Consider the following 57,671-nt stretch of genomic DNA (forward strand, 5'->3'; position numbering starts at 1 on the left):
AGATATTCAGGTGCCTATATCGGCGGTGTCTACCTCTTCCCATTCCGAACAGAGCAGTCAAGCCCGCCAGAGCCGATGGTACTGCCGTAAAAGGTGGGAGAGTAGGTCGGTGCCGGTTTTTATACAGAGCCCCTGCAGTATAACTGCAGGGGCTTTTTTCGTTCCTTTATAATAAGATTTTTACAAGTTAATCCGGTAAAATAGCGGTATCTTGCGGTAATGTATCCCCTTTATATGAAGTTTCAGGATAGTTATGAGTAAGAGATTTGCAACGGTTTTAATTATTGTTTTATTAATAATAGCGGGGCTGGTAGCCTATCGCTTGATGGTGAATAGAGAGAAGGCTGCTGAAAATGTGGCGGGACAGCAGCGAGCGGAATCAAAAGTATATGCTATAGTCGTTTCGGGAAAGCCTTTTTCCGATTTTTTATCACTCTCTGGTTCCATAGAACCTAATGAAGTTATTAATTTACGTTCGGAAATTTCAGGAATTGTGGAAGAGTTAAATTTTTCTGAAGGAGGGAATGTGTCTAATGGACAGATGCTGATTAAGATAAATGATGCAGAATTGAAAGCACAGTTGGCACAAGCTAAAACAAGGAATAGTTTGGCAGCGGAGAATGAACGGAGAGCGAAGCTCCTTCTACAAAAAGAAGCCATCAGCCAAGAAGAATATGATATTGCCAGTGCTGATTATAGGACTGCCGAAGCGCAAATACAGCTTATAGAAGCACAGTTAATCAAAACGGCTATTCGTGCTCCCTTTTCAGGAACAATAGGTCTTCGAAATATTTCTAAGGGGAGCTATATTACACCTACTACTGATATTGCACAACTTGTTGACGTCAGTAAAGTGAAATTGGAGTTTTCGATTCCCGAGCGCTATGCGACCAAAGTAAAAATCGGTTCCTCGGTTCGATTTACCGTGCAGGGTACGAGCGAAGAATATAATGCAAGGATATATGCTGTAGAACCTCTGGTAGAAACAGCAACAAGAACTTTACGCCTTAGAGCATTGGCTGATAATAGAGATAGTCGGCTTATTCCAGGTACATTTGCTAATGTTATTTTTCCACTGGAGACGGTAGAAAATGGCTTGTTGGTGCCAGCAGAAGCGTTAATCCCTATTCAGAACGGAAAAAAAATCTTTATAAAAAAAGACGGTTTAGCAAAGGAGATTTTGGTAGAAACCGGTGCGCGTACTGATGCTGATGTGTTGATTGTGAAAGGTATAAATGAAGGGGATACGGTGTTGACTTCAGGGGTGATGTCATTGCGAGATGGCAACCCTGTAGATGTAACGTTGCGTTAAAGAAGGATTGTAATGAGTTTATCTACATTAAGTATTAAGCGTCCAGTTCTCGCTATTGTTATGAATTTGCTGTTAATCCTTTTTGGGATTATTGGATATACTTTTTTGGGCGTCCGGGAGTATCCCTCCATTGATCCTGCTCAAATTTCTGTGCGAACAAATTATGCTGGGGCAAATGCGGATATTATAGAGTCTCAAATTACAGAGCCACTGGAAAAATCTATTAATTCAATTGATGGTATCCGTAACATTTCATCATCCAGTAGTCAAGGAGCTAGTAATATCACTATCGAATTCAATCTGGATAAGGATTTGGAAGCAGCGGCAAACGACGTACGTGATAAAGTATCGCAAGCCATGCGAAGTTTGCCACAAGATATTGACGCTCCTCCTGTGGTTTCAAAAGCAGATGCGGACTCGGAACCGATTATCACGATGACAGTTCAAAGTACGACAAGAAATGTGTTGGAATTGTCAGACTTTGCAGATAATGTGATCGCACAGCGACTACAAACTATACCGGGTGTGAGTTCGGTACGTATTTGGGGACAACGTAAATACGCGATGCGATTATGGATAGACCCGGTACGTTTGGCATCCTACGGGTTAACGGTGCTTGATGTTCGGACAGCTTTAAATAACCAAAATGTGGAGTTACCGTCAGGTGTATTGACCGGTACAAATACGGAACTAGCGGTCAAGACATTAGGGAATTTAGCCACTGAGGAGGAGTTTAATAACATTATTATTCGAGCAGCGGAAAATCGGGTCGTGCGGATGGCTGATGTAGGAAATGCAGCATTGGAGGCTGAAAATTTTGAAACCAAAATGTCCGATTCGGGATATCCCATGGTTGCCTTAGCGATCATTCCCCAGCCAGGAACAAATTATATCGAGATTGCTGAACAGTTTTACGAAGAGTATGATAAGCTCGAAGAAGATTTACCTCCGGGCTTCGAATTGAATATTGCGATGGATAATACCCAGTTTGTCCGAAAATCAGTTTTCGAAGTAGTCGAGACTTTAATTATTGCGATTATACTGGTCGTATTGATTATCTATGTTTTCTTCCGAGATTGGTCAATAGCTTTCCGTCCATTGATCGATATTCCAGTTTCTTTAATCGCAACTTTCTTTATCATGTACCTTTGTGGTTTTTCTATCAATGTACTGACCTTGCTAGCGATTGTATTGGCTACCGGATTAGTGGTGGATGATGGTATCGTTGTGACAGAAAATATATTTAAGAAGGTAGAAGAAGGTATGTCACCGATCGAAGCTGCTATAAAGGGCTCCAATGAAATCTTCTTTGCTGTCATTTCTATTTCCATTACATTAGCCGCAGTATTTTTACCGGTTATCTTTCTCGAGGGATTTGTAGGCCGCTTGTTTAGAGAATTTGGAGTCGTTATTGGCGCTGCTGTTTTAATTTCGGCTTTTGTGTCCTTATCATTGACCCCTATGCTTAACGCCTACTTAATGAAAGGTGGAGAACAACGTAAATCAAAGTTCTACGACAAAACAGAGCGTTATTTTTTGATCATGAACAAGGAGTATGAACATTCCTTGAAAGGATTCTTAAAGATGAAATGGTTGAGTTTTGTCGTTATTGCTGGATGTTTTGGCCTGATTTATTTCTTTTATTCCGTACTGCCAAAAGAAACAGCTCCATATGATGATAGAAGTTATATTAGATTAAGCGCGACGGCACCCGAAGGAGTATCTTATGATTATATGGATCGTTTTATGACGGAGCTTACTACGCTCATAAATGATTCTATTCCGGAAAAAAAAGTAAGTCTCGTCGTTACCTCTCCGGGGTTTGGTACCGCGTCGGCTAACAGTGGTTTTGTCAGACTAGGATTGGTGCAACCGGAGGAGCGTACACGGACGCAACAGGAGATTGCGGCAGACCTTTCTCGAATGACCCGATCATATTCGGAAGCAAGAGTCTCCGTATCCCAAGAACCCACTATATCCGTTAATAGGCGTGGTGGATTGCCGATTCAATATATTATTCAAGCACCGAACTTCGAAAAATTAGAAGAGAAGATTCCAGAATTCATGGAAGAATTGTCGAGAGATAGGACATTCTCTGTGGTGGATGTTAACTTGAAGTTTAATAAGCCGGAAGTGTATGTAACTATCGACCGTGATCGAGCCCAATCGATGGGTGTTTCCGTATTGGACGTAGCCCAAACGCTACAGATGTCTTTGTCTGGACAACGTTTCGGGTATTTTATGATGAATGGGAAGCAATATCAAGTGATGGGGCAGTTTGATAGAAAGGATAGGGCAACTCCGATGGATCTGGCTGCTGTCTATGTGAAAAATAGTGATGGTCTCCTTGTTCAATTGGATAATATTGTGGAAATAGAAGAGCGAAGTAGTCCACCTCAGTTGTATCACAATAACCGATATATGTCGGCTACTGTATCGGCTGGTTTGGCTCCGGGATATAGTATGGGAGATGGTATCGCTGCTATGGACGACATTAAGGAACGTGTATTGGATGCTACTTTTACAACCGATTTAGGGGGAGAAGCTCGAGATTTTGTTGAAAGTAGTTCGAACACGATGTTCGCCTTTGGATTAGCCGTCTTGCTTATCTTCCTTATCCTTGCAGCCCAGTTTGAAAGTTTTATAGATCCGATTATAATCTTATTAACAGTGCCGATGGCTGTTGGTGGTGCCTTATTTTCATTATGGTTATTTGGACAAAGTTGGAATATTTTTAGTCAGATCGGAACGATTATGTTAATTGGTTTGGTGACAAAAAATGGTATATTGATTGTGGAATTTGCTAACCAGCTGCGCGATCAAGGCTACGAAAAATATCAAGCTGTAGTCAAGGCCTCGGAAGCACGTTTACGCCCTATACTGATGACATCGCTAGCGATTGCGTTGGGTGCTCTGCCTATTGCGCTTTCGCTTGGCGCGGCCTCTACTAGCCGTATAGGCATGGGAGTGGTGATTGTTGGAGGAACGATGTTTTCGTTGATTTTAACCCTATATGTTATTCCTGCTTTTTATTTAATGATGTCGAGGTCTAGAAAAAAACGACCAGAGTTTGATAATATCGAAGAATAGGCTTATGAAGAAAATATTGATTTTGCTGTATGTAAGCATGGGTATCTTCACCATGGCAGTTGGACAAGAATTGTTGAGTGTTCGGCATGCGGTAGAAATTGCATTGGAAAACAATTATGATATACGATTATCTCAAAATGAGTTGCTCGCAGCGAAAGAAAATAAAACCTATGGCAATGCAGGAATGCTTCCTAATGCAACAGCAGACCTTACGCAGAATAACAGTATACAAAATGCGACCCAACTTCAGAATAGCGGCGTTGAACGTTCGTTGAATAATGCCCGAAATAATAACCTAACCTATGGCGTAAATATTGGATGGACGATTTTTGATGGTTTTGGAATGTTTGCCCGCTATGAAAAGTTGCAGGAATTAGAAAAACAAGGCGATCTGCAATTGAAAAGAACTATTCTTGCTACTGTCGGGGATGTTATTACGGTGTATTATACCATCGTGGAACAACAAAATCTGTTGTCGGCATTAGATTCTAGTATTCTTATTTCTAAAGAGCGACTTCGTACAGCGGAAAATAGGTTTTCTATTGGTAAAGCGGCGAAATTGGAAGTGCTGAACGTGCAGGTTAATTTAAACGAGGATATTTCGGCGCGACTTCGACAAGTAGAAACGGTGAAGAATTTAAAGACGATGTTGAATGGTATTCTGGCTAGAGACTTGGATGTGGACTTTATCATCGATACGAATGTGGGTATCGATGAGAGTTTGATATATGGTGATTTACTGGAAAGAGCGGATCAGTTTAATCCCGATTTACAGATTATTATCCTAAATAAAAAACTAGCAGAATTGGATTTGAAGGATATCAAATCCGCACGTTATCCGATAGTGCGTTTAAATGGTGGATATAATTTCTCGCGAACGGAATCCAGCTTAGGGTTCGTTGCACAATCCAATGCTAGAGGATTAACATACGGCCTCACGGCTTCTGTCAATATCTTCGACGGCTTAAACCAACGTCGTAACGAACGTATTGCGAAAATTCAGATCGATAATGCTGCGTTACAAATTGAACAACAACGATTAGCTGTGCAAACCGGTTTGAAAACGGCTTATGAAACTTACTTGACGAATATAGAGCTGGTTAAGCTGGAGGAGAAGAATGAAGATATTGCACGTCAAAATCTTGATATTACACTGGCAAAATATACCATTGGTTCCATTAGTGCCGTAGAATTCAGGGATGCTCAAGAAAATTTTATCAATGCGATTTCCCGATTTAATGCCGCCCAGCTGCAAGCTAAACTATCCGAAATACAGCTAAAAGAACTCGTTGGACAGATTGACTTTTAAATTATACAAAAGAGCGAATTATACACAGATAAAAATTGAGCAAACGTTTGCTTTGCGTTTTTACTTTTTTTTAGATGGGAATACTATTATACTTGTGTTATAAAAGGTATGACAAACCCTTTTTTGATAACCATTTGTTTACTGTCTCACAATATTAAAGGTTATGCGTAATAGACTGTTAGTTTGTTTTAAATAGGTGATTTTAGAGGGGACGCGATTGTTGTCCCCTTTAATGTAAAAACGAAATTTATTACTGCGTGGTCTCGCAGCAGTGATCGTTTGTGATATCTATCTTAAGATACCCATTCTATTATTGGGCATCTTTTATTTTTAAGCTGATTATCTGTATATTAGGCCTATGTTTTCAAGATTCATTTTATTAGCCGTTCTTATATGTATGATGGCCTGTCAGTCGGAAACTAAAACAGGACATAACGAGACGGTAGAAGATTCCGTAGCACTGTGTCATATGGGAGCCATTCCATCGCGTTTTGTACAAAAAACAGATTCTTTTTCGTATGCACCGGGACAAGATGATATGCGAATGGTACGGATTGAGGGTGGTACATTTCAGATGGGATCGTCTAATTTTGATGATGCGCAGCCGATACATGAAGTGAAAGTTTCTTCTTTTTATATGGACGAACATGAAGTTACTAACGCACAATTTAAAACTTTTGTAGAGGCGACGGGATATGTAACCGTAGCTGAACAACCGTTGGATCCAAAAGAATTCCCAGGGGTGGATCCTGCTATGCTTGTTCCTGGATCGGCTGTTTTCGCTGCACCCAAGGAAGTACAGGGATTAAATAATTATATGCAATGGTGGCAGTATATTCCTGGAGCAAATTGGAGACACCCGGACGGGCCAAATAGTTCTATAGCGGATAAGGGAAGCCATCCGGTTACGCAATTGGCTTATCAAGATGCTGAAGCTTATGCCAAATGGGTCGGCAAACGTCTTCCTACGGAAGCAGAATGGGAGTACGCAGCTAAAGCCGGAAAACATCAAGATGAAACGTATTATTGGGGAAGTGAAAAAAAGGAAGATGGAAAATGGTTAGCCAATATATATCAAGGGGACTTTCCTACGCGTAATACGAAAGAAGACGGTTTTGAAACAACGGCTCCGGTAAAATCTTTTCCGCCAAATGCGTATGGTCTATACGATATGGAAGGTAACGTTTGGGAATGGTGTGCTGATTTTTATCGACCAGATTATTATGCAAATAGCCCAAAAGCAAACCCGAAGGGACCGACAGACTCTTATGATCCACAAGAACCGGGTTTAGTGAAACGCGTACAACGAGGGGGCTCATTTTTATGTAATGATCAATATTGTGAACGTTATAAGGCAGGTAGTCGCGGAAAAGGCGAAATAAACAGTCCGACAAATAATGTCGGTTTCCGTTGTGTGAAAGATATATAAAAAATAAACCCGTCTTTAAGACGGGTTTATTTTTTATTGCGCATTCAAGAACATTGACTTTTTATTGTATAGTTCCCTAAAATAAGGATCTTGCAAATCTTTAATAAAACGGATAGCCTCTCCTGTAGATTTCATTTCAGGCCCTAGCTGCTTATCAACTTCTGGGAATTTACTGAATGAGAACACAGGCTCTTTAATGGCAAACCCTTTCAATTTGCGTTCGATTTGAAAGTCTTTCAATTTATTAACGCCTAACATAACCTTGGTGGCGATGTTGATATAAGGTACATCATAAGCTTTTGCGATAAAAGGAACCGTACGAGATGCGCGTGGATTGGCTTCAATAACATATACATCTTCACCTTTCACTGCAAACTGAATATTTAGCAAACCTCGTACCTTTAATGCTTTCGCTAAACGAATAGAGTATTCTTCCATTTTCTGTTGCACATTTTCGGAAAGGCTAAATGGCGGAAGTACAGCAGAAGAGTCTCCTGAGTGAATACCAGCTGGTTCGATGTGTTCCATCATACCAATAATGTGAACGTCTTCACCATCACAGATAGAGTCCGACTCTGCCTCTTCGGCACGGTCGAGGAAATGGTCGATTAAGATTTGATTCCCAGGTAGGTTTTTTAATAGATTAACTACCGCTTTTTCCAAATCCTCATCATTGATGACGATGCTCATTCCTTGTCCGCCCAAAACATAAGAAGGACGTACCAATACGGGGTATCCAACCTCGTTAGCCACCTTTAGGGCTTCTTCAGCAGACGTAGCAACTCCATATTTAGGATAAGGAATGTTTAATTCTTTCAAAAGGTCTGAGAAACGGCCGCGATCTTCTGCCAAGTCCATGTCGTCAAAGGATGTGCCGATAATTTTCACGCCGAGTTCCTGTAAGCGCTCCGCCATTTTTAATGCCGTTTGTCCACCTAATTGTACAATGACACCTTCTGGTTTTTCCAATTCAATAATTTCACGCACATGTTCCCAGAATACCGGTTCGAAATATAGTTTATCCGCCATGTTAAAGTCTGTAGACACCGTTTCCGGGTTACAGTTTACCATGATAGATTCATAACCCGCCTCTTTAGCCGCAATTAGTCCGTGAACACAAGAATAGTCGAATTCGATTCCCTGGCCGATACGGTTTGGGCCAGACCCTAATACGATGATTTTCTTTTTGTCGGAGACTATAGACTCATTTTCGTCCTCGAAAGTAGAATAATAATAAGGTGTGTGTGCTGGGAATTCTGCCGCACAAGTATCTACCATTTTGTAAACACGGTTAATGCCTAACTCTTTTCGGCGTGCATACACGTCATCTTCACTTACGTTACCCAGCAACCAAGAGATTTGCAGGTCAGAATAACCTTTCTGTTTTAATGTAAGAAAGAAATCTCGTGGGATATTATTCAACTGATATCTACGTAATTCTGTTTCCAGTTGTACCAATTCTTGAATCTGTACTAAAAACCATTTATCGATACGCGTTACTTTACGAATGGATTCTAAAGGCACCCCAAGCTCGAAGGCATCTTTGATATGGAATACACGGTCAGCGCTTGGATGTTCTAGACTATCCATGATTTCTTCCAAATTGCGCAATTGACGCCCGTCAGCTCCCAATCCGCCACGGTTTGTTTCCAGGGATTGACATGCTTTTTGTAAAGCCTCTATAAAGGTGCGGCCAATTGCCATAACCTCACCTACAGCTTTCATTTGTAAACCTAACTCTTTATTGGCGCCTTTAAATTTGTCAAAATTAAAGCGTGGAATCTTAACGATAACATAGTCTAATGTAGGTTCAAAGTAAGCAGATGTTGTTTTCGTAATTTGATTCTGAAGTTCATCCAAATTATATCCGATAGCAAGCTTGGCTGCAATTTTTGCGATAGGATAACCAGTCGCTTTTGACGCTAATGCCGAAGATCGTGATACACGGGGGTTAATTTCGATCGCAATAATGTCTTCATTTTCAGGGTTTACAGAAAACTGGACGTTACATCCGCCCGCAAAGGTACCGATAGAACGCATCATGCGGATGGCATGATTACGCATATCTTGGTAACATTTGTCGCTCAACGTCATACCAGGAGCCACTGTAATAGAGTCGCCGGTGTGGATACCCATTGGGTCAAAGTTTTCAATGGTACAAATAATGATAACATTGTCGTTACTATCACGTAATAACTCTAGCTCAAATTCTTTCCATCCTAATACAGCCTGTTCTACTAATACTTCGTGCGTAGGAGAAGCATGCAAACCTCTGTTTAGCGCAGCATCAAATTCTTCTTTTCTGTGAACAAATCCACCTCCTGTACCCGCTAATGTATAAGATGGACGGATAACCAGTGGATAACCTATTTCCTGTGCAGCTTCTTTACCTTCCAAGAAAGAGTTGGCAATTTTAGACTTTGCAACGCCTACACCGATATCCACCATCAATTGACGAAACTCCTCGCGATTTTCCGTTTTTTCAATAGCAGCTACGTCAACTCCGATGACTTTCACGTTGTACTTTTCCCATAGACCAATATTGGAGGCTTCTATACAAAGGTTTAAAGCTGTTTGTCCACCCATGGTAGGAAGTACAGCATCAATTTTTTGTTCTTGAAGAATCTTTTCGATGCTCTCACAAGTAAGTGGTAACAAGTAAACATGATCTGCAATAACCTTGTCAGTCATGATTGTTGCAGGATTAGAATTGATAATGGACACTTCGATGCCCTCTTCCTTTAAAGAAAGAGCAGCTTGTGATCCAGAATAATCAAATTCACAGGCTTGACCGATAACGATAGGACCTGAACCAATAATTAAAACGGAGTTGATGGAGGTGTTTCTAGGCATTATTTCTCTTGTTCAAAAAATTAATTATCAATTTGTTGTGTAGACAAAAGCAACGAAAATGCCTTTTAGAGGAGAGTATTCCGACTGCTTTGTCGGAGTGCAAAGTTACATTTTTTTTGATAAAAATATGTTTTTTTTAAAACTAATGTTTTTCTTTTGATACATTATGAATATGGAGTGACCCTATTTTAAAATACCGGTTTACCAGTATTTTTTTCGACGCTGTAGTTTTCTAGCTTTGTTTTATCCATTAATAACGATAGATCTTTATTGAAAGATATTAATGGAACAGTTTTTGATATTGGCAGTCAATAAAAAGAATTAGTATTTAATAAATTAAAAAAGATTATGAGGAAAATTACGTTAGCTTTTGTTGCAGTATTATTTGCTGCTGGTGCTTTTGCGCAAGATTACAAAAATTCAATCGGTATCCGTTTTGGTAGTGGAGATTATGATTTGGTTTCTGCGGCTTTCAAAACGTTCTTAAATAACGGACCTGGTGCTCTGGAATTTGACTTAGGATTTAGAACCGATAAAAGTGGAGATCGCTATTTTGGTAACCAGTTGAAATGGACGAATGTATCCTTATCAGGAGCTTATCAACACCATTTCCCGATTCCGAATGTGGAAGGATTTAAGTGGTTTGTAGGCGGTGGTGCTGTTTTGTCTAATACCTTTGTTAGCGGTGATTATGATATTGACGGAGGTTTTAATGCAGGTATTTTCCCTACGGGCGGTGTAGATTATAAATTGAAAAATGCGCCATTTGCTTTTTCGGCGGATGTTCGCCCTACTTTTCATATCGTAAATGGTTATGATTATTATAGTGGGTTCTATTTCAACGGAGGTTTAACGGCTCGTTATACATTCTAAGAAAAGATAACAATATTAATAGCTCAGGAAAAGAGATCCTTCATGGATCTCTTTTTTTATATTTACGATGCCTTTATATTCAAAATGGGATAACCCTGACAATCCACCTACCTCTTTTTTAGGAGAATAATGTGTAACTTTGTGACATGATTGAACTACCTGTAATTTCAGCGGCTGAAACACAACGTAAGCCAGATTGGTTGCGTGTGAAGTTACCTGTGGGTAAAGAATACCGTCATGTACGAAGCCTTGTGGATGAACACAAATTACACACCATATGTGAAAGTGGAAATTGTCCGAATATGGGGGAATGTTGGGGTGCAGGTACAGCTACCTTTATGATATTGGGTAACATTTGTACGCGTTCTTGTTCGTTTTGTGCGGTGGCAACAGGTCGTCCTTTGGCTGTAGATATGGACGAACCGAATCGTGTGGCAACGTCAGTAAAGCTGATGCAGGTAAAACATTGTGTGATTACATCGGTGGATCGTGACGATTTAAAGGACGGAGGCTCTACGATATGGGCAGAAACGGTTAATGCCATTCGCCGGGAAAGTCCTGAAACGACTTTAGAGACGTTGATTCCTGATTTTAAGGGACAGTGGGATAATCTGGATCGCGTGTTAGCAGTGCGTCCGGAGGTTGTTTCGCATAACTTGGAAACAGTAAGAAGATTAACACGTGAAGTACGTATCCAAGCAAAATATGATCGTTCGTTGGAATGCCTACGTCGTATATCCGAAGCAGGTTTACGGACGAAATCCGGTATTATGCTTGGTTTTGGAGAGACAGAGGAAGATGTTATCGAAGCGATGCAAGATTTATACAACGTAGGGGTGCATATTCTCACGGTGGGTCAATATCTGCAACCGACAAAAGCCCATCACCCTGTAGTGGAATGGATTACACCTGCTCAATTTGAAAAATATAAACAGATCGGTTTAGATATGGGTTTCAAATATGTTGAGTCGGGACCTTTGGTGCGTTCTTCCTATCACGCTGAAAAACATTTATTTGATATGCAGTAACTGTATAGTAATCATTGACGTAAAAAGACAGTTTCTCCTGCAATTACAGTGCGTAACGTTTTGATATCACGTAACTGATTATCGGGAGCTGTCATGATGTCCTCGTCCAATATAACGAAATCGGCATCTTTTCCACGTTCAATGCTACCGCGTTTCTTTTCTTGAAAGCAGGAGAAAGCTGCCCATATGGTCATCCCCCGCAACGCTTGTTCTCTTGTTATGGCGTTTTCAATTTGAAAGCCGCCAACTGGAAATCCATTTTTATCGACACGGGCTACAGCGGCATGAAAACCATATAGCGGATTGAAATGCTCCACAGGAAAATCACTTCCCAAAGCCAGTTTTCCGTACTGATCCAACAATGTATTATAAGCATAAGCACCTTTTATCCTGTCCGTGCCCAAACGGCTTTCAGCCCAATACATGTCGGAAGTTGCATGAGTAGGTTGGACTGAAGGAATAATATGAAATTGGGCAAATTTTGAGAAATCATCAGGAGATACTACCTGTGCATGCTCGATTCGCCATCTTTTCTTTTCGCCGTTTTTTAAATATTTACCATAGGTATCTAATATTAGTCTGTTTGCAGAGTCTCCGATAGCATGTGTGCTGATCTGGAAAGGTGTTCTGGCGATTCTTCTGATCATATCATCCAGTTCTTTTGGACTCTGCAAAAGAAATCCTTGTGAAAGGGAATCGTCGCTATAAGGTTTAAGTAGGCAGGCCCCACGGGAACCCAATGCGCCATCAGCCATTAGCTTCACAGAACGAATAGTTAAACGTTCGGACTCATAGATCCCTTCCCGAATATACCGCTCAATATCGCGAGCATTTCCGCCAATCATCGCATAGTTTCTTATTTTTAAGGAGTCCTGCTGATAAAATTTCTTAAGGTGTTCCAATTCTTCCAAAGAAAGCCCTGCTTCCACGATAGACGTTAGTCCAACAGAAAACAAGGAATCTTGTGCTTTACGTAGTCCCCATAATAAATGGTGTTCCTCTAGTACTGGAATATGACGGGACACTAATTCCATAGCGTTGTCTATTAATATGCCCGTCAAGTTACCCACGCTGTCGACAGCCATTAGGCCTCCCGGTACGGGGCGGGTGGTATCTAATTGTGCTAGATGCAATGCTTGACTGTTTACTAGCGCTGTATGATAATCGACGCGTGAAAGGAAAACCGGTGTTTCGGGGAAATATTTGTCTAGACTGTCTTTCGTTGGGAAACTTTTTTCTTCCCATAAATTCTGATCCCATCCACTTCCGATAATCCAGCGTTTATCTGGATTTTCTTGTTGATAAGTGACGAGTTTAGAGATGATTTCATCATAGGACTTTGTACCGCTAAGATTAACCTGTCCCAACATATCTGCCAACATTAAAAAGTGGGCGTGGGCATCATAAAAGCCAGGATAGATAGTTTTTCCACCGGCGTCGATAACTTCTTTTGCTACGTATTTTCCCCGGATTTCTGCCGAAGTACCTATATCCACAAATATTCCCCCTTTTATTGCAAATGCTTCTTTTTGAGAAAATACAGAATCTACCGTGTATACTTTTGCGTTATACACGATAAGATCGACCTCTTTATTTGTTGTACAGCGAACCATAAGAAACGATAAAGAAAGCAATAAGATGGCGTAAAACAGCTTCATGGGACAACTTGTGGTTTTATAATATATGTTGCAAAAGAAAAAAGCTCTCCAATAGAACACAGGAGAGCCTTTTTTATTCAAAAATCAAAATGTGATGATTAGCAGTACTCGTCGAAAGCAGCTATAAGATTATCTGCAATCATCTGTGCAGGTCGTCCTTCTATCATATGTCTTTCGATCATGTGTACCAATGTACCATCTTTGAACAAGGCCATCGCTGGTGAAGAAGGCGGATATGGAAGCATATATTCTCGAGCTTTGTCCACGGCATCCTTTTCCATACCAGCAAAAACAGTTACCAATTTGCTCGGTTTCTTTCCATTTTCTACTGCATAACGTGCGGCAGGACGCGCATTTGCTGCAGCACATCCACAAACAGAGTTAACCACCACAAATACAGTTCCTTCGGAAGGAATTGCTGTATCTACTTCTTCTACTGTTTTTAATTCCTCAAATCCCGCGTCTACCAACTCTTGGCGCATAGGAGCTACTAAATATTCCGGATACATCTTTCTTTCTCTTTATAAATAAAAGTTAAAATACAGGCAGGAGATTAACATGCATACATCTCGTTGCCGTTTAACAAAGATAACGGATTATCCGTCGCCAATCAAGAGATTATCCTCAAGATAATGTCAGATTTAAGGGAATATTAGGACTATCTTTTTGATTTGAGTTGGGTATCAGCTATTTTTGTATTTCTTTAAAAAAATTAGAATAATATGTCAACAGTTGAAACAACGTATGTTCCTTACAAAGTAAAAGACATTTCTTTAGCGGAGTGGGGAAGAAAAGAAATAGAATTGGCGGAAGCCGAAATGCCCGGCTTGATGAGCCTGCGCCAAGAATACGGATCTTCTAAGCCATTAAAAGGTGCTCGGATTGCGGGTTGTTTACACATGACGATACAAACAGCTGTATTGATAGAGACTTTGGTGGAATTGGGGGCCGAGGTGAGTTGGTCGTCGTGTAATATCTTTTCGACGCAGGATCATGCTGCAGCTGCTATTGCCGCAGCTGGCATCCCGGTTTATGCCTGGAAAGGATTAACGGAAGAAGAGTTTAATTGGTGTATCGAGCAAACGTTATTTTTCGGAGAAGAACGTAAACCATTGAACATGATTTTAGACGATGGTGGAGATTTAACAAATATGGTGTTTGATAAATTTCCCGAGTTAATTGACGAAATTAAAGGATTATCGGAAGAGACAACTACCGGTGTTCACCGTCTTTATGAGCGATATAAAAAAGGTACGTTACATTTGCCGGCAATTAATGTAAACGACTCTGTGACAAAATCGAAATTTGATAATAAATATGGGTGTCGTGAATCGTTAGTAGATGCTATTCGTCGTGCGACCGATCTGATGTTAGCCGGAAAAATCGCAGTCGTAGCGGGGTATGGTGACGTGGGGAAAGGATCAGCCGAATCATTGCGTTCGGCAGGTGTGCGTGTTATCGTCACGGAAATTGATCCAATCTGCGCATTGCAAGCTGCAATGGAAGGCTTTGAAGTGAAGAAAATGGCAGATGCAGTAAAAGAAGCCAATATCGTTGTTACCACGACCGGTAATAAAGATATTATTCGTGCGGATCATTTTAAAGCAATGAAAGATAAAACGGTAGTGTGTAATATCGGACACTTTGATAACGAAATTGATGTTGCTTGGTTAAATAATAATTATGGCGATACAAAAGTGGAGATAAAACCGCAAGTGGATAAGTATACGGTAGATGGGAAAGATATTATCTTATTGGCAGAAGGTCGTTTGGTGAATTTGGGCTGTGCAACTGGCCACCCGTCTTTTGTGATGTCAAATTCATTTACCAACCAAACATTAGCACAGATTGAGTTGTGGACGAACAACGGTCAATATGAGAAAAAAGTGTATACGCTCCCTAAGCATTTAGATGAAAAAGTGGCACGTTTGCACTTAGCACATATCGGTGTAGAACTGGATACCCTAACGGAAGACCAAGCTGCTTATATTGGAGTAACTGTGGAAGGGCCATATAAACCCGAAGCGTATCGTTATTAAGAAAGGTAACGAAATAAAAAATCCTGTCGGATATCCGACAGGATTTTTTTATCTTTAGTGTATGAGAATATGGAAAATGACGCTTCCTATAATGCTGATGCTGTGCTTAGCGTCTTGTTCTTTTTTGTATCCGATAATACTTGTAAACCAAATGGATAAGGATCTCGTATTTGAAGCTACGTTCAAGAATATAGCCGATACTTCTCAATTGCATTTGACATATGTAGCCACGGCTGATTTAGATGATGAATACAAATATGCCGAACGTCATAGCAGAGACCAAAAGTTGCCTTACCAATTACTAGAGCATGATAAGATTCAGTTCATTATTCCTGCGGACTATACTGTACGCATTATTTCCAGAAGAAATGGAAGGCCTGATTACTTTAAAGAATGTAAAATTACAGTTGATGAGAAGCAGCTGGTGTTAGATGGTGAGGCGTTACAGGGTATGCTGAAACGCAGGCGAAGTTTTGACATTATAGGGATGAAGAAGTATCTTAAAATAAATCGTGCCCTATTTCGCTAGCGATATAAAATCTACAGCATTTATACCATTTTTTAACCGTTCATCACCTATTCCCGAAATAATTTTATATGAAGCGTGCAACGCTTCCAATTCTTGTTTCCAAATACGTATGAAATGTTCTCGTTGCTGGGGAAAATCCCGTAACGGGTCATCTTCCCATGGCAGATCAATGTCCATAAGTAAATAAAAATCGTATTTTCTAGTTTTGATTTCGTTCGTCACTTCTTTGGGAGTGTCGCCAAAAAGATGGTCGCACCAAATTTTTACAGTTAGCATCGTGGTATCACAAACCAGTACATTGTTTTTTGCTAAAGGAATCAACGCCTCTTCTAGTGCGATCTGCCCGTAAAACATATTCACTTCATCTTGTAACGTATATTTTCTGTTGAGATTTCTGCAATAATAGCGGGCATATTCCGGTACACATATTGTGCCGAGTATCTGTGCGAGATGCTGTGCCATTGTTGATTTTCCGGTGGATTCGGGACCGACAACAGCAATTTTCTTCATATCAATCAAAGTATAATCGTTTTTACAATTATACTAAAACCTGCCGAAAGAATCTAATCGACTATTGTACCATTTTATTGGCACAATTTGTACTGGCGAATGACTCTGGCTTAGCACGGAATTGAAATCCCATGCCCATAATATATCCCATCGCTTCTTTTAGTGCGATATTAGATTCGAAATTGGGATTAGTGTTAATATCTGCGTGCACTTCAAGGTCGATATGGTATTGGTCAAGAAGTGGACATAATTGGTAAGCGACATCGATAGACTTTTGGACTTCGGTAAGCATACGTTCTTTAATACGTAGCCGACGGGTGATTTTGTCGCGGTTGATGAACATGAAACCACCTTTATATTCACGCAGGAAGACAATGACGGTGGCAAATTCAACTATTCCTCGCTTTACTTGCGAATCTGTACCTATGTACACCTTTAGTTTATTGCCAAGGTGGGTTTCCCGTTGGATAATGTCTTCAACAGCATCGTTGATGGACGTGCGGATCTTTTCGCCATTGTATTTTTGCCAAACCATAGTTGATGATATTTTTGAATAAAAATAATGTTATGTTGTTCATTTTGTGTTAATTGCGTTTTATGTTTTTGTTATAATATTAAACTATTCTTTATTCCCATAGGCTAAATCACCTGCGTCGCCTAGTCCTGGAACAATATAGGACTTGGATGTCATTTCATTGTCTACATCGCCTACCCAAAGGTGGGCTTCGGGGAGAAACGCACGTACATGCTGGAGTCCCTCTTCCGAGGCAATGGCAACTGCTATATGAAGCTCCTTGATGTTGTATTCGGCGAGTAAATCTTTACAGCAAAGCACCAAACTTCGTCCCGTTGCGAGCATGGGATCTGCCATAATGAGGATCCGCTCATCAAGATTAGGTGTGTTGACGTATTTTTTGTGTACTTCCATTTCCCCGCTTTTTTTGGTATGTCTGTACGCGGCAAAAAAAGCACTATCGGCGTGATCAAACACATTTAACATACCTTGATGGAAAGGTAAACCTGCCCGCATGATAGTTGCTAAAATGGGCTGCTCTTGCAAAATTTGGTGAGATGCAATTCCTAATGGTGTTTGGACGGTTACAGGTTCGTAATCCAGTGTTTTACTTATCTCATAGGCAATAATTTCTCCCAGACGTTCTAAATTCCGTCTAAAGCGCATCCGGTCTTGTTGAATGTTAATATCTCGCAATTCCACTAAATAGTGGTTGGCAATGCTATTTTCTTTGGTCAGAATTGTCACCATAGCTGTATATTTGATAGCAGCAATTTAGTAAATTAAGTGCCTTTTTCCTAACTTTATATTTCCATAAACGGAAGATTCTTTCATGAAATTCAAATTGACATCAGAATACAGACCTACGGGAGACCAGCCACAAGCTATCAAGGAATTAGTATTAGGGATAGCACAGCAGGATCAATATCAGACTTTACTAGGTGTGACGGGTTCGGGAAAAACATTTACGATTGCTAATGTTATACAGGAGACGCAGCGTCCGACACTTATTTTAAGTCATAATAAAACCTTGGCTGCGCAGCTTTACGGAGAATTTAAGCAGTTTTTTCCTGAAAATTCAGTCAACTATTTTGTGTCTTATTATGATTACTATCAACCAGAAGCTTTTATAGCTTCTTCGAATACGTATATCGAGAAAGATTTGGCCATAAACGAAGAGATTGAAAAACTACGTTTGGCAACGACTTCTGCGTTAATGTCGGGACGCCGAGACGTCATTGTCGTGTCTTCCGTATCTTGTATATATGGTATGGGGAATCCGGATGATTTTTCACGTTCCATTTTTCGTTTTTCGGTAGGGATAACTATCAGTAGAAATGCATTTCTGCATCGATTGGTGGAAATACTCTATGCGCGGACAACGAGTGATTTTAAACGTGGAACCTTTCGGGTGAAAGGGGATGTTGTGGACGTGTTTCCGGCTTATTTGGACCATGCTTTTCGGATTTCTTTTTTTGGAGACGAAATTGACGAGCTAAGCGAAATTGATCCTGTTTCGGGACAAACAATTTCCAAAATGGAAGACGTCGCCTTGTTTCCTGCAAATTTGTTTGTAACTCCCAAGGAGAAATTTACCCAATCTATTTGGGCTATACAAGAGGAACTCGAACAGCGTAAGGCACAGTTGGAAGGAGACGGGAAATTGTTGGAAGCTAAACGCCTGGAAGAGCGTGTGAATTACGATTTAGAGATGATGCGGGAACTGGGTTACTGTTCCGGTATTGAGAATTATTCTCGTTTTTTTGATGGACGCCAAGCAGGTATGCGACCATTCTGTCTATTAGATTATTTTCCAGAGGACTATCTTTTAGTGATAGATGAAAGTCATGTTACCTTGCCTCAACTGCGGGCTATGTATGGTGGTGACCGTTCGCGAAAAATTTCGTTAGTTGAGCACGGATTTCGATTACCTGCAGCATTAGATAATCGGCCCCTTAACTTTCCGGAATTTGAATCGTTAACAAACCAAACGATTTATGTTTCGGCAACGCCGGGCGATTATGAATTGCAACAAACCGAGGGTGTGGTGGTAGAGCAGGTTATTCGTCCTACTGGTTTGTTGGATCCCATTATTGAAGTACACCCCGCCATTAATCAGGTGGATGATTTTCTGGAAGAAGTAGATAAGACAATCAAAGAGGGCGGACGTGTGTTGGCAACTACATTGACCAAGCGCATGGCGGAAGAATTGACCAAATATATGAGCCGATTGCATATTAAGGTACGTTATATCCACTCCGAAATAAAGACATTAGAACGCGTAGAAATCTTGCGCGGGCTGCGATTGGGCGAATTTGATGTATTAGTAGGTGTGAACCTTCTGCGTGAAGGACTGGATCTGCCAGAGGTAACCTTAGTGGCTATTTTAGATGCGGATAAAGAAGGATTTCTACGATCCGAGCGGTCATTGATCCAGACTATCGGTCGGGCGGCTCGTAACGATAAGGGGCGCGTTATTATGTATGCCGATCAAATGACGGAGAGTATGCGGGTGACGATTGAGGAGACCAACCGACGACGAGAAAAACAAATTGCTTATAACGAGGAGCATGGAATCGTGCCACGAACAGTAGGCAAAACGCGGGATGAGATTTTAGAACAGACTTCGGTGGCTGATTTTAAACCGGGTGAGGCTAAAGCTTATGTAGAACCTGATTCGGCAGCACTTCTAGCGGCTGACCCCGTAATGGAATATTTAGGTCATAAAGAGATGAAAAAGGCAATCGATAACGTCCGAAAAAAAATGGAAAGAGCGGCGAAAGATTTGGATTTTCTGGAAGCCGCAAAGCTGCGTGACGAAATGTTCGCTATGGAGAAACTATATAAGGAACGATTTGGAGAAGAAATAATGTAACGATTTTACGTTATTTCTTCTCTTCATAAAGTACTTCCTCTTGATGAATCAATGACCAACAGTGGTTTTCTTCTATCAACTTATAATTATTATTAGCGTATAAATGAGGAGCGACGCTGTCCAATAATATACTCTCCTCTTCTTCATTTATGAATAGCTCTGCCTTTTGCTTCAAGGAATCCATTAAAACGAAAGCTGCAGTTTCAAAATTGGTCGACGTGTCTGTGACGTTCATAGTGATGGTGCCTTCCCACGGACGGATACATTCTTCTTTAATTTTCGACCAGGTATAGCCCGCGGAAACGAGGCAACCGTGTTTGTCTTTAACCCCACCAATCGGAGGGAGTGAGGACGAACTATCATTTGATGTATCTTTCTGAACAGAACCTTGACAAGAGAAAAGTACAACTGAAATCAATAGGAATGTGATATGCTTCATGATGGTGTCTTTTTACGAATAGATGTTCATAAACCATACCAAAGTCTGATTTAAATAATGGATAATTTGCTACATTTACATTTCTTTAAACAAATTATTTTGTTTTTCAAATTGCTAAATAAATGAAGAAGCCTGTACTGGTTATAAAATTTGGTTCCGCTGCAATTACAACCAAAGAGGGAGATGTAGACGAACGCATTGTGTTGGAAATTGCTCGGCAGACAGCGCAACTGCAGTCGAAATATAATATCGTTCTGGTATCGTCAGGTGCGGTTGCAGCTGGAAAAAAATATTTAAAGAATTATGATGGTAGTTTGTCGGCGCGAAAGGCCGCTGCGGCTATCGGAAATCCGCTACTTGTTCGTACCTATAGTACGTATTTTAAACCTTTTAATATTGCGTTAGCGCAAAGTCTGTGTGAAAGACAACATTTTGCGAATAGAGCACAGTTTCTTCAACTCAAGGATACATATCAGGAACTTTGGAAGAATAATATCATTCCTATTGCCAACGAAAACGATGTGGTGAGTAATAAAGAACTCAAATTTTCCGACAATGATGAACTGGCAACCTTAATAGCGGTCGGATTTGGTGCGGAACAATTGCTGTTTAGTACGTCGGTTCCGGGGGTATTGGATGCGAAAGGAAAGGTTATTGCACAAATATCCTCTGTTGATAAAGACATATTCTCCGTCGTGAAAAAAGAAAAATCGGCTGTTGGTTTAGGAGGAATGACATCCAAGCTTAATTTCGCACGACTGGCAAATCAAATGGGCATACAAACCGTTATCTTCAGTATGCAAACGGAAGATGGAATCTTAAAAGCCGTAAAGGGCGAGACCGGTACGGTTTGTTTACCCCAGAAAAAAAAGGTATCTTCGAGGAACAAGTGGCTTGCAACGGGTAGTCTTATCAAAGCATTGGTGCATGTGGATGAAGGGGCAGCGACTGCCATTCAAAATCGTAAAAGCCTATTGGCTGTAGGGGTATTAACTATCAATCAAGCCTTGGAAACAGGAGAGGTTTTTCAGATAGCTAACGAAAATGGAGAGGTGTTTGCCGTGGCAAAATCAAAAATTGATGTCTTAGATGTGGAATCAATTCGCAAGAAAAAGAATGTAGCAATAGCACATGCCGATGATATTGTGCTGTTGTGATTTGTACTTAGTTTGTAATATATAAAATAAAAAGGAAAGGGATTTTTTAGATGATGAAGGAAAGTATACAAGAAGAATTAAAGGCAGCTCATGAAGCTACTATAGCCGTTAAGCGTTTGACTGATAATGCAAAGCAACAGTTGTTGCAAGATATAGCTGGTTCCTTGGAGCAGCGGGTAGAAGACATTATCCGGGAGAATAAGAAAGACTTGGAGCGTATGGATAAGGAAGATCCGCGATACGATCGATTATTGTTGGATAGCCATCGGATTTTGGCATTATCAGCTAGCCTGATCGATGTTGCAAATCTACCTGATCCGACAGGATTATTGATTTCCCGAAAAGAACTCGAGAACGGATTGTTAGTAGAGAAGAAAACCGTTCCTCTAGGTGTGGTTGGTGTTATTTATGAATCTAGACCAAACGTCACAGTAGATGTGGCCGCATTATGTATACGATCGGGAAATGTGTGTGTATTACGTGGAGGGTCAGATGCTTGGTATACAAACAGTGTGTTGGTAGAGATTATACAAGAGGAGCTACGTCGACATCAATTAAACATACATATTGTACAATTATTGCCGACGGACAGAGCATTTGTAAGTGAGTTGCTTTCTGCTACGCAATATGTGGATATCATTATCCCTCGAGGGTCGCAAGCGCTTATAGATTTGGTCCGTGAACAAGCCAAAGTACCCGTTATTGAAACGGGAGCGGGCGTATGTCATACCTATGTGGAACGTTCGGGTGATCTGGAAAAGGCAGCAAAAATTATTGCGAATGCCAAAATACAGCGACCATCGGTATGTAATGCGTTGGATACGGTTTTGGTCGATCGCGAAGTAGCGAACGACCTTCTTGGTAGGGTTGTTCCCTATTTTAAAGATAGTAGCGTGAAAATTTATGCAGATAAAACGGCGTATTCCATTTTACAAGAACTCGGTTATCCGCTGTTGGAATTAGCTAAAGAAGAAGATTTTGGACGAGAGTTCCTATCGCTGCAATGTTCTGTCAAGGTGGTAGAAGATTTCGATGAGGCCTTAGCACATATAGCAGAGCATTCCTCTAAACATTCGGAATGTATTGTCTCAACAGATACAGAACGCATCAATACCTATATGGATACGGTGGATGCAGCTGCGGTTTATACGAATGCATCTACACGATTCACAGACGGTGGTGCTTTTGGACTTGGAGCTGAAATAGGTATCTCTACACAAAAGCTCCACGCTAGAGGGCCGTTCGCTTTAGAGAAATTGGTAACAGAGAAGTGGTATATTACCGGTGACGGACAGACGAGATAATGGGTATTCGATATGAGAAAGATACGATCCTGAACTGGATTAATGAGATGGGCAAATTTTTGCGCTTGCTCGTTGATAAATATGAGGCTTTTGATGAACCGGTGGAACCCACTATCATAGAGGAAGGCTATCATCATTTTTTTGGAAAGGAGCGGAGTTGGATGTTGGGACTCTCTCAAGACGAACTTTTGACTTATGTAGAGCAGGAGTTGGAGACAGAACAGATTCGTCCATTAGCTTTACTTTTCTTGCAAGATGCATTACAGAGTCCTGTGGATGATACACAACAGCAGCTCCTACGTTATTCAAAGTTTCTCTTGGAACATGTGTCACAGAAATTGGGTAGCTTTTCCTTTGAAGATTACGGGAATCTGACACTTATACACAAAAGATTACAGAAATGAGCGGTCGTTTCATTTTGAAAAACAAAATAATCCACTAAATTTGTAGATATTGTAGTTGTTTATTTAAAAACCTTTAAAAAGAGTAAGATATGAGTTTACGATTAGGTGATGTTGCTCCGAACTTCCAAGCGGAAACATCCATAGGAAAAATTGACTTTTACGAGTACATTGATGGGGGTTGGGCAGTTTTGTATTCACACCCCTCAGATTACACGCCTGTATGTACAACAGAACTTGGACGTACTGCGCAGCTGAAATCAGAGTTTGAAAAAAGAAATACCAAGGTTTTAGCATTAAGTGTGGATTCTGTTGAGGATCATTTAGGATGGATTAAAGACATCAACGAGACGCAAAACACAAACGTGGATTTTCCGATTATTGCGGATAAAGATCGTAAGGTGTCGGAGTTATATGATATGATTCACCCTAATGCTTCTGCTACGGCTACCGTGCGCTCCGTATTTGTTATCGGTCCAGATAAGAAAGTTAAGCTAACGCTAACTTATCCAGCTTCTACAGGTCGAAATTTCTTTGAGATTTTACGGGTGATTGACTCACTTCAATTGACAGATGAGTATTCTGTTGCAACACCTGCCGACTGGAAAGACGGCGAAGATGTTATCGTGGTTCCTGCGATAAAGACAGAAGACATTCCAGCTAAATTTCCAAAAGGTTACACGGAAATAAAGCCATACTTGCGTGTAACGCCGCAACCGAATAAGTAAAAAAGAAACGGGCAAATATAACTTTGCCCGTTTCTTTTTTTAATAAACTTTCACGATATAAATGTAATCCTGTAATTTTTTAATCTGGTCAGTCCGTGATAGATTATGCAATAAATTTTTATTGTTCAGTACGACATTTTTTCCATTAAGTGAGTCCGCCGGGATACTATTCAGTGTTTCCATTAAAGCTTTCGTTTTGATTGCAAATGCTGCACCATCTATCCCTTTTTGTTTTCCACTGATAATCCCAATAACATTCCCTTCCTTATCCAATAACGGTCCCCCACTATTACCGGGGTTTACCGGAATTGATATTTGATAGGCGAGTGTGTCGCCGGCATAACCGGTAGATGAGCTCAGATAACCTTGTCCATATACGGCTTCATCTCTGGGAAAACCAATTGTATAAACATCTTCTCCCATATCAGAATCTTGTCTTTTAAAGGTATATGGGATACTCCTTATCGATTTAAAGGTGGAATCATTGATATGTAGGATGGCCAAATCTTTCTCGGGATTTGTAAAAATAATCTCTGCTTTGAAAGATTCGCCTTTGTGATTTTGTAAATGTACCGAATCGGCGCCGGTGATAACATGATAGTTCGTGACGACATATCCATTTTTCGTAATCATGAATCCCGTTGCACCGTAATGCATTGTTTCCTTTACATTGTCTTTGGTGTTATGAATGTTTTGAATAGCTGCGTTCTGTGCGTTTACATTACGTTTTACGGTATTCATATCCCGGCGTAATGCACTATAGTCGGACGTGGTTTTTTTAAGATTTTTATAATATCCTGTTAGCCATAGCGTCGAGAACACGGATACAATAGCAATAGCAGCGGCCACCGCAGCATTGAGTTTTAATCTATCCCACAAACTGATAACTTTAGTCGCTGGTTTTGGGCTGTGAGCCTCATGGTAGTCTTGCGCAACGTGTTGTAAATTTCGCTTGAAATTTGACCGCGCCTCAGCTTTTACCATAGTCGTTAAAAAAGCTTTATGTTGTGCAAAAATTTCTGCATGAACAGGGTTTTCTGTACAATATGTTTCAAACCTCGATCTATCTTCTTGGGAAAGTTCTTCCCGAAGATACGCATCTGCCCACGCTATAAACGCCTGTTGATTTAAGCTTTTCATGCCCATTTAATTGTAACTTACTTTTTGAAAAATATCTTTTTTAAACGCTGAAGACACTTGTATTTTTGCGTCTTCGCATTATCAGCGTTTGTGTAACCAAACTTTTCACAAATTGCTGCCATCGATTGCCCTTGTATATAAAAATCATACAAGATCGTTTTACAAGGTTCTCCTAATTCGTTTAATGCATCTTCCATCTGGACGAGATTAGTTTCCTTAAGCTCATGATCTTCGATCACTTCTTCAGCAGCTAACGACTCTCCGTAATCGTCTATTGAATCCTTACGATATTTCGCTTCGCCACGAGTAAGGTGTTTAAGCCATAGCCGCTTGGAAATCGCATATAAAAATGTTTGTAATCTGCTGCTCAACATAAAATCACCATCACTGATTTTATTATACAGCACCATCACGGTTTCTTGGAAAATATCCTGTGCTTCCTCTCTGCTACCACGATTGTTGATGATCATCTGGGCAATAGGCGGGAAATGTATTTGATATAATTGCTGGATAGCAAGGTTGTCTCCCTCCCTGATGCCGTCAATGATTTTGCAATCAATCTGTATATCGCTTTTTTCCTTACTCACTTATTAATACCTTTTTAGTCAAATAGTAACCTATTTACGCCGCATTAATTTTTATTTTTTTCATCCGGTCGATGAGAAATCAAAAGTAGCAAATAAATTTTTGTATGTTCGCGTTGTTATGAAGATAAAAGTAGGTTTTGGTTTTGATGTCCATCAAATGAAAGAAGGACACCCATTTGTCGTAGGGGGGGTACAATTAGAACACTATGCAGGGGCGTTCGGACATTCGGATGCCGACGTCTTAGTACATGCGATTTGCGATGCTATTTTAGGAGCAGCAAACTTAGAAGATATCGGATTTCATTTTCCGAATACTGATCCTAAATGGAAAGGAATTAGCAGTCTCGTTTTGCTGGAAGAATGTGTAAAGCTCTTAAAAGAAAAGGGGTTTAGGTTGGGTAACATTGATGGTATGCTATGTTTGGAAGCCCCGAAGATTAAACCCTATATCCCGGCCATGAAAGAGAATATTGCGAAAGCTGCTGGGATTGATATAGAGGACATATCCATCAAGGCTACCACAAATGAAACGATGGGCTTTATAGGTCGTCAAGAAGGTGTTGTGGCGTACGCCGTGTGTCTTATTGAGAAATCTTAGATTGGACGTTCTAAACTTTTTTAAAACTTATTAAGGTGAGAATGTTAACTTTGCACTAAAATCGTATCATAGATGCTATGAAGAGAGAATCAAAGCAGAAGTTGACAGAAGTAGATATCAAGCGATATACCCGGAATTTTTGGATGATATTGTGTAGTATTGTTATTCTTGGTGCACTTTTCCTTGTGAGTGTACGTTTAGGCGTATTTGGCAAATTGCCATCTTTTGAAGAATTGGAGAACCCAAAGAGTAATTTAGCTTCAGAAATATTGACCGATGACCTTCAGGTATTGGGTAGATATTACAAACATAACCGCTCTAATGTAAAATACAGTGAGCTATCTCCTTACTTGGTGCATGCCCTAGTGTCAACAGAAGATAAGCGTTTTTATGATCATGCCGGTATTGATTATTCCCGAACGATAACTTCTGCGATATACACTACGTTGTTGAATAGAAAACAAGGTGGAAGTACGATTACGCAGCAATTGGCCTTAAATCTCTTCTCCGAAAGGAGGGAACGCAATACGTTTAAGCGTATGATGCAAAAATTCCAAGAATGGATTACGGCTGTTCGCTTGGAGAGAAGTTATACCAAAGAAGAGATCATCACGATGTATTTCAATACGGTCGATTTTGGGGCCTACAATACTTTTGGTATAAAGTCAGCAGCCCGAACGTATTTTGATACTACTCCTGATAAATTGACGCCAGAACAAGCTGCTATGCTTGTGGGCATGTTGAAAGGGACATATATTTATTCGCCCGTCAGATTTCCAGAGAATTCGATGAAGCGCCGGAACACTGTTTTGAATAACATGATCGACCAGAATTTTCTGACAAAGGAAGATGGACAAAAAGCGAAAGAGCAGGAACTGGGTTTAAAGCTCCGAATAGCGAATTACGGAGAAGGTATGGCACCGTATTTTCGCGCGGTATTGAAAGAAGAATTAAAAAAAGAATTCAAACGTCTATCCATCACGAAAGCCGATGGTACACCTTATGACTTGGACCGTGATGGATTGAAGGTGTATACACCGATCAACTATGTTATGCAGCAATATGCGGAAGAGGCTCAACGAGAATGGATGGAAAAGCTACAGCGGGATTTTGATCGTCAGTATCGGAACACCGATCCATTTAAGGGAGAAAATGCAAAATTATTGGTTTCTGGCATGCGCCGCTCCGACCGTTATCGCATATTAAAAGAAGCGGGTATGTCAGAAGAGGAGATCAAACAGGAATTTAATAAGAAAGCGCCGATGACCTTGTTTACCTATAAGGGGAATGTCGACACCGTCATGACGCCAATGGATTCTATTCGTTACAATAAGCTTTTTCTCCAAAATGCGGTGATGTCTATGGAACCTAAAACAGGTTATATTAAGGCGTGGGTTGGAGGTATCAGTTTTGAACATTTTAAATTCGATCATGTAAAGCTGGCGCAAAGACAGGTGGGGTCCACAGCGAAACCATTCACCTATGCTGCCGCAATAGATAACGGATATTCACCTTGTTTTCCGGTGCCCAATCATTCTCGGACCTATGGTAATTGGACACCTCGTGGAACAGTGCAAGGAGGCGATCCTATTACATTGAAAAATGCGTTAAAATATTCACAGAACTTCGCTTCTGCTTATGTCATAAACGAAGTAACCGCTACAACAGTTGCTTCTCTGACTAAACGCATGGGCATTACGTCCAACGTGCCGAATTATCCGTCTATTGCGTTGGGCGCCTATGAGGCTTCTGTGTTTGATATGGTCGGTGCTTATGCCGCATTTGTTAATCACGGTACGTGGATTGAACCCACTATGATTTTACGTGTCGAAGACAAAAATGGTACAACTATTTATGAGAAAACACCAACGGTGGTTAAGGCTTTAAACAGCGAATCGGCTTATATTATGGTCGATATGTTGAAAGGTGTCGTGGATGGCGGTACAGGTTCTCGTTTGCGGTGGTCGGCGGAATTTGGTGGGTTTAAAAATCCAATGGGTGGAAAAACAGGTACTACAAATGATAATTCTGACGCCTGGTTTATCGGTGTTACGCCAGATTTAGTAACCGGTGTATGGACGGGGGCGGAAGACCGTGGTATTCGTTTCCATAGCATGGCGTCAGGCCAGGGCGCACAAGCTGCACTTCCTATATTTGGTTTCTATATGAAGAAGGTCTATGCCGATAAAAACCTGCATTATACACAGGAGGATTTCCCACTTCCACCGGGTGGTTTGACACGCGAAATAGATTGTAGTCAATATAAGGAGTTTTATGGAACACCCTCTAATGAGGAAGTTTTGGACGACGATCGATTGGGATTCTAGTAATTTTACGTAATTTAGATAGAATTTATAAATGCCGAGCAGCAGATTTTGACGAAATTTGTTGTTCGGCGTTTTTATGACATGAGTGCATTTGATTACAGAGAAGAATTAAAGAAAATTCCCCATAAACCGGGTGTTTATCAATATTTTGATAAAAATAATGAACTCATTTATGTGGGAAAGGCTAAAGATTTGCGTAATCGGGTAGGCTCGTATTTCGTAAACGAGCATCAACTCAATAGTAAAACGCGTGTACTTGTGCGAAAAATAAACCGTATTGCGTTTACTATCGTCGATACGGAAATTGATGCGTGGCTTTTGGAGAATAACCTGATCAAGAAACATAAGCCTCGTTATAATGTCATGTTGAAAGATGACAAAACCTACCCTTGGATTGTCATCAAAAACGAACATTTTCCGCGTGTTTTCTGGACACGAAAATACATTAGGGATGGATCCCGCTATTATGGGCCTTATGCTTCTGTGGGTATGATGCACATTATCTTGGATATGATCCGGGAACTTTTTCCTTTACGCACCTGCAATCTGAATCTCTCTCCCGAAAATATAGCCAAAGGCAAATATAGGATTTGTCTGGAATATCAGATTGGCAATTGTAAAGGTCCGTGTGAAGGATTTCAATCTGAAGAAGATTATAACCAAAACCTCGCGGATATAAAAGATATATTGAATGGCAAGATTGCAGTAGTTACCAACCGTCTGAAAAATCAAATGAACGATGCGGTGGCCGCATTAGATTTTGAAGCTGCACACAAAGTAAAAGCTAAGTTGGAAAAACTTGCTAATTATCAAAGTAAATCTACTGTTGTTAGCTCGTCGATTACAAATGTGGATGTATTTAACATTGCTTCGGAAGATAATTATGCTTTTGTAAACTACCTGAAAGTCGCGCATGGCGTTGTTATCCAGACCCAGACGTTGGAAATGAAGAAACGTTTAGATGAATCCGAAGAGGAGTTACTGGCATTAGCGATTCCCGAGTTTAGAGAACGTTTCAAAAGTACGTCTAAAGAAATTATTGTTCCTTTTGACATTCATATCGAAGAAAATACAACCATAAAGTTTACCGTGCCCAAAGTAGGGGAGAAGAAAAATTTATTGGAATTATCTCGTAAAAATGTGGCTTATTTTAAGAAAGAGCGTATGCTGCAGTACGAGAAGTTGAATCCTGAAGTGAAAACAGAACGCATCCTAAAGCAGATGCAAAAGGATCTACGTTTGAATGTGCTTCCGCGGCATATCGAATGTTTTGATAACTCCAATATTCAAGGTAACTATCCCGTATCAGCTATAGTGGTTTTCAAAGACGCGAAACCTTCTAAAAAAGATTATAGACATTTTAACGTAAAGACTGTCGTCGGGCCAAATGATTTTGCCACGATGGAAGAAGCCGTTTTTCGACGTTATAGAAGAATATTAGACGAAGACCAGCCACTCCCCCAATTAATTGTGATTGACGGTGGGAAAGGACAGCTAGGAGCGGCGATGAAAAGTTTAAAGCTATTAGGGATAGAAAAAAAAGTGACGGTTATCGGTATCGCCAAGCGTTTGGAAGAATTATATTATCCTGGAGATCAATATCCGTTATATCTAGATAAGAAATCCGAGACCTTAAAAATTATCCAACATCTGCGCGACGAGGCACATCGTTTTGGAATTACATTTCACCGTAATCAGCGCAGTAGGAAAACATTTGTCTCTGAATTGGAAAATATTCCGGGGATAGGAAAAACCTCTGTAGAAAATCTATTGAAAATCTTCAAATCAGTCAAGAAAGTAAAAGAGGCGTCCGATGAGGAATTGAGTAAAGTGCTTAGCCGGAAACAGGTTATAGCGCTCCGCGAATATTTTATACCCTAATCTTCGTAGCCAAACTTTTTCAAGTAGTTTTTCTTACGGCGCCAATCGGGAATTACCTTGACAAAAAGTTCCAAAAACACTTTTCCGCCAATAAACTCTTCGATATCCTGTCGAGCGTATGTGCCGACTTTTTTTATCATGGAGCCAGCTTTTCCAATAAGAATATTTTTTTGGGAATCGCGCTCTACGATGATTTCCGCAGCTATCCGAGTGATATTTTCTTCCTCCTTATAAGAAGTTACGATTACTTCGGTACTGTATGGAATCTCTTTGTCGTATAACTTAAAGATTTTTTCTCGAATCATTTCCGATACAAAGAAACGCATACTTTTATCCGTTAACTCATCTTTTTCGTAGTAAGGCGGATGAATAGGAAGTTTCTCTTTAATATACTCCATGATGCCTGCGACACCATGGTTAAGTAACGCAGAAATAGCAAAAACAGCGTCCGGATTTAGTTTTTCTTGCCAGAATGCTATTTTACTCTTCACTTCTTCTTCTGACGATTTATCTATCTTATTAATAAGAACAGCTACAGGAGAATTTGTCTTCTGCAATCTTTCAATGACATCACTCTCATCGAATTTTTCGTGAATGTCTGTCACAAATAAAATGACGTCAGCGTCAATAAGCGAGCCCTGTACAAAATTCATCATCGATTCCTGTAAGGAATAGTTTGGTTTGATAACACCAGGTGTATCCGAGAATATAATTTGATGGTCATCATCGTTCACAATTCCCATGATCCGATGTCTGGTAGTTTGTGCTTTCGGTGTAATGATGGACATTTTCTCACCTACCAATGCGTTCATTAAGGTAGATTTCCCGGCATTGGGCTTTCCGATGATACTGACGAATCCTGCTTTATGCGACATGAATGTTGTTTTATTTGACGTGTAAAGATACAAAATTTAAGAAGATAGCCACTATGGGAGTCTTCGGAGCGAAACTTCCTTGGTGTTGGGGATGTTTAGTGGAACACGTTCAAGCGTTACAAAGCTACTATCCAAGCCAAAACTTTTTTCTTCCGACAAACTGAATTTCTTTAATGTTTTATATATTTCCAAAATGATTTTTTCATGCCATTTCAGCGCATGTGTTTTGGCGATTATCTTCTCAAGTACGACGAAATTAAAATCTCCCGCTATACCATGTTTTCGCAAAGTATCATAGTTGCTGGTAATGTCAATTTCCCCTTTTTCTACCATATCTTCGACAACTTTTCGGAATAACAAACTAATGCGCTGTTCTTCTCTAAACCCTAATTTAAAGTCGATGCGGATTAGTTTCTGGGGTATAAGTTGTTCTACGAAATACTCCCTTGTATGCGGATTATCCATTACATCAACATGTACAAGCCAATATACATCCGCCCGTTTGGGTTTTTTGTTCAAGATAGAATAAATGATTTTGGATTCGATTTCGTTTTTGTTATTTGCACTTGTCAGATACACGAGATGTGACGCGAATACGGGAACAGACTTATCCTCACTTAACTCTCCAATAATCGAGAAATATGGGCGGATGTCGTTAAAGCGAACAAAACTATTTTTGATTTTACGTGCACCATACCAGGCAAACATAACCATAAATAAGGTGCTGGCTAGCAGTAATGTGAGCCATCCTCCATGTGTCAACTTTACAAGGTTTCCGGCAAGAAACCCGATTTCTATAGTAAAATAGAATAAAGCAAAAATCACAATCCATACGTTGGGTACATGTACCCTCGATAAGAAGACGCACATCAAAATTGTCGTGGCAATAAATGTTAGGTTTATAGCCAACCCGTAAGCGGCCTCCATATTGGAGGAATGTTGAAATACAGCTATTATCAACATACAACCGATATACAGAATAAAGTTTATGGATGGCACGTATAACTGTCCCTTATGATCACTGGGATAGCGAATAGAGACTTTTGGCCATATATTTAAACGTACAGCTTCGGAAATTAAGGTGAAAGATCCGGATATCATAGCTTGGCTTGCAATAATTGCGGCTATAGTGGCGATAATAACACCATAACCGACAAATGCATTGGGCATAATAGCATAAAAGGGATTCGTATCTCCGATGGGTGTGCCCGCGTGTTCCAGGAGCCACGAACCCTGTCCGAAATAATTGAAAATGAGCATGAGTTTAACAAATATCCAACTCATGCGGATATTGGATTTCCCACAATGTCCCATATCAGAATATAAAGCTTCCGCTCCCGTGGTACATAGGAATATCGCGCCGATTAAGAAAAGAGAATTTGGATGATTGATAATCGTTACAACAGCGTAGTAAGGGTTTAAAGCGTAAAATACTTCCGGGGCGCGTACGATATATAATAACCCTAAAATGCCGATCATACTAAACCATATAAACATCAAGGGGCCAAAAATACGCCCTACGATGGAGGTGCCAAATCGTTGGATAAAGAATAATAAACTTATAATCGCGATGACAATAGGTACGGTCGGTATTTCCGGGTTTCGTATGGCTAATCCCTCAATGGCAGATGAAATAGTGATTGCCGGCGTAATCATGCCATCCGCTAGCAAAGCGCTGGCACCGATAATGGCGGGAATAATAAGCCATTTTGCCTTTTTGCGAACCAAGGAATAAAGAGAAAGGATACCTCCCTCGCCTTTATTATCAGCCTGCAGCGTAATCCATACGTATTTTATCGTAGTCTGTAAAGTCAGCGTCCAAAAGACACAGGATAAACTACCTAAAATAAGATTTTCTTCTATAATGCCCTTGTTGAAAATTGCTTTTACAACATAAAGAGGAGAGGTGCCGATATCCCCGAAAATGATGCCTAAGCTAATTAATAAGCCGGCAACGCTTAGCTTATTCGCATCGGAATGCTTATTGGGTTTCATTCTTTAAAAATTAGGAAGCAAACATACATTAAAAATATGTGTATTTTTATAATGACAAAAAAGACAACGTATAATCTTGTTAAAAATTGTTAAAGGGTGAAAAAAAATAAAAAAAAGTGTCCAACCGTAAGTCAAAAAAAGTAACTTTGTTAGTATCAATTACACTAATACTCTAATCTACTTACTGGTGAAATTTTAACATGACAGGATTTAGGAAAAAAATAGCATTATTTACACTCGCAAGCATAACCATGCTTGGTGTAGGAAAAGCTATGCCTATCCACACTGTCTTGGAAAAAGCAAATATGACATTGCATGCTTTTTCTATGCCTAATAGTGATCAAGAGAGCGAAAAGTTGATCAATAATGTAAAGGTATTTTATAATCCCGTAGCAGAACAAATTACCCTAAACTTCACGTTAAGTCAACAAAATACCGTTGTTATTAAGGTCATGGATGCGTTAGGAAATGAGGTTTTAAATTTAATGAACGGGCGTTTAGATGCTGGTTTGCAGAGTTTATCCTTTGATACCGACGGAAAGCTTACAGCAGGCTTTTATTTTGTACGGGTGTCCTCCGGTACAGAGACTGTAGTAAAACGTATTTCTGTAAGATAATCTTAGCGGGAGGATTACGCATCCGCATCTATCCATAATCCATCATTTTTTATAATCTCTATCAATTCATCTAAAGCATTGACCGAGCTAACGTTTCTTTTGACGACTTCTTTGCCTCTATAGAGCGTTATTTTATCTGGGCCAGCACCTACATATCCATAATCTGCGTCTGCCATTTCGCCAGGTCCATTTACGATACAACCCATAATACCGATTTTTAGACCTTTTAAATGATTGGTACGGCTCCTGATCATTTGTGTTGTCTCCTGTAGATCAAAGAGTGTCCGTCCACAGCTTGGGCAGGATATGTATTCTGTTTTTGAGATACGGGAGCGGGTAGCTTGTAAAATCCCGAAAGATAATGAAGCAAGTTTATCCAACGGAGTTGCAGGAGAGTCGATCCAAATGCCGGATCCTAATCCGTCAACAAGTAAAGCCCCCATATCCGTTGCAGCGTATAGCTGTATTTTGGAGATCGGTTCTTCCGGATGCATGATATCTCCGACAGGACCTGAAAATTCTGCTACGGGGTAACTTCGTTTTATGATAACTGGGTTATTTACACCGATGGTTTGCAGGTTATTAAAAAATTGGCGTTGATCTGCCATGCCATGTAAGTGATTAGTCTCTAAAACGAAGATAACCGTGTTATTTATCTGTAAATTTGCGAAAAAATCCCCCTCCAGATCATCATTCGACAACGTGATCAAATTTAAGGAAGAGTCATGTACCGCAGCCTCTTGAAAGCTTTTTAAAGAATAGACAGGATGTTTATTAGCTTTGTCATCTAAATTTTGCCAAGTATCATAATCGTATAGTACCTTGAGGTTTCCGGGCAATGTAAACGATGGCAATTGCGAACCGAGATAAACAAAGTCAACCGATTGGTCACCCATATGGTATTTATCATTCAATACATCGTATCGATAGCCGACCGCAGTCAGTACGAATGGGTCTTTTAAATTTTCGCGGGAGATATCGGCAACCACTCTGGGAACCAAAGAGCCACCAATAAATGCATTGACTTCCATTGTTTCATAAGGCATGGTGTTCGTATGGCCGGATAGGTTGACAATTTCGCGCGCAGGTGTCTGTTCCTGTTGTGTCTTGCGGTCAGTATATCGATTAACTAAAGCTCGGGCAACAGGGATTTCATATTCAGGCTCTTCTGTTAGCGAAACTCGAATAGTGTCACCCAACCCATCTTCCAATAATGTACCAATGCCAACGGCGGATTTTACCCGTCCATCTTCACCATCTCCCGCTTCTGTAACCCCTAAATGAAGGGGATAATTCATATTCTCCGCCACCATTTTTTCGACTAATAGGCGATAAGCACGCACCATTACTTGTGGGTTGGATGATTTCATCGACACAACGAGATTATAATATCGTAAATCTTCACAAATCCGTATAAATTCTAAAGCGGATTCTACCATACCCTCAGGCGTATCTCCGTATCGGCTCATAATACGATCGGAAAGCGACCCATGGTTTGTGCCAATACGCATAGCCGTACCGTATTCCTGGCATATTTTAACGAGAGGCGCAAACTTTTTATAGATGCGTTCCAATTCACCTTGATAGGCCACATCGGTATATTCTATCTGGTCAAATTTCTTTTTGTCAGCATAATTGCCGGGGTTGATACGTACTTTTTCCACGATACGTGCAGCTACCTCAGCGGCGTTTGGTGTGAAATGGATGTCGGCTACCAAGGGGACATTATAGCCCCGTATTTTTAGTTCTTTCTTAATATTGGCCAGATTTTCTGCCTCTTTGATGCTTGGTGCCGTAATTCGCACATATTCACATCCGGCATCTACCATGCGGATAGTTTGTTCTACTGATCCCAACGTATCCATGGTGTCGACCGTCGTCATGCTTTGAATACGAATAGGATGATCTCCTCCCATAGGAATATCGCCCACGGTTACTTCCCGCGTCAAAAATCGACTATAGGATGTTTTGGAATTACAATATCCCCCAGGTAAAATGATTGCGTTCGTTGTGTCCATGCGTAGATACAAAGTTAGCGTTTTTATGTTCTTTTTCCCGTAAAAAGAACCAAAACCTCATCGCTTCGAATATTTTACATTGGGTTTAGTACTAAGGATGAATTTGTACAGTTGTAAAACATTCGGATGCGATCTTTAAAGTTAAGGGAGAGATGGTGCAATGCCTTCCGAAGTAATTTTATAAATCCTGGTTCAGACAGTTAATATCGAGATATGGTGAAATTATTGGCAGCTCCTTCCAGCTCAATATCAAACTTATTTTCCGCATCGTCGTAATTTGCTGTTTTTGCGACACCACTTTCGTCGGATTCAAAACCTTCAAAAGAATTTTTCGATAAAATAGAAGTATATTCAACTTTAACAGCTGCATCTTTTGGAATGCGGAAATGGATTTTTGAAGCGGCGGTAGCAATATCAATTTTTGAATGAGGTATCTGTGGAAGTCCTAACGTTAGGTTCATGTTGCTTGCCCCGGTGTTGATCTCGAGATTTTCGAATTTTAGTGTAGACAAATCGCCGGTAATATTAGCTGCGCCATAGTTTAAATTTAGGTTCCATAGTACGTCGGGATGAAGATTTATGAGAACTGCATTTGACTTTTTGCTTTTTGAAGTTGGTTTTGCATTGATAACGACCCTTTGTTTACCGTCCTCGAGCGCTGTTTTCATGTTCATGCCCATATCGTTGGCTCCAGATCTGGCCGATACGAGATTCGTATTTTCTTCGACTTTCATTTCAAATTTTCCAGCGCCTCCGTTAAACTCCAAGATCGACTCTTTCAGTGTTGAATCAAACGGGATATGAACCATATCAGATAGTGGGGTATCCTTGTCCGGGTTTTCAATATTGATGTACTTGCTATTATACAGCTGTTCGGTCCAGTCTGTTTTCGAAGCCGACATGCCGACATACAAAATCCAACCTAAGAACAGGACGTTACAACCAATTTTAATATAATTTCCATACGGCTTGTCTTGAGCGATTAGATTGATTCCGGCAATAACAATGAGCAATGGCCAGTATTTGATTATTGCCCAAAAATTAAAATGTATAATGTCGAGGTTGTGTAATAAAAGCACCACACCTATAAAGACAAACCAAATTCCGGATGTTATCTTATTTTCCATACTTCTGTAAATATAACAGCTCAAAGCTACAAGTTACGATTTTTCTATAAAATCCCTTTTAGGTTATCTGATAAATACTTTCGGCGAAATAAACCATTCTATCGGTGAAATATCTTCCATGCAAATGTGTATATTGCAATAGTATTTAACGAAAGGTCGATTATTCTATGATATTTCATCATTTTGGTTCTTATATCTTGTTGTTGAGGAAGGTCTTCAAAAAGCCTGAGAAATGGAAAATATATTTAAAAGAGATTTTTCATGAAATGAACGAAATAGGGATAGGCTCATTAAGCTTAATTTTGATTATTTCTACATTCATAGGAGCGGTTATGACACTGCAAATTGCCTTTCAGTTGGTATCTGATCTTATTCCGAGCACTGTTATCGGACAGATCAACCGGGATTCTAATATTTTAGAATTGGGTCCTACCATTTCGGGTTTGGTATTGATGGGGAAGGTGGGTTCCGCTATTTCTTCTCAGATTGGTTCGATGCGTGTAACGGAGCAAATCGATGCGTTGGAGATTATGGGGATAAATGCACCTGGTTTCTTAATCCTCCCGAAGATTCTTGCGGGTGTGATTATGGTTCCCGTATTGGTTATTATCGCTATTTTCTGTGCTATTGCCGGTGGTTTAATAGGAGGTAGTTTATCAGGAGCAGTCGCACCATCGGATTATATACAAGGTATACAAGAAGGTTTCAATGGCTTTACAGTGACCGTTGCCATTGTGAAAGCCATCATTTATGGTTTTATCATTACCTCGGTTCCTGCATATAAAGGGTTTTATGTTAGAGGTGGTGCATTGGAGGTCGGACAGGCCGGTACGCAAGCCGTGGTCATTGGTTGTATCGCGATTTTGGCCTGCGATTATATCATTACCGCATTAATGTTGTAGTAATAAATTTATGATTGAGATTCAAAATATATACAAGTCATTTGGTGACAACGAGGTATTGAAAGGAATCGATGCCATTTTTGAACCTGGCAAAGTGAACTTGATTATCGGGGGATCGGGTTCCGGCAAAAGTACCTTACTGAAGTGTATTGTTGGTCTCCACGAACCCGACCAGGGGAAAGTATTTTTTGATCAGCAAGAGTTTACCGGAATGGATTTTGAAGAACGCATCCCTATCCGAAAGAATCTAGGAATGTTGTTTCAAAACTCCGCTTTGTTCGACTCTATGACGGTCGAACAGAATATTATTTTTGCATTGAGCATGTTTACGGATATGAGCCAAGCGGAAAAAACAGAGCGAGCTAATTTCTGTCTAGACCGTGTAAATCTGAAAAACGTTAATAAATTATACCCATCCGAACTTTCAGGAGGGATGAAAAAAAGGGTCGGTATTGCACGAGCTATTAGCATGAGTCCTAAATATTTATTTTGTGATGAGCCGAATTCTGGTCTCGATCCTGCTACCTCGATATTGATTGATGAGTTAATCCAAGAGTTAACGGAGGAATATCAATGTACGACGTTAGTCGTAACACATGACATGAACTCGGTGATGGGAATAGGCGATTATATTTTGTTTTTATATAACGGCCAAAAATTCTGGGAAGGATCCAATGAGGAAATGTTGCGTTCGGATGTGCAGGAATTGAATGATTTTGTCTTTGCCAGTCCGCTCATGAAGGCTGCGAGAGATTCCATAAAATAGTACAACATCTCCAAGTGAATGTCTATCTTTGTGGCGTCTAATAGTTGACATCAAAATAGCTAAAATTGACTTCTACAACAAATATACAACTTCTTACACCACAGCATTGGGAGGATTATGAACTTATCGATTGCGGTGATTTTGAAAAGCTGGAGCGTTTCGGTGATGTGCTCTTGATCCGTCCGGAACCACAAGCGGTGTGGCCAAAAACTTTATCAGAAGCCGAATGGACGAAAAGACATCATATCCGGTTTAAAGGGCGTTCTGCGACGTCCGGAGACTGGCTAAAGAAGAACCCCAGCCTCCGAGACCGTTGGCATATCGAATACAAAAATAACGATGTAGCGATTAAATTTCGGTTAGGGTTGACATCATTCAAGCACGTGGGCATATTTCCGGAGCAAGCTGTGAACTGGGACTATATTTCCGAATCTGTCAAGTCGTTTAGTGCACCTCATCCTAAAGTACTTAATTTATTCGCTTACACCGGTGGGGCCTCGTTGATCGCAAAAGCTGCAGGGGCAGACACGACCCATGTTGATTCTATTAAACAGGTTGTTACCTGGGCGAACGAAAACCAAGAACTATCAGGCTTAGATAATATCCGTTGGGTAGTAGAGGATGCGCTTAAATTTGTAAAAAGAGAGTTAAAGCGTGGCAATAAATACCACGGTATTATATTAGATCCTCCCGCATACGGCCATGGGCCCAAAGGCGAAAAATGGAAACTCGAAGATCATATTATGGAGATGATGCGTGATGTGGTACAACTCCTCGATCCAAAAGAACATTTTCTCATTTTGAATACCTATTCTTTGGGTTTTTCTTCCGTCATCGTGGAGAACCTAATACGAACGGCTTTCCCACAAGTGGAAAACCTTGAGATCGGAGAACTTTATTTGCAAGCAACTGCAGGTTCCAAACTCCCGTTAGGCGTTTTTGGGAAATTTAGAAAGATAAAATAGCAGGCTTTTCTTATGCCTGCCCTTTCAATTCCTCCTCGTAATTGCTTAGACTCGATAAAAAACATCGTGTTTCTTTAAACCCAAACTTCTCCATTTCATTGGTTATTGTGCGGTAATAAGCTACTCCCCGTAACAGTTGATCTTTGAATTTCTGGATAACTTTCAGCCTTTTTACATCGTCGAAGCTGTTTTTCACCATATTTTTGAGATATTCTACATAAAGGTGCAATTCGTTTAGAAAAATAGACGGTCTTTCTTTCAAAGCTAAAGGACGACGGCCATATATATGGTCTACCATTTCTTTTAACGTATAGGTGTCTTCAAAGTATGCCGTATTTGGTCCAGGACAGATAGAAACTGCCGTGCTCTCTTTTGGTTTCTGTATGTTATATTTTAAATAGGCAGATGCGGCAAGTCCCTCACATAGGCAGGTTTTCGCTGTAATTTTATCAAACTGCGCCTGAAATTCAGCATCGGGAAGCGCGCGGCTTTTTAATTCGTTAATTTTAGCATGTTGATAAACACGGGAAGCCGTACATATAGGTTCTTCTGAAAACTCCGTGTTGGATACCAGATATTTTTTTGTACAAGGACTCCCCGGAACACCTTTAGCTATACGTTCCATTCGTCTTTGTTCCGCTGTACTTCCCTTAAAATTATTGAAAGGAACACCGAGTGGAGAAGAGTCACTTAGATAGAAATCCGATTTATCCGCCCGTATTAATTGCGTTAATGTATCGTCGTCCACTGTCGTCGCTTCGGGAACTAATAAAAACGGAGATCCCCATCCTGCACTATCAAAACCATAATAAGTTAAAAGAAATACCTGTTCTTCGGCCGTTCCTATTCCTCCCTGTACGGCAAATTTGATAGGGAGCGTATGGACATTCGATGTGCCCTTTTCACGTAGAGCTGCTCTGTATATACTGGAAAGCTCTTGAACGAGCTCTTCTTTCTTTTGTTTAAATTCTTCCAGAATAGGCCCGAGTAAATAGCCCTCTGTCGCAAACGCGTGTCCACCACAATTTAAGCCAGACTCTATACGGAACTCAGAAACCCACAACCCTTTTTTAGCAAGATATTTCGCTTGAATGTAGGCAGATCGATAGTCAGATACTTTCAATATAATTTTCTTTTCCAATACCCCATATCGGTTTGGGAAGAAGGGCGGCAATTCGGTAAGGTAATTGTATAAACGGGGATTCATACCGGCCGACAACACAACGGAAGAGCGTAAGTTGGATTGCGCGAAACCTCGTAATGCTGCCAAAGCATCCGAATATTTTTCGTCTAACTTATTTCCCTTTGCATCTACGTTGAGTTTATCGACTTTTGCCATAATATTGACATCGATTTCTCCGGGCACCACCATTGTTTTTAATTCTTCTTGTAGAGCCGTTTTCTGAGCTATATCCTCCGTATCTAACATTGTTTTGTAACGTCGCTTGCTGAAGTCATTATCCGGCAATAGTTCAAAATATTTTGTTAAGTCAGAATCTGGTAGGAATTCCTCGTTCTTGATATGGAAAATCTGCATATCAATAATTTGCTGTACTAAATTGAGATAAGCCGTAATTCGCTTGGCGCGATAATCTTCCTCGGTTTTCTTTATGGAAACGTAATAAAGCTGGTTTTCTTGTGCATGGAACGCTCGCATACGCTCGATAAGCTCATCGTCTACAATAGACATAACCGAAGAGATACCAAATTTTGCAACTTTTAATGGAGAGTCAATGGAGAAAGCTAACCCTAATACAGGGATGTGGAATGCGTGTTTCATATATAATGTGTGTCATTACAAAATACAGTAATTTCACGCAGGTATAAAATAACGCATACGCCTTTAAAAAATGATTCAAATCATTTTTCTATAGTATCTCTACTCAAAAACAATCGTCTTGTTGCCCTGCAACATTACCCGGTCTTCCGTTAACAAATGGATGGCATGGCTTAATACTGCCTTTTCGATTTCCTTTCCCGCGGTAACCAAATTGGGAACATCATAGCTATGGTTGATTGATTTGGTACGTTGCACAATAATAGGGCCTTCATCCAAGTCGTTAGTGACGTAATGTGCTGTTGCACCGATAATTTTTACCCCTCGTTTGTAAGCCTGTCGATAGGGGTTTGCACCAATAAAAGCGGGAAGGAAAGAATGGTGGATATTAATAAGCTTATTCTCAAATTTTGCGACGAAAACTGGTGAGAGAATCCGCATAAACTTTGCTAATACAATATAATCTGGTTGGTATGGCATAATGGTATCTGCCAATTCCTGTTCAAATTCTTCCTTACTTTTGTTCTCATGCGATACACAGTGGTAAGGAATGTCGAATTTTTCGGTGAATTCTTGCAGCGTGTCGTAATTCCCGACTACTGCTTTTATAGAAGCATTCAGTGTCTTGAAGAAATGACGCACCAGGATGTCCGCAAGACAATGATGTTCTTTCGTAACTAATATAACGAGTTTCTTTTCGCGAGCAGGATTGATGGACACTTGTGCCCGGGCAGGTAGATTCTCTTCCAAATCCTGTTGCAGTAGTGCCGTAGCCGCTGGTACGCCACTGCACACTACACGGACGAAGAATTTGCGATTTTCTTCATCAACAAATTCTCGCATGGTTACGATATTCAAATGATGCTTGGCGATGATGTGGGCGACACTAGCAACTAGGCCCACCGCATCTTGGCACTGGATCAGTATTAAGGTTTGGTTATTCATTACTTATGTTGTGATAATATATTGTTGCCTTCTATGAAGCGACAGCAGCTTTAGCAAGTTCTTCTTCCAGATCGATTTCAATGCGTAGGTTTTCCACAATATGTTTTTGCCTATCGGGTGTATTTTTACCCATATAATATTCCAACAATTGCGGGAGTCTATTCTCTTTGGAAAGGATAACAGGGTCGAGGCGCATATCCTTGCCAATAAAAAGCCCGAATTCGGAAGGGGAGATTTCACCCAAACCTTTGAAGCGGGTTATCTCTGGTTTGCCCCCTAGTTTAGCAATAGCACGTTGACGTTCCTCATCCGAATAACAATAGATTGTTTCCTTTTTATTCCGCACACGGAATAGGGGTGTTTGTAAGATGGACACATGTCCAGCTTTGACCAAATCCGGAAAAAATTGCAAAAAGAAAGTGAGTAAAAGCAAACGGATGTGCATACCATCTACGTCCGCATCTGTTGCAATGACGATATTGTTATAACGGAGTCCGTCCAATCCGTCTTCAATATTTAAGGCATGTTGTAGTAAATTAAACTCCTCGTTCTCATAGACAATCTTCTTCGACATACCATAAGAGTTTAAGGGCTTACCTTTTAAGCTAAACACCGCTTGTGTCTGTACATCACGCGATTTGGTGATAGAGCCACTTGCCGAGTCTCCCTCTGTGATGAATAGTGTCGTTTCAAGGTTACGTTCGTTTTTGTCGTTGAAGTGGATTTTGCAATCACGCAATTTTCGATTATGCAAAGACGCTTTCTTAGCGCGTTCATTAGCGAGTTTCTTAATGCCTGCAATATCTTTTCGCTCACGTTCTGATTGCAAGATACGTTTGAGGAGGGCATCAGCAGTCGTCGAATTTTTGTGCAGGTAATCGTCTAGTGCCTTTTTGACAAAATCGTTGATAAAAGTACGGACCGTCGGACCTTCAGGGCCGATGCTTTGTGATCCGAGTTTTGTTTTTGTTTGCGACTCAAATACGGGTTCTTGTACTTTGATCGCAATTGCTCCAATAATAGACGACCGGATATCGGAAGCATCAAATTCCTTTTTGTAAAATTCCCGAACGGTTTTTACAACGGCTTCGCGGAATGCTGCTTGGTGCGTACCACCTTGCGTCGTGTGTTGGCCATTTACAAACGAATAGTATTCCTCCCCATATTGCTGACCGTGGGTTAACGCTATTTCAATATCATCACCTCTTAAATGAATAATAGGATAGCGCATGGATTCGGCGTCAATATTGCGTTCGAGTAAGTCTTTGAGTCCATGTTCAGAAACAAACTTTTGTCCGTTGAAATTGATCGTCAGTCCGGCATTAAGAAACACGTAGTTCCATATCATGTTTTCGACAAACTCCATACGGAACTTATAGTTCCGAAAAATCGTTTCATCGGGATAGAAGCTTGTTGCCGTACCATTGCGTTGTGTGGTTTCTTTTTGCTCGTCGGTCACTAATTCGCCGCGTTGAAACTGTGCGATACGCGTCACCCCTTGACGATACGACTGTACGGTAAACTGATCGGAAAGCGCATTTACCGCTTTCGTTCCCACACCGTTTAGGCCTACAGATTTTTGGAATGCTTTGCTGTCATATTTACCACCGGTATTGATTTTAGAAACCACATCCACTACGGATCCAATAGGAATTCCACGACCATAATCACGTACCGCTACTTTATTATCGTGGACGGTGATGTCAATCGTTTTGCCGGCGCCCATCACGAATTCGTCTATGGAGTTGTCGACAATCTCCTTTAACAATACGTAGATTCCATCGTCATAAGCAGAACCATCTCCCAATTTCCCGATATACATACCCGGACGCAGACGGATGTGTTCTTTCCAATCTAAGGAACGTATACTGTCTTCGTTATATGTCGTCATACGGTTTGTTTAAGTTTTCTTTGCTAACAAAAATAGGAAAAAGATTAGATAATTTCGGCAAGCTCTTTGCCTAATCCTATTATAGAAAAAGCTATGAAAGGAAAAGTCGTTGTAAGTAGGTTTTGGACAAATATCTTTTCGGGAAGAAAAGCGATTGCCATCGTTATTTTTCCTTTTATCTTTTTGTTGGACAAACGTTATAAAGAAGATAGGTATTTATTGAACCACGAAAATATACATATCAGGCAGGCAGCAGAGATGTTGGTTGTTCCTTTCTATATATGGTATACTGTCGAATTTTTGATACGCTATTTACAATACAAAAAATTTCGGAAGGCTTATTTTAATATCTCTTTTGAGCGGGAAGCCTACCGAAATGAACAAAATTTGCACTATTTAAAGAGCCGTAAGTTATGGGCTTTTAGAAAATATCTTCAATTATAGCTTATTTTACCAACCGTAAATAATTGGCCACTTTATGTTTAAGATTCCGACGATCCACAATAAAATCTAGGAAGCCGTGCTCCAAAACAAATTCAGATGTCTGAAAGCCTTTCGGTAAATCTTTTTTGATCGTTTCTTTAATAACACGTGGGCCAGCAAACCCGATCAATGCACCCGGTTCAGCAATGTTAATGTCTCCTAACATCGCGTAGGAAGCCGTTACACCACCTGTTGTCGGGTCGGTTAATAAACAAACATAGGGGATTTTAGCCTGTGCTAACAGCGCTAATTTTGCGGATGTCTTCGCCATCTGCATCAACGAGAAAGCAGCTTCCATCATACGTGCCCCGCCCGATTTGGAAATCAACATGAAAGGGATTTTGTTCGCTATACAGTAATCAATAGCCCGAGCGATTTTTTCGCCAACTACCGATCCCATGGAGCCCCCAATAAATGTAAAATCCATACAAGCAATCACGATATCTTGACCTTCCATTTTACCATGGGCACAACGGATGGCGTCTTTTAGGCCTGTCTTCGCTTGGCTGTCGGCTAGCCGGACAGGATACGGTTTCGTATCCGAAAATTGAAGCGGATCACCCGATGTTAAGTTTTCAAATAGCTCGGTGTATTTGTTGTCATCGAAAAGGATGGAGAAATAGGCAGCAGAACCGATACGGATATGATAGTCACAATATTGACAAACATATTGATTTTCAATTTGTTCACTGTTCAATAGCGGCTTTTTGCAATTCGGACATTTATTCCACATGCCATCAGGCGCTTCCTTTTTATTTTCGGTTGCAGTATTGATACCTGCCTTGTTTCTTTTAAACCAACTCATAAGTTCACGATAATTCGGACTACAAATAAACGAAACCATCATGATTTATGCAAACACTAAAGGGGGATGAATAATTCATGATAGCTTCATCGCCTTTAAAGAACAAGTTATTACCTGAAAAAATAGTATAAAAAAGAGGGAAGGAGTGATGCGGGTTACGAAAGTAGTAGAAAACTGTGGGGTTTATAAAATAAAAATAGGCAAGCTACTCCTATCGCACCGCTCAACCTAATACCCTTGCTTTGTTCCCAACCTGGGGGAGTCAAAGGGAGCTGGTCGTAGGAGACTTGCCTGCGACAAAAGTAGTAAAAAAATAGTTCTTTGGAAAACTTTTTATACGACTTTGCTTAGAAGCTTGATTGTCAGTTAAAAATAATTATGTTCATTTGGCAGATACTTTACAGCATCTTGTAAATTTTCCCGGGTAAAGAGAGGAGTATACCGTTCATCTCCATTTCTAAGAGTATCATCGCCAATTTACTCATAGGCCAATCCAGGTGAAAGGCAATTTCATCAACCTGGGCGTGTTCCCTTTCTCGTAAGAAATTGTACACCCGTTGCTCATCTTTGCTCAAGTTGTTTGTTAATAATGGAAGTTGTAACCCTTCCTTTTTGGGCGTTGGACGTTCCCATCCCATGAGGTATATCAGATCGTCCGCATGGCGGATAAGGTGTGCCCGATGCGTTTTAATCAAATAATTACAGCCGGCGGAATATTCCTGATCTATCCCACCTGGAAAAGCGCACACATCTCTATTATAACTGTTCGCAATTTCGGCGGTAATGAGTGCTCCACCTTTTTTTGCCGCTTCCACGACAATGGTGACGTCGGCTAGTCCGGCAATAATGCGGTTTCTTGCCGGAAAGTTGTTGCGATCGGGAACGGTATCCGACGGGTACTCCGTAAGCAAACCGCCATTCTCCAACATACGGGAAGCAACATCCCGATGTGCGGCGGGGTATATCCTATCCAGTCCATGGCCCAAGACACCAATAGTAGGGATCTTATGTCGGAGGGCTAACCGATGTGCTTGTACATCAATACCATACGCCAGGCCACTTACAATCTGTATGTCATATTCCTGTAGTGTTGAAATCAGCTCTTCACAAAGACGTTTTCCATATGCTGTTGCATTCCTAGTACCCACAATGCTGATACAACGATTAGGATTTTTAGCTGCTGTTCCTTTATAATAAAGTAAAAGTGGGGCATCTTCGCATTGTTTTAAACGACGCGGATAATTGGTGTCTTCAATCCAAAGTGTTTCGATGCGGTGCTTCTCGACAAAAGCCATTTCTTGTTCCGCTTCATACAGATAGTTTTTCGAGAGAATAGATTCCACGGTTGCTTTCCCGATATTTGGAATGGATAGCAGCTGCTTTTTACTCGCGTCAAAAATATCATCGACTGAACCGCAGTAAGCTAATAAGGTACGCGCCGTCTTGGAGCCTACACCTTTAATCTTTGTAAGTGCAATTTGTTTGAGCATGGCCATAATTCAGAGATCTAAAGTTAAGAAATTTGTATAAAAATCCTAACTTTGATTGAAAATAAAGTGTAATGGAATTACAAGGAGCACAAGAACCATTTGATATAGCGATCGGTGAGATCGTATATGCTGTTTTCCCCGAAGAAAAAGATGTTTACCTTGTTTTCAAAGAAGGTAAAGAATACGTTAAAATTGTAAAAGATACGGACACCTCTTGGCTAAAGCTGAACCCCGAAACGGAATTGCCTATGTTTGGCATGGACGAGGAAGTGAATCTTATCGGGAAAAAGATAGACGAAGAATTAGGCCAGTAATGCAGAAAACCTACTACATCGGCACATATACCACGTATTTTGTGTCAAAGAAATCCTCTTTAAAATAGGAGGATAGTGGATGTAGTTCTGCTTTGAGCCGTGATTCTTTGATTTCATCCCGAAGATCGCCCCCTTTTAGATAAATAATGCCGTTTGGGATACCATTTCGATCTTGTTTTTCAAATTTATTTCGAATCCAGGAAGCAAATTCACCTAAACGTGTTACCGCGCGCGATATCACAAAATCATATTTATAATCCAACTGCTCTGCACGGATATGGTCGGCCTCTACATTTTCTAAACCGAGAGCCTGGGCCACTTCACGCACCACTTTAATTTTTTTTCCAATAGAATCGACTAAATGAAATTGTGCTTCCGGAAAAAGGATAGCTAAAGGTATACCGGGAAAACCACCCCCAGTTCCAACATCCAATATCCGGGTGCCGGGTGTGAACTCCGGCATAAATTTGGCGACACCGAGTGAATGTAGGACATGCTTCAAATAAAGGCTATCAATATCTTTTCTGGAAATGACATTAATTTGGTCATTCCAGAATGGGTACACCTCTCCCAATTGTGCAAATTGTTGTTTTTGTTTTTCCGTTAATGTTGGAAAATATTTGTAGATAATATCGACTGTTGGGTTCATGTTATTCATCACCATGATGTTTGTTTTTTGCTACGGTTAAACAGACCGTTGATGCAAATATAAAAATAATACAAAACGTCCAGTATTGGAAGCCAAATAAACAGATCCCGGATAGCCAGTTTTGCATAAATGCGGTTAAAAATTAAGAGTTGGCTAAGCAAGCGTATACCATATATTCCTAGTGGAATGTACCATAAACTGGGATAGATTACAAAGCATACGAATAGCATCAGATAAAACAATAAAGCAGATAACAATTGTGTCGCAAGCATGCGCTTATGTTTGCGCTTATATAGTGTAGAAGCGCCGGAATGACGTGCTTTCTGTTTATAATAACTTTTCCAAGTTGTCTTAGGAACAGAGCATATATGTGCATCTGGGTGTATAGCGATTTGCACGTTAGTATTGGTTGCATTGTGGTTTACAAATAGATCGTCATCCCCAGATTTGATATGCATATGTTTGTTGAAACCTTTACCTTTATAAAAAAGGGATTTCGTATAAGCCAAGTTGCGACCGACACCCATATAAGCATTTCCCTTTAAAGCATAGGCTAAATAGCTCATCGCCGTATGGGTTGTTTCAAATCGGATTAATTTATTCAGAAACCCATTTTGTTTGAAATAAGGCGAGTAGCCTAGGACAATTTCTTTTTCAGGGGAGAAAGCGCCTGCCATTTCCGCTAGCCAGAAAGCACCTGCAGGTTGGCAGTCGGCATCTGTAAAAACAAGATGTTCATATTTCGCCGCCTTGATACCCATGGTGAGCGCAAATTTTTTGGTGTGTTTTAAACGAATATGTTCTTTGATTTCTACGATCTTTAACCGTTCAGGATATCTGGATGAAAACTCTTTCAGTATCCATTTGCTCTCATCGTCCGAACAATCATCGACCAATACTACTTCGAATAGCGGGTAATCCTGCTCCAATATCTGAGGAAGAAACGATTTTAAGTTCTCCTCCTCATTGTGTGCACATATAACTACACTTACGGGAGGTTGCTGAGTAGCCTCCCGGAAAGATTTTATCGGATAAAAGGTTAATTTTCCATAAACAAAATAGATATAGGAAAGTTGGATAAGTAACAAAATACCCAATACCCCTATAGGTGCATACGGAAGATAAGATAAAAGTTGTTCCAATAATGTCATATAGTGCAGCAAAGATACGGTGTCTACAAAGATAAATAGTGAAAAAGTTAAGTTTTATTAAGATTTTGGCATGCACTCGTTTCCTCCCGATTTTTATCCTATTTTTCCTCTATTATAATTTGCCATTGATGGCAGAGGAGAGCAAACTAAATTCATTTTATATGTATATTTCCTATATTGCATATAAACATGAATTTAGTTAGGTTTGCATTGATTTTGCTCAAAAGGGCACGAGGGATATTATAAATATGAAATTTACGCTTCAGGCAGAGGATATAGCATCTAAGGCACGAGCAGGTGTCTTGGAAACCGCACACGGAAACATTCAGACACCTATTTTTATGCCTGTAGGCACAGCAGGAACAGTTAAAGCAGTACATCAGCATGAATTGGTGGAGGATATTCAGGCACAGATTATTTTAGGTAATACCTATCATCTGTATCTGCGTCCGGGTTTGGATGTGCTGCATAAAGCAGGTGGTCTGCATAAATTTAATCATTGGGACGGCCCTATATTGACGGATTCCGGCGGATATCAAGTGTATTCATTGACAGAAGTACGTAAGATCAGAGAAGAGGGGGTAACTTTTCGTTCACATATCGATGGGTCGAAGCACCTTTTTACACCGGAAAATGTGATGGATACGCAACGCATCATCGGAGCTGATATCATCATGGCTTTTGACGAATGCACACCTTATCCCTGTGAATACAGCTATGCTCGGAAATCGTTGGACATGACCCATCGTTGGTTAAAACGCTGTGTAGATCGATTCGACAGTACCGAGTCGTTGTATGGATATGAACAAACGCTCTTTCCAATCGTTCAGGGATCGGTCTATAAAGATTTACGCGAGAAATCGGCAGAAGTGATAGCGTCTTTCAATCGAGATGGTAACGCTATCGGTGGGCTTTCTGTCGGCGAACCTGCAGAGGAGATGTACGCTATGACGGAAGTCGTGACCAACATCTTGCCACAGGACAAACCCCGTTATCTTATGGGCGTAGGCACGCCGATTAATATTCTCGAAAATATTGCGCTGGGTATCGATATGTTCGATTGCGTCATGCCGACGCGGAATGCGCGAAACGGCATGTTGTTCACGCAGAATGGTATTATCAATATTAAGAATGAAAAATGGAAGGCCGACTTTTCGCCTATTGAAGCCGAAAGCGATTTGTTGGTCGATCAAATACATACCAAAGCTTATCTTCGTCATTTAATTAGATCACAAGAGATTTTAGGTGCGCAGATCGCATCACTGCATAACCTTCACTTTTACTTATGGCTGGTAAAACAAGCTAGGGAGAAAATTATCGACGGTACGTTTTATGACTGGAAAGAGAAGATGGTAAAAGTTTTAGGACAAAGGTTGTAGAAAATGAACATCATTGATCGCTATATCATTAAAAAATACCTGAGCACCTTTGTGTTCACGGTTGGTATTTTTATTGTCGTGATTGTTGTTTTTGATGTTTCAGAGAAATTGGATGATTTCCTTAAATATAAAGCGCCGATGTCCAAAGTATTTCTGGAATATTATGCGCTGGGCAGTATCCCCTTTTTTCTGAATATGTTGACGCCACTGATCAATTTCATAGCGGTGATTTTCTTTACCTCCAAGATGGCCGATCAGACGGAAGTTGTGCCTATTTTGAGTGGTGGCATGAGCTTTAACCGTTTTCTGCGACCTTATATGATCGCGGCGAGTGTTATCTTTTTATTTACGTTGGTATCGAATATTTGGATTATTCCTTATACCAATAAGATTAAGGTGAACTTCGAAAATGTTTACGTAAAGCCACATAAGATCAGCACCTCTACGATGTCGACGCACATGCAGATCGATTCCAATACCTACGTGTACATCGACAATTTTGATACGAAACGAAACATAGGTTATAATTTTTCATTGGAGAAATTTGAGGGTGATCAGCTTACCGAGAAGCTGATGGCACAAAGTATTACCTGGGATTCCGTTGCTACGAAATGGAAAATCAAAGATTATACGGTGCGAACGATTGATGGCCTGCGCGAGACGATGGAGAAAGGTGCAGATCGGGATACGACTTTGGATATGTTGCCGAGGGACTTCGAAACCTACGACAACGTCTTTACTGCTATGGATACCAAAGAATTGAACCAACGTATTGCAAAAGAGGAAACTCGTGGAACAGGTATGATGACCGATTTGCTGTTGGAAAAATACAAACGCTATATCGGGCCTTTTTCAGCGTATATCTTAACATTAATGGGCGTATCGTTATCTTCTAAAAAAGTTCGTGGAGGTATTGGTTTGAGTCTGGGGATCGGTATAGCATTGAGTTTTACATTCCTGGTCCTGGTTCAGTTCTCGACGATGTTCTCCTTAAAAGGAGGTCTGCCACCGTTAATTGCCATTCTGATTCCGAATGTGCTATTTTTAGTACTGGCACTCTGGCTAAAATATAAAGCACCGAAATAGTGAACAATAAAAATGTCCTGATCCTGCATTTCACGGTGTTGATTTGGGGATTTACGGGGGTATTAGGAGGCTTATTATCCATATCTGCCATCCATTTAGTCTGGTACCGGGTGCTAATTGCAGCTCTTTCCCTTTTTATTTATTTTATCTTTACAGGCAAATCCATACACGTCGATAAAGAAAAGCTGATACAGTTTTTTATGGTGGGCGGGGTTGTTGGCATCCATTGGGTGCTGTTTTTTCATTCTATTAAGATATCGACGGTATCCGTTACATTAGTAACGTTATCTTCCCTGACTCTTTTTACCTCTATTTTAGAACCTATTATCAATAAAACAAAGATATCCAAGGCCGATGTGGGCATAGGTCTGATTATCATATTAGGTATCTATCTCATTTTTAAATTTGAGTTTCAATATGTATGGGGTATTGTATTTGGACTGGGTGCAGCTTTGTGTGCCAGTATCTTTTCTATTCTCAATGCCCGGATGGTGAAAATGACGAGTCCTACCGTAATTACGTTTTATGAAATGTTAGGTGCTTTTTTCTGGGTATCCGTCATCATGCTGCTTAGGGGAGATTTCAACGCAGAAATGTGGTTGACGGATGCCGATTGGGCTTATATATTGTTGTTAGGGGTGGTTTGTACGGCTATAGCTTACGTACTAGGTGTTGCGGTGATGAAGGAATTAAGTGCTTTTACGGTTGCATTGACGACGAATATGGAACCTATATATGGTATTCTTCTGGCTATGCTCATTTTTGGACAGCAGGAAACGATGAGCTTAGGTTTTTATATGGGAGCTGTTATTATTTTAGGAGCGGTATTCCTGTATCCTTATGTGAAAGTGAAAATAGAGAACAGGGAGAGAAAGTTGATTAACCGGAAGCTGCATTGATATAAAATGAAACCCTCCAAATTGCTGAAATGCTTTGAAGGGTTCGCTATTGTGGTTTGAATAGTAGTTCTTACGTTATTATCTTTTTATTGGTTCTCCATCCTTATAGATTTCGGTATCAGAGAGTTTTCCTTTTTCATCGTAATACTTCCATTCTCCATCTTTTCTGTTTCGTCCGTTATTGAAGATTTTGTAGAAACCGATTGATTTTCGTTTTCCGTTATCATGAAACTCTTTCCATTCACCAACTCGTAACCCATTCTGATACGTACCCACAGATTTTAGTTTTTTGTTATCGTGGTAGTGTTTCCATTCGCCGTGTTCCCTACCTTTTACATACGAGCCCTCTATCCGCAATACATCCTTTTCATCATATTCTTTCCATTCGCCTTCTCTATTGCCGTTCTGGTAGTATCCGACTTCCTTCCGCTGGCCATTTTCAAAATAACTCTTTACTTCACCTATCTGCTTGCCATTGGCATAATTTTTTATCGAACTAATTTGTCCATTATCATGCTTTTCTATCCATTCACCATCTTTTTCTCCATTGTTGTATAGGCCAATTTCAGAGCTTCCACTCATATAGTGATATTCATGCCTTCCGTGCGGGATACCATCTTTGAACGTGTACAGACGCCATAGTTTGCCGTTGTCAAAATAATCCTTAAGCTGTCCGTTTTCGTCTACCTCCAATACGGCACGCAAACGCAATAGCGCAGGAGCTAACGTCTGATCACCCAATTCAACCGCTTTTCTATATAGTGCGAGTGCTTTGGGTAAGTCTTTTTGAGTCTGAAAACCGGTTTCGTAGGCTGCTGCTAAACCGCGTGTACAATCTTTATCTCCTGCAGCAGCCCCTTTAGCCAGCCATTCAAAAGCTTTGCGTTCATTTTTTTCGATACCATCTTTGCCCTCAATCAATAAGAGTGATGCATAATACATAGACAGGGGATAATTTTTTCCTCCCGCTCTTTCATACCAATATAACGCAGTAGGTATATCACGGGTTTTCTCTCTAGATTCCGTTATCATATCAACTGCTAACGCTGCTGCTTTGCTGTCAATTTCATCATCTTTTTTCACATAATGAGGACTGTTCACATAATCGTAATATTCGTTTCTTACCTTTATGTATTCTTTTGATAGTGCTTCTCCCTTTTGATACATCACACCGATAGCATGCATACCGTCAGGAGATCCAGCCGCTGCCGCTAAATAAAAGTTTATAAATGCTTCCGTGAGATCTATATTTCCGTTATATCCCGAATATCCCTGTGATTGATTAGAGATGGGCGTCCAGTAATCTCTGTTGGTAGCATCACCATGATAGTATATACTCCCCAGCAGATAGAGGGCTTGGGGATGATTTTGTCCGGCAGCAATTTCTAATTGTTTTTTTGCCTGCGCAATACGCTTAGATTTAACGCTCTGTACAGCGCTATTGTAATAATCATTAGCATTTTGCGCGGACAATTGAAGCCCTAATAACAATATGCTGGACAGTAGTATTATATTCTTCGATTTGTTATATAATTTTAAATTTAACGCTTTCATAATCTTACTATGTTAATAACGGTAAATTTATACGCTATTTTAATTTCAGAAAATACCCATTAGTGGGTATTTTTTAAAATTGTTTCACGCTCAAATAAAATAAAAACCCTCCAGAAACTTCATAAGACATCCGGAGGGTTTAAGAGTAGTACTATTCTGATATTAAGCGTATGAAACAGCTTTATCTTTACATTCCAGCTCGGAGTATCCCATCAGGAACTCATCTACTTTTCTAGCGCATTCACGACCTTCAGAGATCGCCCAAACGACGAGAGATTGACCGCGACGCATATCGCCAGCGACAAACACCTTATCAGCAGACGATTTGTATTCGCCTTCTCGTGCTTCAACATTGCCACGTCCGTCAAGTTTCACGCCGAGTTGTTGCAATAGCCCTTCGTGTTGCGGATGTAGGAAGCCCATCGCCAACGTCACCAATTCACAAGGGATTTCACGCTCGGAACCTTCTATTTCTTTAAATTTGGTAGGTCTGCCCAGTGCATCGGTTTCCCATTCTAAGTCAACAATCAATGCGGCACGTAGATGTCCTTTTTCGTCTCCCAAGAATGCTTTGGTGCTCACACTCCAATTACGCTGACAACCTTCCTCATGCGATGTGGTTGTTTTTAACAGCATTGGATAAGTTGGCCAAGGCATCGCAGACGTACGCTCTTGCGGTGGTTGTGGCATCAATTCAAATTGTGTAACACTTTTTGCTCCATGGCGATTAGATGTTCCCACACAGTCGGAACCGGTATCACCACCACCGATAACCAATACATTTTTATCCGTTGCTAAAATTTCTTCCACTTCAATAGGGGAGTTGCCGACCCGTTTGTTTTGCTGCTTCAAAAATTCCATCGCGTAATGCACACCTTTCAGTTCGCGTCCCGGAATCGGCAAGTTACGTGGAATCGTTGATCCTCCAGCCAATACCACTGCATCGTAATCCTGCAATTCGCTGGCAGGAACATTCACACCTACTTCCGCATTTGTTTTAAATACGACACCCGATTGTTCCATTACTTCCACCCGACGGTCGATCACGGATTTATCCAGTTTGAAATCCGGAATACCGTAACGAAGCAAACCACCCACTTTATCATCACGCTCGTATACCACGACATCATGTCCCGCTTTGTTCAATTGTGCCGCCGCAGCCAATCCAGCAGGGCCGGAGCCCACTACTGCCACGCGTTTGCCGGTTTTGATATAGCTTTTATTTGGCTGTACGTAGTTTTTCTTATACGCAATTTCGATGATATGTTTTTCGATTTCTTCGATAGCAACCGGTGGTTTGTTAATACCTAGCACACAAGCGGCTTCGCAGGGTGCCGGACAAATTCTTCCCGTAAACTCCGGGAAGTTGTTGGTTGACACCAAGATGTTATACGCTTCTTCCCAGCGAGCATCGTAAACGGCGTCGTTAAATTCGGGGATTACATTTCCCAATGGACACCCCGAGTGGCAAAAAGGAATGCCACAATTCATACAGCGTGCTGCTTGATGATTCAACTGATCATCGGTATAGCTGTGTACAAATTCTTGATAATTTTGTCTTCTGCTTTCTACAGATTCTTTCTGCGGAAGCGCTCTTTCAAATTCTAAAAATCCTGTTGGTTTTCCCATGACTACTTTTCCTCCGCTAATTAAGCTTCCACTAATTTTTTACGTAACACATTTTTGTATTCACGTGGGAATACTTTGATAAACTTACTTTTTTCGCTTGCCCAGTTTTGTAAGATGAGGTTCGCCCGCTCACTGTTCGTGAGGTGTATATGGCGTTTCAATAACGCTATGATGCTGTTTTCATCTTCTGTATCTAGCGGATCAAGGTCTACCATTTCCTGATTGCAATTTTCGCGGAAGTTGCCCGCTATATCGTAAATCCAAGCGATGCCACCACTCATACCGGCGGCAAAGTTACGCCCTGTTTCCCCTAGAATCAGTGCACGTCCTCCAGTCATGTATTCACAACCGTGGTCACCGATACCTTCTACAACGGCCGTAGCTCCGGAGTTTCTTACCGCAAAACGTTCGCCTGCCATACCGTTGATAAAGAGATGACCGGATGTTGCGCCATACAACGCAACGTTACCAATGATAATATTCTCATGTGCTACTAGCGGACTGTCATCTGTCGGGTAAATAGCAAGCTGTGCGCCCGAAAGCCCTTTACCCACATAGTCATTGGCTTCACCTTCCAATTCAAACGAAAGTCCTTTGACAGCAAATGCCCCAAACGATTGGCCGGCTGAGCCTTCAAACTTAAAGTTAACGGTGTTGTCCGGTAACCCATCTGCACCATGTACTTTTGATACCTCGTTCGATAACAGGGTCCCTATGGTACGATCTGTATTTTTTACTTTAAATGTGCCAAATACCGGTGTTTTTGTATCGATAGCAGATTTCGCTTGGTTCAATAATCCCCAGTCTAAAATCATACTCATACCGTGATCCTGCTCTTGCGTGTTGTACAAGCTTTCAGATGGCTCGTTTCGCGCAACATGCAATATCTGTGAGAAATCTATTTTCGCGGCTTTCCAGTGGTCGATATTTTCACGTTTCTTCAAGAACTGCGCACGACCTACCATTTCGTTGATGGTGCGGAAACCAAGCTGTGCCATTGTTTCCCGTATTTCTTCCGCAAGGAAACGGAACAGGTTGACGATATCCTCTGGTTTTCCGGAGAATAGCTTCCGTAATTCGGGATCTTGTGTAGCAACACCTACCGGACAAGTATTCAGATGGCATTTGCGCATCATGATACAACCGCCGGCAACCAAGGCTGCTGTCGCGACACCCCATTCTTCTGCGCCCAATAAGGTAGCGATGACAATGTCACGTCCGGTTTTCATTTGTCCGTCAGCCTGCAATACCACACGACTACGTAACTTATTCTGTACAAGTGTCTGGTGTGCTTCGGCTAGTCCAAGCTCCCAAGGTAAACCTGCGTGTTTAACAGAGCTCAGTGGTGATGCACCTGTGCCACCGTCAAATCCAGCGATTAGGATCACGTCAGCATGCGCTTTTGCTACCCCTGCGGCAATCGTACCCACACCAGCTTTAGAAACCAGTTTAACGTTGATTCTGGCTTGGCGATTGGCATTTTTCAGGTCGAAAATCAATTGCGCCAAGTCTTCGATAGAGTAAATATCGTGATGCGGTGGAGGAGAAATCAATCCTACGCCCGGTGTTGCGTGACGCAAGCGAGCAATAAACTCATCTACTTTATGTCCCGGTAGCTGACCACCTTCACCTGGTTTTGCACCTTGAGCCATCTTGATTTGGATTTCATCCGCTTCGGTTAGGTAATGTGATGTCACGCCAAAACGTGCAGATGCTACCTGTTTGATGGCAGAGCGCATCGAATCGCCGTTAGGCAATCGGTTAAAACGGGCA

Annotated in this window: 48 protein-coding genes, 1 rRNA gene and 1 other RNA gene (1 of these 50 running past the window's edge); 26 read left to right on the plus strand and 24 right to left on the minus strand. The window is 40.7% G+C overall.

Annotation, left to right across the window (positions count from 1 at the left end):
* Positions 1–6: 6 nt before the first annotated feature.
* The 5 genes from rrf to H8B06_RS14265 all read left to right on the plus strand — a co-directional run bounded on the left by rrf (position 7) and on the right by H8B06_RS14265 (position 7,140).
* Positions 7–118, plus strand: a 5S ribosomal RNA gene (gene rrf, locus H8B06_RS14245).
* A 135-nt stretch (positions 119–253) separates the two neighbouring features.
* The gene (locus H8B06_RS14250; RefSeq protein ID WP_190994943.1) at positions 254–1,312 is read left to right on the plus strand and encodes an efflux RND transporter periplasmic adaptor subunit; all 1,059 of its coding nucleotides are present in this window, start codon (positions 254–256) and stop codon (positions 1,310–1,312) included.
* Positions 1,313–1,324: 12 nt separating this feature from the next.
* Positions 1,325–4,402 (plus strand): efflux RND transporter permease subunit, encoded by a 3,078-nt coding sequence (locus H8B06_RS14255; RefSeq protein ID WP_190994944.1) that lies wholly within the window; start codon positions 1,325–1,327, stop codon positions 4,400–4,402.
* 4 nt (positions 4,403–4,406) lie between these two features.
* Positions 4,407–5,711 (plus strand): TolC family protein, encoded by a 1,305-nt coding sequence (locus tag H8B06_RS14260; protein WP_190994945.1) that lies wholly within the window; start codon positions 4,407–4,409, stop codon positions 5,709–5,711.
* Positions 5,712–6,069: 358 nt separating this feature from the next.
* Positions 6,070–7,140: a formylglycine-generating enzyme family protein gene (locus H8B06_RS14265; RefSeq protein ID WP_190994946.1), complete on the plus strand. Its 1,071-nt coding sequence runs from the start codon at positions 6,070–6,072 to the stop codon at positions 7,138–7,140.
* Positions 7,141–7,173: 33 nt separating this feature from the next.
* Here the strand turns inward: H8B06_RS14265 and carB are convergent, their stop codons facing one another.
* Positions 7,174–9,993: a carbamoyl-phosphate synthase large subunit gene (gene carB, locus H8B06_RS14270; protein WP_190994947.1), complete on the minus strand. Its 2,820-nt coding sequence runs from the start codon at positions 9,991–9,993 to the stop codon at positions 7,174–7,176.
* Between the two features lie 348 nt (positions 9,994–10,341).
* Here carB and H8B06_RS14275 point away from each other — a divergent pair, with 348 nt between their 5' ends.
* Both H8B06_RS14275 and lipA read left to right on the plus strand, forming a co-directional pair.
* Complete coding sequence (locus H8B06_RS14275) at positions 10,342–10,866, plus strand: hypothetical protein (protein WP_130143340.1); 525 nt, start codon at positions 10,342–10,344, stop codon at positions 10,864–10,866.
* Between the two features lie 146 nt (positions 10,867–11,012).
* On the plus strand, positions 11,013–11,894 hold the full coding sequence (lipA, locus tag H8B06_RS14280; protein ID WP_190994948.1) for a lipoyl synthase: 882 nt from the start codon (positions 11,013–11,015) through the stop codon (positions 11,892–11,894).
* An 11-nt stretch (positions 11,895–11,905) separates the two neighbouring features.
* Here the strand turns inward: lipA and H8B06_RS14285 are convergent, their stop codons facing one another.
* A complete protein-coding gene (locus tag H8B06_RS14285; protein WP_190994949.1) occupies positions 11,906–13,552 on the minus strand; it encodes an amidohydrolase in 1,647 nt (548 codons plus the stop codon).
* Positions 13,553–13,650: 98 nt separating this feature from the next.
* Entirely contained in the window at positions 13,651–14,061 is a 411-nt protein-coding gene (locus H8B06_RS14290; protein WP_190994950.1) for a BrxA/BrxB family bacilliredoxin, read from the minus strand.
* Between the two features lie 213 nt (positions 14,062–14,274).
* Here H8B06_RS14290 and ahcY point away from each other — a divergent pair, with 213 nt between their 5' ends.
* The gene (ahcY, locus tag H8B06_RS14295) at positions 14,275–15,591 is read left to right on the plus strand and encodes an adenosylhomocysteinase (RefSeq protein ID WP_190994951.1); all 1,317 of its coding nucleotides are present in this window, start codon (positions 14,275–14,277) and stop codon (positions 15,589–15,591) included.
* A 151-nt stretch (positions 15,592–15,742) separates the two neighbouring features.
* Positions 15,743–16,120 carry a hypothetical protein gene (locus H8B06_RS14300; RefSeq protein ID WP_190994952.1) on the plus strand — a complete coding sequence of 126 codons (378 nt, stop codon included), beginning with the start codon at positions 15,743–15,745 and terminating at the stop codon, positions 16,118–16,120.
* Here the strand turns inward: H8B06_RS14300 and H8B06_RS14305 are convergent.
* The 3 genes from H8B06_RS14305 to upp form a co-directional block, all read right to left on the minus strand.
* A complete protein-coding gene (locus tag H8B06_RS14305; RefSeq protein WP_190994953.1) occupies positions 16,109–16,630 on the minus strand; it encodes an AAA family ATPase in 522 nt (173 codons plus the stop codon). The two genes, H8B06_RS14300 and H8B06_RS14305, sit on opposite strands and share 12 nt — an antisense overlap.
* A gap of 61 nt (positions 16,631–16,691) precedes the next feature.
* A complete protein-coding gene (locus H8B06_RS14310; protein ID WP_130143333.1) occupies positions 16,692–17,165 on the minus strand; it encodes a ribonuclease H-like YkuK family protein in 474 nt (157 codons plus the stop codon).
* Between the two features lie 84 nt (positions 17,166–17,249).
* Positions 17,250–17,894 carry a uracil phosphoribosyltransferase gene (upp, locus tag H8B06_RS14315; RefSeq protein WP_190994954.1) on the minus strand — a complete coding sequence of 215 codons (645 nt, stop codon included), beginning with the start codon at positions 17,892–17,894 and terminating at the stop codon, positions 17,250–17,252.
* 82 nt (positions 17,895–17,976) lie between these two features.
* On the opposite strand from upp, the gene uvrB reads away from it, so the two are divergent.
* A complete protein-coding gene (gene uvrB, locus H8B06_RS14320) occupies positions 17,977–20,019 on the plus strand; it encodes an excinuclease ABC subunit UvrB (protein ID WP_190994955.1) in 2,043 nt (680 codons plus the stop codon).
* Between the two features lie 10 nt (positions 20,020–20,029).
* On the opposite strand, the gene H8B06_RS14325 is transcribed toward uvrB, so the two are convergent.
* Positions 20,030–20,458, minus strand: coding sequence for a hypothetical protein (locus H8B06_RS14325; RefSeq protein WP_190994956.1), 429 nt, complete (start codon positions 20,456–20,458; stop codon positions 20,030–20,032).
* A 122-nt stretch (positions 20,459–20,580) separates the two neighbouring features.
* On the opposite strand from H8B06_RS14325, the gene proB reads away from it, so the two are divergent.
* The 4 genes from proB (at position 20,581) to H8B06_RS14345 (ending at position 24,048) form a co-directional block, all read left to right on the plus strand.
* Positions 20,581–21,615: a glutamate 5-kinase gene (gene proB, locus H8B06_RS14330; protein WP_190994957.1), complete on the plus strand. Its 1,035-nt coding sequence runs from the start codon at positions 20,581–20,583 to the stop codon at positions 21,613–21,615.
* 50 nt (positions 21,616–21,665) lie between these two features.
* Positions 21,666–22,919 carry a glutamate-5-semialdehyde dehydrogenase gene (locus tag H8B06_RS14335; RefSeq protein ID WP_223857691.1) on the plus strand — a complete coding sequence of 418 codons (1,254 nt, stop codon included), beginning with the start codon at positions 21,666–21,668 and terminating at the stop codon, positions 22,917–22,919.
* A complete protein-coding gene (locus H8B06_RS14340) occupies positions 22,919–23,323 on the plus strand; it encodes a hypothetical protein (protein ID WP_190994958.1) in 405 nt (134 codons plus the stop codon). The genes H8B06_RS14335 and H8B06_RS14340 overlap by 1 nt, the downstream gene beginning before the upstream one ends.
* Before the next feature lie 89 nt (positions 23,324–23,412).
* Positions 23,413–24,048 carry a peroxiredoxin gene (locus H8B06_RS14345; RefSeq protein ID WP_190994959.1) on the plus strand — a complete coding sequence of 212 codons (636 nt, stop codon included), beginning with the start codon at positions 23,413–23,415 and terminating at the stop codon, positions 24,046–24,048.
* A gap of 39 nt (positions 24,049–24,087) precedes the next feature.
* On the opposite strand, the gene H8B06_RS14350 is transcribed toward H8B06_RS14345, so the two are convergent.
* The gene (locus tag H8B06_RS14350; RefSeq protein WP_190994960.1) at positions 24,088–25,188 is read right to left on the minus strand and encodes a S1C family serine protease; all 1,101 of its coding nucleotides are present in this window, start codon (positions 25,186–25,188) and stop codon (positions 24,088–24,090) included.
* Between the two features lie 17 nt (positions 25,189–25,205).
* Complete coding sequence (locus H8B06_RS14355) at positions 25,206–25,775, minus strand: RNA polymerase sigma factor (RefSeq protein ID WP_190994961.1); 570 nt, start codon at positions 25,773–25,775, stop codon at positions 25,206–25,208.
* Positions 25,776–25,893: 118 nt separating this feature from the next.
* On the opposite strand from H8B06_RS14355, the gene ispF reads away from it, so the two are divergent.
* From ispF to uvrC, 3 genes are all read left to right on the plus strand, one after another.
* A complete protein-coding gene (ispF, locus tag H8B06_RS14360; protein ID WP_130143324.1) occupies positions 25,894–26,373 on the plus strand; it encodes a 2-C-methyl-D-erythritol 2,4-cyclodiphosphate synthase in 480 nt (159 codons plus the stop codon).
* 77 nt (positions 26,374–26,450) lie between these two features.
* Positions 26,451–28,700: a penicillin-binding protein 1A gene (locus tag H8B06_RS14365; protein ID WP_190994962.1), complete on the plus strand. Its 2,250-nt coding sequence runs from the start codon at positions 26,451–26,453 to the stop codon at positions 28,698–28,700.
* Between the two features lie 81 nt (positions 28,701–28,781).
* Entirely contained in the window at positions 28,782–30,581 is a 1,800-nt protein-coding gene (gene uvrC, locus H8B06_RS14370) for an excinuclease ABC subunit UvrC (RefSeq protein ID WP_190994963.1), read from the plus strand.
* On the opposite strand, the gene era is transcribed toward uvrC, so the two are convergent.
* Positions 30,578–31,456, minus strand: a complete 879-nt coding sequence (gene era, locus H8B06_RS14375; protein WP_190994964.1) for a GTPase Era — start codon at positions 31,454–31,456, stop codon at positions 30,578–30,580. The genes uvrC and era overlap by 4 nt on opposite strands.
* Positions 31,457–31,507: 51 nt before the next feature.
* Positions 31,508–33,451 (minus strand): KUP/HAK/KT family potassium transporter, encoded by a 1,944-nt coding sequence (locus H8B06_RS14380; RefSeq protein ID WP_190994965.1) that lies wholly within the window; start codon positions 33,449–33,451, stop codon positions 31,508–31,510.
* A 200-nt stretch (positions 33,452–33,651) separates the two neighbouring features.
* On the opposite strand from H8B06_RS14380, the gene H8B06_RS14385 reads away from it, so the two are divergent.
* Complete coding sequence (locus tag H8B06_RS14385) at positions 33,652–34,068, plus strand: T9SS type A sorting domain-containing protein (RefSeq protein WP_190994966.1); 417 nt, start codon at positions 33,652–33,654, stop codon at positions 34,066–34,068.
* Between the two features lie 14 nt (positions 34,069–34,082).
* On the opposite strand, the gene ispG is transcribed toward H8B06_RS14385, so the two are convergent.
* A complete protein-coding gene (gene ispG, locus H8B06_RS14390; protein WP_190994967.1) occupies positions 34,083–36,086 on the minus strand; it encodes a (E)-4-hydroxy-3-methylbut-2-enyl-diphosphate synthase in 2,004 nt (667 codons plus the stop codon).
* A 200-nt stretch (positions 36,087–36,286) separates the two neighbouring features.
* Positions 36,287–37,213: a LiaI-LiaF-like domain-containing protein gene (locus tag H8B06_RS14395; RefSeq protein WP_190994968.1), complete on the minus strand. Its 927-nt coding sequence runs from the start codon at positions 37,211–37,213 to the stop codon at positions 36,287–36,289.
* Between the two features lie 167 nt (positions 37,214–37,380).
* Between H8B06_RS14395 and H8B06_RS14400 the strand changes: the two genes are divergently transcribed.
* From H8B06_RS14400 to H8B06_RS14410, 3 genes are all read left to right on the plus strand, one after another.
* On the plus strand, positions 37,381–38,115 hold the full coding sequence (locus H8B06_RS14400) for an MlaE family ABC transporter permease (protein ID WP_130143315.1): 735 nt from the start codon (positions 37,381–37,383) through the stop codon (positions 38,113–38,115).
* A 10-nt stretch (positions 38,116–38,125) separates the two neighbouring features.
* Positions 38,126–38,881, plus strand: coding sequence for an ABC transporter ATP-binding protein (locus H8B06_RS14405; protein ID WP_130143314.1), 756 nt, complete (start codon positions 38,126–38,128; stop codon positions 38,879–38,881).
* Positions 38,882–38,946: 65 nt separating this feature from the next.
* Complete coding sequence (locus tag H8B06_RS14410) at positions 38,947–39,846, plus strand: class I SAM-dependent methyltransferase (protein ID WP_190994969.1); 900 nt, start codon at positions 38,947–38,949, stop codon at positions 39,844–39,846.
* A gap of 10 nt (positions 39,847–39,856) precedes the next feature.
* On the opposite strand, the gene H8B06_RS14415 is transcribed toward H8B06_RS14410, so the two are convergent.
* The 3 genes from H8B06_RS14415 to H8B06_RS14425 all read right to left on the minus strand — a co-directional run bounded on the left by H8B06_RS14415 (position 39,857) and on the right by H8B06_RS14425 (position 44,459).
* Positions 39,857–41,626, minus strand: coding sequence for a hypothetical protein (locus tag H8B06_RS14415; protein ID WP_190994970.1), 1,770 nt, complete (start codon positions 41,624–41,626; stop codon positions 39,857–39,859).
* 99 nt (positions 41,627–41,725) lie between these two features.
* The gene (gene purU, locus H8B06_RS14420; RefSeq protein ID WP_190994971.1) at positions 41,726–42,568 is read right to left on the minus strand and encodes a formyltetrahydrofolate deformylase; all 843 of its coding nucleotides are present in this window, start codon (positions 42,566–42,568) and stop codon (positions 41,726–41,728) included.
* A gap of 31 nt (positions 42,569–42,599) precedes the next feature.
* Positions 42,600–44,459, minus strand: coding sequence for a DNA topoisomerase IV subunit B (locus H8B06_RS14425; protein ID WP_190994972.1), 1,860 nt, complete (start codon positions 44,457–44,459; stop codon positions 42,600–42,602).
* Between the two features lie 93 nt (positions 44,460–44,552).
* Between H8B06_RS14425 and H8B06_RS14430 the strand changes: the two genes are divergently transcribed.
* Positions 44,553–44,903 (plus strand): hypothetical protein, encoded by a 351-nt coding sequence (locus H8B06_RS14430; protein ID WP_223857692.1) that lies wholly within the window; start codon positions 44,553–44,555, stop codon positions 44,901–44,903.
* 1 nt (position 44,904) lies between these two features.
* Here the strand turns inward: H8B06_RS14430 and accD are convergent, their stop codons facing one another.
* The 3 genes from accD to dprA all read right to left on the minus strand — a co-directional run bounded on the left by accD (position 44,905) and on the right by dprA (position 47,243).
* Complete coding sequence (gene accD, locus H8B06_RS14435; protein ID WP_190994973.1) at positions 44,905–45,747, minus strand: acetyl-CoA carboxylase, carboxyltransferase subunit beta; 843 nt, start codon at positions 45,745–45,747, stop codon at positions 44,905–44,907.
* Positions 45,748–45,942: 195 nt separating this feature from the next.
* Positions 45,943–46,040, minus strand: an RNA gene (gene ffs / locus H8B06_RS14440) — signal recognition particle sRNA small type.
* Positions 46,041–46,145: 105 nt separating this feature from the next.
* Positions 46,146–47,243, minus strand: coding sequence for a DNA-processing protein DprA (gene dprA / locus H8B06_RS14445; protein ID WP_190994974.1), 1,098 nt, complete (start codon positions 47,241–47,243; stop codon positions 46,146–46,148).
* A 65-nt stretch (positions 47,244–47,308) separates the two neighbouring features.
* Between dprA and H8B06_RS14450 the strand changes: the two genes are divergently transcribed.
* Entirely contained in the window at positions 47,309–47,551 is a 243-nt protein-coding gene (locus H8B06_RS14450; protein WP_130143307.1) for a hypothetical protein, read from the plus strand.
* A gap of 13 nt (positions 47,552–47,564) precedes the next feature.
* Here H8B06_RS14450 and rsmG read toward each other — a convergent pair whose 3' ends face one another.
* Positions 47,565–48,200 (minus strand): 16S rRNA (guanine(527)-N(7))-methyltransferase RsmG, encoded by a 636-nt coding sequence (gene rsmG / locus H8B06_RS14455; protein ID WP_190995115.1) that lies wholly within the window; start codon positions 48,198–48,200, stop codon positions 47,565–47,567.
* An 8-nt stretch (positions 48,201–48,208) separates the two neighbouring features.
* On the minus strand, positions 48,209–49,351 hold the full coding sequence (locus H8B06_RS14460) for a glycosyltransferase (RefSeq protein WP_190994975.1): 1,143 nt from the start codon (positions 49,349–49,351) through the stop codon (positions 48,209–48,211).
* Between the two features lie 248 nt (positions 49,352–49,599).
* On the opposite strand from H8B06_RS14460, the gene tgt reads away from it, so the two are divergent.
* Genes tgt through H8B06_RS14475 form a run of 3 tightly spaced genes read left to right on the plus strand, consistent with a single transcriptional unit; the run spans position 49,600 to position 52,715 of the window.
* Positions 49,600–50,730 carry a tRNA guanosine(34) transglycosylase Tgt gene (gene tgt, locus H8B06_RS14465; RefSeq protein ID WP_190994976.1) on the plus strand — a complete coding sequence of 377 codons (1,131 nt, stop codon included), beginning with the start codon at positions 49,600–49,602 and terminating at the stop codon, positions 50,728–50,730.
* A 3-nt stretch (positions 50,731–50,733) separates the two neighbouring features.
* On the plus strand, positions 50,734–51,816 hold the full coding sequence (locus H8B06_RS14470) for an LptF/LptG family permease (RefSeq protein WP_190994977.1): 1,083 nt from the start codon (positions 50,734–50,736) through the stop codon (positions 51,814–51,816).
* Positions 51,813–52,715, plus strand: a complete 903-nt coding sequence (locus H8B06_RS14475; protein ID WP_190995116.1) for a DMT family transporter — start codon at positions 51,813–51,815, stop codon at positions 52,713–52,715. Before H8B06_RS14470 ends, H8B06_RS14475 begins: the two co-directional genes overlap by 4 nt.
* Before the next feature lie 78 nt (positions 52,716–52,793).
* Here the strand turns inward: H8B06_RS14475 and H8B06_RS14480 are convergent, their stop codons facing one another.
* The 3 genes from H8B06_RS14480 to gltB all read right to left on the minus strand — a co-directional run.
* On the minus strand, positions 52,794–54,269 hold the full coding sequence (locus H8B06_RS14480; protein ID WP_190994978.1) for an SEL1-like repeat protein: 1,476 nt from the start codon (positions 54,267–54,269) through the stop codon (positions 52,794–52,796).
* A 162-nt stretch (positions 54,270–54,431) separates the two neighbouring features.
* The gene (locus H8B06_RS14485; protein WP_130143302.1) at positions 54,432–55,898 is read right to left on the minus strand and encodes a glutamate synthase subunit beta; all 1,467 of its coding nucleotides are present in this window, start codon (positions 55,896–55,898) and stop codon (positions 54,432–54,434) included.
* 20 nt (positions 55,899–55,918) lie between these two features.
* Positions 55,919–57,671: the 3' portion of a glutamate synthase large subunit gene (gltB, locus tag H8B06_RS14490; protein WP_190994979.1), read on the minus strand. The gene runs 2,762 nt beyond the window's last position; only the last 1,753 of its 4,515 coding nucleotides appear in the window; its start codon lies off the right edge, out of view; it ends in the stop codon at positions 55,919–55,921.

The sequence above is a fragment of the Sphingobacterium micropteri genome (genome assembly GCF_014692515.1).
GTDB classification, from domain to species: domain Bacteria; phylum Bacteroidota; class Bacteroidia; order Sphingobacteriales; family Sphingobacteriaceae; genus Sphingobacterium; species Sphingobacterium micropteri.

Coding starts and splice junctions, on each gene's coding strand:
- H8B06_RS14395 (WP_190994968.1), bottom strand. CDS start 37,213: ATGGAAAATAAGATAACATCCGGAATTTGGTTTGTCTTTATAGGTGTG.
- accD (WP_190994973.1), bottom strand. CDS start 45,747: ATGAGTTGGTTTAAAAGAAACAAGGCAGGTATCAATACTGCAACCGAA.
- upp (WP_190994954.1), bottom strand. CDS start 17,894: ATGGTGACAATTCTGACCAAAGAAAATAGCATTGCCAACCACTATTTA.
- H8B06_RS14300 (WP_190994952.1), top strand. CDS start 15,743: ATGGATAAGGATCTCGTATTTGAAGCTACGTTCAAGAATATAGCCGAT.
- proB (WP_190994957.1), top strand. CDS start 20,581: ATGAAGAAGCCTGTACTGGTTATAAAATTTGGTTCCGCTGCAATTACA.
- H8B06_RS14460 (WP_190994975.1), bottom strand. CDS start 49,351: ATGACATTATTGGAACAACTTTTATCTTATCTTCCGTATGCACCTATA.
- H8B06_RS14480 (WP_190994978.1), bottom strand. CDS start 54,269: ATGAAAGCGTTAAATTTAAAATTATATAACAAATCGAAGAATATAATA.
- H8B06_RS14255 (WP_190994944.1), top strand. CDS start 1,325: ATGAGTTTATCTACATTAAGTATTAAGCGTCCAGTTCTCGCTATTGTT.
- H8B06_RS14380 (WP_190994965.1), bottom strand. CDS start 33,451: ATGAAACCCAATAAGCATTCCGATGCGAATAAGCTAAGCGTTGCCGGC.
- H8B06_RS14405 (WP_130143314.1), top strand. CDS start 38,126: ATGATTGAGATTCAAAATATATACAAGTCATTTGGTGACAACGAGGTA.
- H8B06_RS14290 (WP_190994950.1), bottom strand. CDS start 14,061: ATGTATCCGGAATATTTAGTAGCTCCTATGCGCCAAGAGTTGGTAGAC.
- H8B06_RS14400 (WP_130143315.1), top strand. CDS start 37,381: ATGATATTTCATCATTTTGGTTCTTATATCTTGTTGTTGAGGAAGGTC.
- H8B06_RS14470 (WP_190994977.1), top strand. CDS start 50,734: ATGAACATCATTGATCGCTATATCATTAAAAAATACCTGAGCACCTTT.
- H8B06_RS14325 (WP_190994956.1), bottom strand. CDS start 20,458: ATGAAGCATATCACATTCCTATTGATTTCAGTTGTACTTTTCTCTTGT.
- H8B06_RS14275 (WP_130143340.1), top strand. CDS start 10,342: ATGAGGAAAATTACGTTAGCTTTTGTTGCAGTATTATTTGCTGCTGGT.
- ispF (WP_130143324.1), top strand. CDS start 25,894: ATGAAGATAAAAGTAGGTTTTGGTTTTGATGTCCATCAAATGAAAGAA.
- era (WP_190994964.1), bottom strand. CDS start 31,456: ATGTCGCATAAAGCAGGATTCGTCAGTATCATCGGAAAGCCCAATGCC.
- H8B06_RS14265 (WP_190994946.1), top strand. CDS start 6,070: ATGTTTTCAAGATTCATTTTATTAGCCGTTCTTATATGTATGATGGCC.
- ahcY (WP_190994951.1), top strand. CDS start 14,275: ATGTCAACAGTTGAAACAACGTATGTTCCTTACAAAGTAAAAGACATT.
- H8B06_RS14335 (WP_223857691.1), top strand. CDS start 21,666: ATGATGAAGGAAAGTATACAAGAAGAATTAAAGGCAGCTCATGAAGCT.
- H8B06_RS14340 (WP_190994958.1), top strand. CDS start 22,919: ATGGGTATTCGATATGAGAAAGATACGATCCTGAACTGGATTAATGAG.
- H8B06_RS14450 (WP_130143307.1), top strand. CDS start 47,309: ATGGAATTACAAGGAGCACAAGAACCATTTGATATAGCGATCGGTGAG.
- uvrC (WP_190994963.1), top strand. CDS start 28,782: ATGAGTGCATTTGATTACAGAGAAGAATTAAAGAAAATTCCCCATAAA.
- H8B06_RS14345 (WP_190994959.1), top strand. CDS start 23,413: ATGAGTTTACGATTAGGTGATGTTGCTCCGAACTTCCAAGCGGAAACA.
- H8B06_RS14350 (WP_190994960.1), bottom strand. CDS start 25,188: ATGAAAAGCTTAAATCAACAGGCGTTTATAGCGTGGGCAGATGCGTAT.
- H8B06_RS14310 (WP_130143333.1), bottom strand. CDS start 17,165: ATGGTTTGGCAAAAATACAATGGCGAAAAGATCCGCACGTCCATCAAC.
- lipA (WP_190994948.1), top strand. CDS start 11,013: ATGATTGAACTACCTGTAATTTCAGCGGCTGAAACACAACGTAAGCCA.
- H8B06_RS14250 (WP_190994943.1), top strand. CDS start 254: ATGAGTAAGAGATTTGCAACGGTTTTAATTATTGTTTTATTAATAATA.
- purU (WP_190994971.1), bottom strand. CDS start 42,568: ATGAATAACCAAACCTTAATACTGATCCAGTGCCAAGATGCGGTGGGC.
- uvrB (WP_190994955.1), top strand. CDS start 17,977: ATGAAATTCAAATTGACATCAGAATACAGACCTACGGGAGACCAGCCA.
- ispG (WP_190994967.1), bottom strand. CDS start 36,086: ATGGACACAACGAACGCAATCATTTTACCTGGGGGATATTGTAATTCC.
- dprA (WP_190994974.1), bottom strand. CDS start 47,243: ATGGCCATGCTCAAACAAATTGCACTTACAAAGATTAAAGGTGTAGGC.
- H8B06_RS14425 (WP_190994972.1), bottom strand. CDS start 44,459: ATGACGACATATAACGAAGACAGTATACGTTCCTTAGATTGGAAAGAA.
- H8B06_RS14305 (WP_190994953.1), bottom strand. CDS start 16,630: ATGAAGAAAATTGCTGTTGTCGGTCCCGAATCCACCGGAAAATCAACA.
- H8B06_RS14260 (WP_190994945.1), top strand. CDS start 4,407: ATGAAGAAAATATTGATTTTGCTGTATGTAAGCATGGGTATCTTCACC.
- carB (WP_190994947.1), bottom strand. CDS start 9,993: ATGCCTAGAAACACCTCCATCAACTCCGTTTTAATTATTGGTTCAGGT.
- H8B06_RS14365 (WP_190994962.1), top strand. CDS start 26,451: ATGAAGAGAGAATCAAAGCAGAAGTTGACAGAAGTAGATATCAAGCGA.
- H8B06_RS14430 (WP_223857692.1), top strand. CDS start 44,553: ATGAAAGGAAAAGTCGTTGTAAGTAGGTTTTGGACAAATATCTTTTCG.
- rsmG (WP_190995115.1), bottom strand. CDS start 48,200: ATGAACCCAACAGTCGATATTATCTACAAATATTTTCCAACATTAACG.
- tgt (WP_190994976.1), top strand. CDS start 49,600: ATGAAATTTACGCTTCAGGCAGAGGATATAGCATCTAAGGCACGAGCA.
- H8B06_RS14285 (WP_190994949.1), bottom strand. CDS start 13,552: ATGAAGCTGTTTTACGCCATCTTATTGCTTTCTTTATCGTTTCTTATG.
- H8B06_RS14385 (WP_190994966.1), top strand. CDS start 33,652: ATGACAGGATTTAGGAAAAAAATAGCATTATTTACACTCGCAAGCATA.
- H8B06_RS14415 (WP_190994970.1), bottom strand. CDS start 41,626: ATGAAACACGCATTCCACATCCCTGTATTAGGGTTAGCTTTCTCCATT.
- H8B06_RS14485 (WP_130143302.1), bottom strand. CDS start 55,898: ATGGGAAAACCAACAGGATTTTTAGAATTTGAAAGAGCGCTTCCGCAG.